Origin of the sequence: Curtobacterium sp. AG1037, assembly GCF_003349855.1 — a bacterium.
In the GTDB taxonomy this organism is placed as follows: domain Bacteria; phylum Actinomycetota; class Actinomycetes; order Actinomycetales; family Microbacteriaceae; genus Curtobacterium; species Curtobacterium citreum.
Map to the genome: position 1 here is coordinate 55,584 of NZ_QQAO01000011.1, position 56,993 is coordinate 112,576.

General features: G+C 71.4%; 55 protein-coding genes (1 of these 55 only partly in view). 31 read left to right on the plus strand and 24 right to left on the minus strand.

Annotated features, from left to right (window positions below; all coding sequences use genetic code 11):
• Nucleotides 1-21: 21 nt before the first annotated feature.
• Nucleotides 22-2,289 (plus strand): carboxypeptidase regulatory-like domain-containing protein, encoded by a 2,268-nt coding sequence (locus DEU32_RS14440; RefSeq protein WP_114851166.1) that lies wholly within the window; start codon nt 22-24, stop codon nt 2,287-2,289.
• A gap of 166 nt (nt 2,290-2,455) precedes the next feature.
• On the opposite strand, the gene DEU32_RS14445 is transcribed toward DEU32_RS14440, so the two are convergent.
• Nucleotides 2,456-3,817 (minus strand): MFS transporter, encoded by a 1,362-nt coding sequence (locus DEU32_RS14445; protein ID WP_147281488.1) that lies wholly within the window; start codon nt 3,815-3,817, stop codon nt 2,456-2,458.
• Between the two features lie 245 nt (nt 3,818-4,062).
• Entirely contained in the window at nt 4,063-4,908 is an 846-nt protein-coding gene (locus DEU32_RS14450; RefSeq protein WP_114851168.1) for a hypothetical protein, read from the minus strand.
• Nucleotides 4,909-5,017: 109 nt separating this feature from the next.
• Between DEU32_RS14450 and DEU32_RS14455 the strand changes: the two genes are divergently transcribed.
• The gene (locus DEU32_RS14455; protein ID WP_114851169.1) at nt 5,018-5,272 is read left to right on the plus strand and encodes a hypothetical protein; all 255 of its coding nucleotides are present in this window, start codon (nt 5,018-5,020) and stop codon (nt 5,270-5,272) included.
• Here the strand turns inward: DEU32_RS14455 and DEU32_RS14460 are convergent.
• Complete coding sequence (locus tag DEU32_RS14460) at nt 5,269-6,009, minus strand: membrane protein insertase YidC (RefSeq protein ID WP_114851216.1); 741 nt, start codon at nt 6,007-6,009, stop codon at nt 5,269-5,271. The two genes, DEU32_RS14455 and DEU32_RS14460, sit on opposite strands and share 4 nt — an antisense overlap.
• Nucleotides 6,010-6,081: 72 nt before the next feature.
• On the minus strand, nt 6,082-6,372 hold the full coding sequence (locus tag DEU32_RS14465; protein ID WP_058743026.1) for a hypothetical protein: 291 nt from the start codon (nt 6,370-6,372) through the stop codon (nt 6,082-6,084).
• Nucleotides 6,373-6,436: 64 nt separating this feature from the next.
• Between DEU32_RS14465 and ybaK the strand changes: the two genes are divergently transcribed.
• From ybaK to DEU32_RS14480, 3 genes are all read left to right on the plus strand, one after another.
• Nucleotides 6,437-6,922: a Cys-tRNA(Pro) deacylase gene (gene ybaK / locus DEU32_RS14470; RefSeq protein WP_058743027.1), complete on the plus strand. Its 486-nt coding sequence runs from the start codon at nt 6,437-6,439 to the stop codon at nt 6,920-6,922.
• Between the two features lie 95 nt (nt 6,923-7,017).
• Entirely contained in the window at nt 7,018-9,603 is a 2,586-nt protein-coding gene (locus tag DEU32_RS14475; protein WP_114851170.1) for an ATP-dependent Clp protease ATP-binding subunit, read from the plus strand.
• A 629-nt stretch (nt 9,604-10,232) separates the two neighbouring features.
• Complete coding sequence (locus DEU32_RS14480; RefSeq protein ID WP_114851171.1) at nt 10,233-10,466, plus strand: hypothetical protein; 234 nt, start codon at nt 10,233-10,235, stop codon at nt 10,464-10,466.
• Between the two features lie 137 nt (nt 10,467-10,603).
• On the opposite strand, the gene DEU32_RS14485 is transcribed toward DEU32_RS14480, so the two are convergent.
• Nucleotides 10,604-11,623 carry a glycoside hydrolase family 6 protein gene (locus tag DEU32_RS14485; protein WP_114851172.1) on the minus strand — a complete coding sequence of 340 codons (1,020 nt, stop codon included), beginning with the start codon at nt 11,621-11,623 and terminating at the stop codon, nt 10,604-10,606.
• A gap of 153 nt (nt 11,624-11,776) precedes the next feature.
• On the opposite strand from DEU32_RS14485, the gene DEU32_RS14490 reads away from it, so the two are divergent.
• The 13 genes from DEU32_RS14490 (at nt 11,777) to DEU32_RS14550 (ending at nt 23,519) form a co-directional block, all read left to right on the plus strand.
• Nucleotides 11,777-12,319 (plus strand): adenine phosphoribosyltransferase, encoded by a 543-nt coding sequence (locus tag DEU32_RS14490; protein WP_058743030.1) that lies wholly within the window; start codon nt 11,777-11,779, stop codon nt 12,317-12,319.
• 94 nt (nt 12,320-12,413) lie between these two features.
• Nucleotides 12,414-14,402 (plus strand): threonine--tRNA ligase, encoded by a 1,989-nt coding sequence (gene thrS, locus DEU32_RS14495; protein ID WP_114851217.1) that lies wholly within the window; start codon nt 12,414-12,416, stop codon nt 14,400-14,402.
• Entirely contained in the window at nt 14,402-15,028 is a 627-nt protein-coding gene (locus tag DEU32_RS14500) for an HIT domain-containing protein (protein ID WP_114851173.1), read from the plus strand. Before thrS ends, DEU32_RS14500 begins: the two co-directional genes overlap by 1 nt.
• Before the next feature lie 13 nt (nt 15,029-15,041).
• A complete protein-coding gene (gene pdxS / locus DEU32_RS14505) occupies nt 15,042-15,962 on the plus strand; it encodes a pyridoxal 5'-phosphate synthase lyase subunit PdxS (protein ID WP_058743045.1) in 921 nt (306 codons plus the stop codon).
• Nucleotides 15,959-16,552, plus strand: a complete 594-nt coding sequence (pdxT, locus tag DEU32_RS14510; RefSeq protein ID WP_114851174.1) for a pyridoxal 5'-phosphate synthase glutaminase subunit PdxT — start codon at nt 15,959-15,961, stop codon at nt 16,550-16,552. Before pdxS ends, pdxT begins: the two co-directional genes overlap by 4 nt.
• A 115-nt stretch (nt 16,553-16,667) precedes the next feature.
• A complete protein-coding gene (locus DEU32_RS14515; RefSeq protein WP_058743032.1) occupies nt 16,668-17,432 on the plus strand; it encodes a YebC/PmpR family DNA-binding transcriptional regulator in 765 nt (254 codons plus the stop codon).
• Nucleotides 17,433-17,436: 4 nt separating this feature from the next.
• Nucleotides 17,437-18,105: a crossover junction endodeoxyribonuclease RuvC gene (gene ruvC, locus DEU32_RS14520; RefSeq protein ID WP_114851175.1), complete on the plus strand. Its 669-nt coding sequence runs from the start codon at nt 17,437-17,439 to the stop codon at nt 18,103-18,105.
• Nucleotides 18,106-18,114: 9 nt separating this feature from the next.
• The gene (gene ruvA / locus DEU32_RS14525) at nt 18,115-18,738 is read left to right on the plus strand and encodes a Holliday junction branch migration protein RuvA (protein WP_114851176.1); all 624 of its coding nucleotides are present in this window, start codon (nt 18,115-18,117) and stop codon (nt 18,736-18,738) included.
• Complete coding sequence (gene ruvB / locus DEU32_RS14530) at nt 18,735-19,766, plus strand: Holliday junction branch migration DNA helicase RuvB (protein WP_114851177.1); 1,032 nt, start codon at nt 18,735-18,737, stop codon at nt 19,764-19,766. Before ruvA ends, ruvB begins: the two co-directional genes overlap by 4 nt.
• A 127-nt stretch (nt 19,767-19,893) precedes the next feature.
• On the plus strand, nt 19,894-20,304 hold the full coding sequence (gene yajC / locus DEU32_RS14535) for a preprotein translocase subunit YajC (RefSeq protein ID WP_114851178.1): 411 nt from the start codon (nt 19,894-19,896) through the stop codon (nt 20,302-20,304).
• Between the two features lie 91 nt (nt 20,305-20,395).
• Entirely contained in the window at nt 20,396-22,150 is a 1,755-nt protein-coding gene (gene secD, locus DEU32_RS14540) for a protein translocase subunit SecD (protein WP_114851179.1), read from the plus strand.
• Nucleotides 22,150-23,154, plus strand: coding sequence for a protein translocase subunit SecF (gene secF, locus DEU32_RS14545; RefSeq protein WP_114851180.1), 1,005 nt, complete (start codon nt 22,150-22,152; stop codon nt 23,152-23,154). The genes secD and secF overlap by 1 nt, the downstream gene beginning before the upstream one ends.
• A complete protein-coding gene (locus DEU32_RS14550; RefSeq protein ID WP_114851181.1) occupies nt 23,154-23,519 on the plus strand; it encodes a rhodanese-like domain-containing protein in 366 nt (121 codons plus the stop codon). The genes secF and DEU32_RS14550 overlap by 1 nt, the downstream gene beginning before the upstream one ends.
• 75 nt (nt 23,520-23,594) lie before the next feature.
• Here the strand turns inward: DEU32_RS14550 and DEU32_RS14555 are convergent, their stop codons facing one another.
• Nucleotides 23,595-24,122: a hypothetical protein gene (locus DEU32_RS14555; protein WP_114851182.1), complete on the minus strand. Its 528-nt coding sequence runs from the start codon at nt 24,120-24,122 to the stop codon at nt 23,595-23,597.
• 422 nt (nt 24,123-24,544) lie between these two features.
• Between DEU32_RS14555 and DEU32_RS14560 the strand changes: the two genes are divergently transcribed.
• Nucleotides 24,545-26,884, plus strand: coding sequence for a bifunctional (p)ppGpp synthetase/guanosine-3',5'-bis(diphosphate) 3'-pyrophosphohydrolase (locus DEU32_RS14560; protein ID WP_258554884.1), 2,340 nt, complete (start codon nt 24,545-24,547; stop codon nt 26,882-26,884).
• A gap of 15 nt (nt 26,885-26,899) precedes the next feature.
• Here the strand turns inward: DEU32_RS14560 and DEU32_RS16965 are convergent, their stop codons facing one another.
• The 3 genes from DEU32_RS16965 to deoC form a co-directional block, all read right to left on the minus strand.
• Entirely contained in the window at nt 26,900-27,442 is a 543-nt protein-coding gene (locus DEU32_RS16965; RefSeq protein ID WP_147281489.1) for a hypothetical protein, read from the minus strand.
• Between the two features lie 88 nt (nt 27,443-27,530).
• Nucleotides 27,531-28,481 carry an ROK family protein gene (locus tag DEU32_RS14570; protein ID WP_114851184.1) on the minus strand — a complete coding sequence of 317 codons (951 nt, stop codon included), beginning with the start codon at nt 28,479-28,481 and terminating at the stop codon, nt 27,531-27,533.
• 137 nt (nt 28,482-28,618) lie between these two features.
• Complete coding sequence (gene deoC, locus DEU32_RS14575) at nt 28,619-29,380, minus strand: deoxyribose-phosphate aldolase (protein WP_395858330.1); 762 nt, start codon at nt 29,378-29,380, stop codon at nt 28,619-28,621.
• 42 nt (nt 29,381-29,422) lie between these two features.
• Here deoC and DEU32_RS14580 point away from each other — a divergent pair, with 42 nt between their 5' ends.
• From DEU32_RS14580 to DEU32_RS14595, 4 genes are all read left to right on the plus strand, one after another.
• Nucleotides 29,423-30,955, plus strand: a complete 1,533-nt coding sequence (locus DEU32_RS14580; protein WP_114851185.1) for an SDR family oxidoreductase — start codon at nt 29,423-29,425, stop codon at nt 30,953-30,955.
• On the plus strand, nt 30,952-31,554 hold the full coding sequence (locus DEU32_RS14585; RefSeq protein ID WP_114851186.1) for a GDSL-type esterase/lipase family protein: 603 nt from the start codon (nt 30,952-30,954) through the stop codon (nt 31,552-31,554). Before DEU32_RS14580 ends, DEU32_RS14585 begins: the two co-directional genes overlap by 4 nt.
• Nucleotides 31,554-31,994 carry a DUF6804 family protein gene (locus tag DEU32_RS14590; protein ID WP_229666691.1) on the plus strand — a complete coding sequence of 147 codons (441 nt, stop codon included), beginning with the start codon at nt 31,554-31,556 and terminating at the stop codon, nt 31,992-31,994. Before DEU32_RS14585 ends, DEU32_RS14590 begins: the two co-directional genes overlap by 1 nt.
• Before the next feature lie 107 nt (nt 31,995-32,101).
• Complete coding sequence (locus tag DEU32_RS14595) at nt 32,102-33,655, plus strand: stealth conserved region 3 domain-containing protein (protein WP_114851187.1); 1,554 nt, start codon at nt 32,102-32,104, stop codon at nt 33,653-33,655.
• Nucleotides 33,656-33,836: 181 nt separating this feature from the next.
• Here the strand turns inward: DEU32_RS14595 and DEU32_RS14600 are convergent, their stop codons facing one another.
• The 5 genes from DEU32_RS14600 to DEU32_RS14620 all read right to left on the minus strand — a co-directional run bounded on the left by DEU32_RS14600 (nt 33,837) and on the right by DEU32_RS14620 (nt 39,241).
• Complete coding sequence (locus tag DEU32_RS14600) at nt 33,837-34,796, minus strand: phosphodiesterase (protein ID WP_114851188.1); 960 nt, start codon at nt 34,794-34,796, stop codon at nt 33,837-33,839.
• A gap of 192 nt (nt 34,797-34,988) precedes the next feature.
• Nucleotides 34,989-36,677 carry a cytochrome bc complex cytochrome b subunit gene (locus DEU32_RS14605; RefSeq protein ID WP_058743208.1) on the minus strand — a complete coding sequence of 563 codons (1,689 nt, stop codon included), beginning with the start codon at nt 36,675-36,677 and terminating at the stop codon, nt 34,989-34,991.
• A complete protein-coding gene (locus DEU32_RS14610; RefSeq protein ID WP_058743207.1) occupies nt 36,677-37,744 on the minus strand; it encodes a ubiquinol-cytochrome c reductase iron-sulfur subunit in 1,068 nt (355 codons plus the stop codon). The genes DEU32_RS14605 and DEU32_RS14610 overlap by 1 nt, the downstream gene beginning before the upstream one ends.
• Before the next feature lie 33 nt (nt 37,745-37,777).
• Nucleotides 37,778-38,581 carry a cytochrome c gene (locus tag DEU32_RS14615; RefSeq protein ID WP_058743206.1) on the minus strand — a complete coding sequence of 268 codons (804 nt, stop codon included), beginning with the start codon at nt 38,579-38,581 and terminating at the stop codon, nt 37,778-37,780.
• 21 nt (nt 38,582-38,602) lie between these two features.
• The gene (locus DEU32_RS14620; protein ID WP_058743205.1) at nt 38,603-39,241 is read right to left on the minus strand and encodes a heme-copper oxidase subunit III; all 639 of its coding nucleotides are present in this window, start codon (nt 39,239-39,241) and stop codon (nt 38,603-38,605) included.
• A 70-nt stretch (nt 39,242-39,311) separates the two neighbouring features.
• On the opposite strand from DEU32_RS14620, the gene trpD reads away from it, so the two are divergent.
• The gene (gene trpD / locus DEU32_RS14625) at nt 39,312-40,367 is read left to right on the plus strand and encodes an anthranilate phosphoribosyltransferase (protein WP_114851189.1); all 1,056 of its coding nucleotides are present in this window, start codon (nt 39,312-39,314) and stop codon (nt 40,365-40,367) included.
• 215 nt (nt 40,368-40,582) lie between these two features.
• On the opposite strand, the gene glpK is transcribed toward trpD, so the two are convergent.
• Both glpK and DEU32_RS14635 read right to left on the minus strand, forming a co-directional pair.
• Nucleotides 40,583-42,094 (minus strand): glycerol kinase GlpK, encoded by a 1,512-nt coding sequence (gene glpK / locus DEU32_RS14630; protein ID WP_114851190.1) that lies wholly within the window; start codon nt 42,092-42,094, stop codon nt 40,583-40,585.
• 92 nt (nt 42,095-42,186) lie between these two features.
• The gene (locus tag DEU32_RS14635) at nt 42,187-42,909 is read right to left on the minus strand and encodes an MIP/aquaporin family protein (RefSeq protein ID WP_058742687.1); all 723 of its coding nucleotides are present in this window, start codon (nt 42,907-42,909) and stop codon (nt 42,187-42,189) included.
• A 309-nt stretch (nt 42,910-43,218) separates the two neighbouring features.
• On the opposite strand from DEU32_RS14635, the gene dhaK reads away from it, so the two are divergent.
• From dhaK to dhaM, 3 genes are read left to right on the plus strand one after another with little or no spacing between them, the layout of a single operon-like run.
• Nucleotides 43,219-44,220, plus strand: coding sequence for a dihydroxyacetone kinase subunit DhaK (gene dhaK, locus DEU32_RS14640; protein WP_114851220.1), 1,002 nt, complete (start codon nt 43,219-43,221; stop codon nt 44,218-44,220).
• A 30-nt stretch (nt 44,221-44,250) separates the two neighbouring features.
• Entirely contained in the window at nt 44,251-44,877 is a 627-nt protein-coding gene (gene dhaL / locus DEU32_RS14645) for a dihydroxyacetone kinase subunit DhaL (protein ID WP_114851191.1), read from the plus strand.
• The gene (dhaM, locus tag DEU32_RS14650) at nt 44,874-45,596 is read left to right on the plus strand and encodes a dihydroxyacetone kinase phosphoryl donor subunit DhaM (protein WP_114851192.1); all 723 of its coding nucleotides are present in this window, start codon (nt 44,874-44,876) and stop codon (nt 45,594-45,596) included. The genes dhaL and dhaM overlap by 4 nt, the downstream gene beginning before the upstream one ends.
• Before the next feature lie 53 nt (nt 45,597-45,649).
• Here the strand turns inward: dhaM and DEU32_RS14655 are convergent, their stop codons facing one another.
• Complete coding sequence (locus DEU32_RS14655) at nt 45,650-46,267, minus strand: TetR/AcrR family transcriptional regulator C-terminal domain-containing protein (RefSeq protein WP_114851193.1); 618 nt, start codon at nt 46,265-46,267, stop codon at nt 45,650-45,652.
• A 56-nt stretch (nt 46,268-46,323) separates the two neighbouring features.
• On the opposite strand from DEU32_RS14655, the gene DEU32_RS14660 reads away from it, so the two are divergent.
• Nucleotides 46,324-47,544: a beta-ketoacyl synthase gene (locus tag DEU32_RS14660; protein ID WP_114851194.1), complete on the plus strand. Its 1,221-nt coding sequence runs from the start codon at nt 46,324-46,326 to the stop codon at nt 47,542-47,544.
• 87 nt (nt 47,545-47,631) lie between these two features.
• The gene (locus DEU32_RS14665) at nt 47,632-48,669 is read left to right on the plus strand and encodes an alcohol dehydrogenase catalytic domain-containing protein (RefSeq protein ID WP_114851195.1); all 1,038 of its coding nucleotides are present in this window, start codon (nt 47,632-47,634) and stop codon (nt 48,667-48,669) included.
• Nucleotides 48,670-48,823: 154 nt separating this feature from the next.
• Here DEU32_RS14665 and DEU32_RS17285 read toward each other — a convergent pair whose 3' ends face one another.
• The 5 genes from DEU32_RS17285 to DEU32_RS14685 all read right to left on the minus strand — a co-directional run bounded on the left by DEU32_RS17285 (nt 48,824) and on the right by DEU32_RS14685 (nt 53,192).
• Nucleotides 48,824-48,988, minus strand: a complete 165-nt coding sequence (locus tag DEU32_RS17285) for a hypothetical protein (protein WP_167510073.1) — start codon at nt 48,986-48,988, stop codon at nt 48,824-48,826.
• A gap of 128 nt (nt 48,989-49,116) precedes the next feature.
• Nucleotides 49,117-49,425 (minus strand): DUF4190 domain-containing protein, encoded by a 309-nt coding sequence (locus tag DEU32_RS17290; protein WP_114851196.1) that lies wholly within the window; start codon nt 49,423-49,425, stop codon nt 49,117-49,119.
• 114 nt (nt 49,426-49,539) lie between these two features.
• Entirely contained in the window at nt 49,540-51,924 is a 2,385-nt protein-coding gene (locus tag DEU32_RS14675) for an excinuclease ABC subunit UvrA (protein WP_114851197.1), read from the minus strand.
• Between the two features lie 40 nt (nt 51,925-51,964).
• Entirely contained in the window at nt 51,965-52,420 is a 456-nt protein-coding gene (locus tag DEU32_RS14680) for an NUDIX hydrolase (RefSeq protein ID WP_114851198.1), read from the minus strand.
• Nucleotides 52,421-52,430: 10 nt separating this feature from the next.
• On the minus strand, nt 52,431-53,192 hold the full coding sequence (locus tag DEU32_RS14685) for an SDR family oxidoreductase (protein WP_114851199.1): 762 nt from the start codon (nt 53,190-53,192) through the stop codon (nt 52,431-52,433).
• Between the two features lie 172 nt (nt 53,193-53,364).
• Here DEU32_RS14685 and DEU32_RS14690 point away from each other — a divergent pair, with 172 nt between their 5' ends.
• Nucleotides 53,365-53,835 (plus strand): NfeD family protein, encoded by a 471-nt coding sequence (locus DEU32_RS14690; RefSeq protein WP_258554886.1) that lies wholly within the window; start codon nt 53,365-53,367, stop codon nt 53,833-53,835.
• The gene (locus DEU32_RS14695) at nt 53,832-54,989 is read left to right on the plus strand and encodes an SPFH domain-containing protein (RefSeq protein ID WP_114851200.1); all 1,158 of its coding nucleotides are present in this window, start codon (nt 53,832-53,834) and stop codon (nt 54,987-54,989) included. The genes DEU32_RS14690 and DEU32_RS14695 overlap by 4 nt, the downstream gene beginning before the upstream one ends.
• Before the next feature lie 178 nt (nt 54,990-55,167).
• On the opposite strand, the gene DEU32_RS14700 is transcribed toward DEU32_RS14695, so the two are convergent.
• Both DEU32_RS14700 and lnt read right to left on the minus strand, forming a co-directional pair.
• The gene (locus tag DEU32_RS14700) at nt 55,168-55,518 is read right to left on the minus strand and encodes an RNA polymerase-binding protein RbpA (protein WP_058740868.1); all 351 of its coding nucleotides are present in this window, start codon (nt 55,516-55,518) and stop codon (nt 55,168-55,170) included.
• Between the two features lie 104 nt (nt 55,519-55,622).
• On the minus strand, nt 55,623-56,993 hold the 3' portion of the coding sequence (gene lnt, locus DEU32_RS14705; RefSeq protein ID WP_114851201.1) for an apolipoprotein N-acyltransferase. The gene runs 261 nt beyond the window's last position; 1,371 of the gene's 1,632 nt are visible here — the last part of the coding sequence; its start codon lies off the right edge, out of view; its stop codon occupies nt 55,623-55,625.

Below are 56,993 nucleotides of genomic sequence, written 5' to 3' on the forward strand. Positions count from 1 at the left end.
ACGCGGAACAGGGGAGCTTGCATGCGCGGACGGCGCACGATCACGGCCGGGATCACCGGTCTCGTCCTGGGAGCAGGGTTGGCGGTGACCGGCGCGACGTCCGCGTCCGCCGCGACGACGGGGCACTGGGGTGCCTTCGCCGTGACGGCAGGCACACCCGTGACCTCCGGGACGCTGACGCTGCCCGGGTTCCCGGAGACGACCTTCACGACGAACTCGAGCCAGACCACCGTGGTGTCGGGTCGTTCCACGTGGCAGGGGCCGTCGACACCTCCCGGCGCCGTGTACGGATCGAGTCGGGACAGCTCGTACGTCAACCAACGTCCGGCGGCGAACAACGCGCAGAACCCCGCCGTCACGACCTACACCTTCGCGGGTGGGACCCCGGGTGCCGGTGGCTGGTCGTTCGTGCTGGGCGACATCGACGCCGACCAGGCGACCATCACCGCGACCCTCGCGGACGGTTCCCCGGCGTCCGTCGCGCAGCTCGGGTACCAGGGCTCGTACAACTCGTGCTCGACGGTCTCGCCCGGAGGCTGGAGCTGCCCGCTGGACCCGGGCGGCACCGCACCCGGTCAGGACCGACCGACCTGGGACGCCACGTCCGGCGTCCTGGTCGGGAACGCCGCCGCGAACGACACCGCGGGGGCGTCGGCGTGGTTCACACCGACCGCGTCCCTCGCCACGCTGACCATCACGTACCAGCAGCGGAGCGGCTTCCCCGTCTACCAGACCTGGTTCGCGAACAAGACGTCCGCCCTGTCCGGGACCGCGACGCTCGACGGCGAGGCCCTGGCGGACACGCTCGTGACCGTCACCGCGCCCAACGGCGCCGAGTACACGACCACGACGGACGGCCAGGGCCGCTACACGTTCGACGCGTTGACGCAGGCGGACGGTTACCGGCTGTCGGTCGCGACGCCGGACAACGCCACCGTCACCACCGCTCCCGCGCCGGTGTCCCTGCGCGCTGACGTCACGGATGCCGACTTCGTGTTCGCGACACCGCCCGGCACGGTCGTCGTCGACGGGACGGTCGTCGACACCGACGGCACACCGGTCGCCGACGTCACCGTGATCGTGACCGACCAGGCGACCGGCGCGACACTCGCCGAGGTCGTCGCCGACGCGGAGGGCCGGTACACCGTGCCCGGACTGCCCGCGGGCACGCCCGTCGTCGCCACGACCGACGGCGCCACCCCCGTCACCGTGACCACCGGGGCCGACGGTGACCCGGCCGCGACCGTCCCACCGCTCGTCGTCCAGGCGCCGCTCGGCACGGTGAGCGGACGGGTCACGGTGGACGGGACCGCGCCGGGCGACCCCGCGCGCATCGAGCTCCTGCAGGGCGGCGAGGTCGTCACCTCGTTCGACACCGCGGCGGACGGCAGGTACGACCTCCGTGTCCGTCCCGGCACGTACACGGTCCGGACCACGGCGCCGACCGGCACCACCGGGACGACCGAGGTGTCGGTGACCGTCGCGGCCGACGGCACGGCGACGGCGGACTTCCCGTTCACGACGCCCGTCCCGGCGACGGTCTCCCAGCCGGGGTCGGTGCGGTACGAGGACGGCACCCCGATCGGCGGGGTCAGCGTGACGGCGCGACCGGTCGACGCCGGCGCCGGATCGGTCGTGGTCGTCTCGACGAACGCCGACGGCGGCTACGACCTCGCGGGGCTCACGCCCGGCACGCCGTACCGGATCACCGTCGACGGCGCGGCGGCGCAGGTCGTCACGACCGTGGACGTCGGTGCCGCGCCGACCCCGGTGGACTTCGTCCTCCCGCTGCCGACGGTGTCCCAGCCCGGCACCGTGACCGAGGCCGACGGTTCGTCCGCGCCGGACGTCCAGGTCGTCGCCACCCCGACCGACCCGGCCGACGGTGCCGCGGTGACCGTGACCACCGACCAGGAGGGTGCCTTCGTGCTCCCCGGGTTGCGACCGGAGACCGAGTACTCCGTGGTCGCCTCCACCGGTGACGTCGCCAGCGAACCCGTGACCGTGACGACGGTCGCCGTCGGTGGGACGCCCACTCCGCTGACCATCGCGCTGCCGGCAGCCGCGGTCACCCCGACCCCGACGCCCTCCCCGAGCACGCCCCCGACCCAGCCGGTCGCCGACGGTGGGGGGACCACCGGCGGCGGCGCGGCCGGTCCGCTCGCGTACACCGGCGCCGAGTTCACCCCGGCGCTCGTCGCCGCCGGCGTGCTCGTGCTCCTCGGCGGTGCCGTGCTGGCCGGTCGGCGCCTTTGTACCCGGCGAAGCCCCGCACTGCGGCAGGACTGACCCATGCACGAGGACGGGCGGGCCGGCGCCAGCCGACCCGCCCGTCCTCGTGCGTGCACCGAGCGCGCACGACACCCCGCCCGTCGATCGCCGACCGTGCAGATCGTGTCGGCGGACGATGCCGAGCGTGACAGATCTGGCCCGCTCGGCGCCCCGCCCGCGCCCCTCAGCGCCGCCGACGGGTGGGCACCGACCCCGTCGCCACGGCGACCGAACCGGTGAGCGTCTGGACCGCCCGGCTCACCACCGGGACCGACGTGGTGACGACCGCGAGCGAGGACGTGATCGCCTCGATCGACGACGTCGACAGGTGCTCCTGCGCGTGCGTGTGCACGGGGAACCCGCGGCGAGCGGCGACGACCACCCCGAGGGACCCGACGAGCACGACCGCACCCGCGAACGGCAGCCACTGCAGCCCGACGACCCCGAGTGCCTGCCCGCCGATCGCCGCGCCGCCCGCGATGCCGATGTTCGACGCCCCGTTGACGAGCGCACCCGCGATGTCGGGGGAGACGCCACCGGTGCGGATCGCCGCCGCCATGAACAGCGTGCCGGTGGTGCCGTTGGCCGCCATCCAGATCCCGGCGACCACCATCGTGCCGACGAGCGAGCCGTGCACGAACGGCATCGTGGCGAACGCGGCGGCCATCACGGCGATCGCTGCGACCAGCGTCTGGCGGGGTGCCCGGTCGACGAACATCCCGGCGAGCCAGAGGCCGACGACCCCGGTGCCGCCGAGCACGAGGAGCGCGCCGCTGACCATGCCGGCGTCGAGCCCGGCGTCGATCGCGTACGGGCCGATGTACGTGTAGACGACGTAGTGACCGGCGAACAGCAGCAGGTCGGCGACGACGACGGAGAGCAGCCCGGTCCGCGCCCAGGCGCGCGGTGAACCGATGTGCGGCGAGGAGCTGCCGCGGACTGCCGGCAGGAACGCGGCGGCGACGACGGCGAGCGCCGCGGCGGCCAGGGCGACGGCGCCGACGGCCGGACGCCACCCGATGGTCTGCGCGACCCACGTCGCGATCGGGACGCCGAGGACGAAGCCCAGCGAGCTGCCCGAGTAGACGAACGCGATCGCCCGGCCGGCGAGCCGCGGCGGCACGATGCGCGTGGCGTAGGCCGACGCGACCGAGAAGAACAGCGCGTGCGCGACGCCGCCGACGACCCGGCCCGCGCAGACGACCGCGAACGACGGCGCCGTGGCGACGAGGACGTTCGACACCGCGTACCCGACGAGCGTCGCGACGAGGACGGTCTTGCGGGGGAGCCGCGCGGTGAACGACGTCAGCGGGAGCGCGAGCAGGGCGACGGCCGCGGCGTAGACGGTGACGACGATGCCCATGGTGGACTCGCTGACCCGGAGGTCGCGGCTCATGGTGCGGAGCAGACCGACCGGCATGAGCTCGGTCGTGATCGCGAAGAACGTGGCGAGCCCGAGCACGGCGATGCCGACGACGGACTGCGTGGTGACGGTGATCGGCCTCGTGTTCGTCGACACGGCCGAGGTGGTGGTGTTCGTGGACACGCTGCTGACCTCCTCCGGGGAACGGCGGAGCACGCGTCGGACCGACCGTCGTGACGGTGGTGCGCGATGCGCGCTCGCGGTGGTGTGGACCGGGTCGGAAGACCCGGGATGTGGTGGACGACTCCACGGCGAGTGCGCTCATCCAGTGTTGCACGGTGCATCCGGATCGCGCGAGGGGGTTCGCCGAGAAACTCCTAGGAGCGCTCCAACGCAGTGCCCGTGCGGGCATTCCCGATCGGCCGGGATCAGTTCTCGTTCGTCACCGTGCCCTGCACGCCGCCGCCACGCAACGTCAGCGTCAGCGTCCCGCTCATCGACTGCGCGGACAGGGACACCGACCCGTGCAGTGCCTCCTCGCGCGGGTAGCACGCGGTCGTCGACTCGAGCCGGTTCGCCGTCGCGACCAGGCAGATGGTCGAGCGGTCCGTCCCGATGCCGGCCCAGACGTTCCACGGCGTCTCGAAGGCGCTCCCGTCGAGCGCCCGGTTCGTGAACACCAGTCGCGTCGTCCGCAGGCTCACCGGCGCCTCGACGGGGCCAGGCAGCTGGTCCGCGTACGTCTGCGGCATGTCGAGCAGCTCCTCGAGCGTGACCGTCCCCGGCGTCGGCGTGGTGCTCGGGCCGACGGCCGGCTGGTCGCGCGCGGTGCCGACGAGCGTGCCGGCGGCGAACGCGACCGCGATGGTCGCCGCTGCGCCGACCGCGATCCAGACGCGCGGCCTGGCCGTCCACAGCAGCCCGGCGAGGCGGCTGCGGACCGTCTGCGGCGCACCGGCCTGGAGGTCCGCCTCACCGCCGTCCCGCGCCTCCGCTCGGTCCGTGGCCGCCTCCGGCGCGACTGTTGCCACGGCGGCGACCGGTGCGGCCGCGCGGTCGGGCACCGCGCCGGGGCCGGCCGCGCGGGGTGACCGGCTGTCAGGGGCGGCCGGCGGGGCGGGCGCGGGGCGTGCCTCCCGTCCGTGGTCCGCGGTGCTGCTCGCCAGGGCCTGCAGGGCGAGCCGCGCCCGCGCAGCCTCGTCCGGCGGCGTCTCGGCACCCCACGCGAGTGCCTCGAGCCGCGCCCGTTCCGTCGCGACGTCGTCGTCGGCCATGTGCGCTCCCGGTCCGGACGCACCGGACAACCGCCATGTTCCCACCGGAGCGCCCGGCGCGTCCGGACGGGGCGGCCACTGTCCAGTCGGCGACGGGTAGACGGGACGCATGACCGACCACCACGAGCACGACGACGAACGACCAGGGACCGAGCGCGACGACGCCGTCCGGCACGACGCGGACCCGGAGACCCTCGAGGCGCTGTCGCACGACACCCAGTCCGGCGAGGCCGACTACGTCGCGACGAGCCCCGGCGGCAGCGGAACCGAGCGCCACGTCCCGACGGCCGACGAGGAGCAGGGCCGCGGGTCCGAGTACGACCCCGTCGACCAGGGCCCGCAGCAGGAGGGGCAGGGCGGCTAGCGCAGCACCCGGCGCAGCACGGCTCGTTCGCCGAGCGTCCAGACCGCGCTCGTCACGACGTACAGCGTCGCGGCGAGCGGAGCGACCGCGGCGAACACCACGGAGACGAACGGTGCCCACCGGGCGACGGCCGTCCCCACGCGGACCGTGGCGGCCGGTGCGGTGCCGTCCTGCGTGACCGGGTTCCAGCGCAGGGCTGCGCGACGGGACGCCTCAACCACGACGGTCAGGACGGCGAGCAGGACGAGGACGACCCACGCGTGCGTCCAGAGCGGCCCGGCGAGGACGACGAGCAGCGAGTGCCCGAGCGGGATCCCGACGAGTGTGGCGTCGAGCAGCACGTTGACGGCGCCGTCGATCGTGGCGTGCGTGAACAGTGTGTACACGAGCGACAGCACCGGTGCCTGCGCGAGCACCGGCAGGCACCCGGCGAGCGGCGAGACCCGTTCGGACGTGTACAGCTCCTGGGCCGCACGCTGCAGGCGCTCGCGGTCGGATCCGTACCGTCGCCGCAGGGCCGCGAGCTGTGGGGCGAGTCGGCGGCGGTCCCGTTCGGCCCGGACCTGCAGCACGGACAGGGGTACGAGCGCGACGCGGACGGCGAGCGTGAGCGCGACGACGGCCAGGGCGGCGGCGAACCCGCCGCCGACGGGGTTGAGGGCGCCGGTGAGCGCGGTGAGCAGGTCGGCGCCGCCGTGCAGCAGCGGGCCGACGACGGGCAGGGTGGTGGTGTCCACGGGGTTCCGATCGGTGGGAGGGGCACGGGTGCGTGCGGCCCGGTCACCGTCGGTGGTCGTCACCGTCCGGGATCAGGCCGGGACGGGTGCTCCCGGTGCCCGACCGCGGACGTGTCCGTCGGCGTCGGGGTGGCTCCACGCGATCCGCGTCACGAGCTCCGCGGCCTCGGCAGCGGCCGGACCCGGGCGGGGGAGCCGTGCGGTGCCGAGGACGACCGCGAGCAGGTGCACGACGACGACACCGATCGCGACGGCCGTCAGCCCGAGGGCGGCCACCGCGAGCAGCGGGGCCGGTCCGACCGCGGGGTCGCCGAGGACGAGCGCCGCGACGATGCGCAGCAGTCCCTCGACGAGCGTGATCACCCGTTCAGCGTAACGCCCGCGCGCCGCAGCCGACCGGCAGGAGCGGACGGGCAGGATCGACGCCATGACCGCAGGATCGCCGAGCACCCCAGCGACCCTCGCCCTCGAGCGGGCGGGGATCCCGTACACCCCGCACGTCTACGAGCACCACGAGACGGCGACGAACTTCGGCGAAGAAGCAGCGGCCGCGCTCGGCCTGCGCGAGGAGCAGGTCTTCAAGACGCTGGTGGTGTCGGTCGACGGCCAGCTCGCGGTCGCGGTCGTCCCGGTGGCGAACCGGCTGGACCTCAAGGCGATCGCCGCGGCCCTCGGCGGCAAGAAGGCGTCGCTGGCGCTGCCGGCCCTCGCCGAGAAGCGCACGGGCTACGTCGTCGGCGGGATCAGCCCGGTCGGCCAGAAGGCCCGGCTGCGGACGGTCGTCGACGAGTCCGCCCTGACGTACGCGAGCATCTTCGTCTCGGGCGGCCGCCGCGGGTTCGACATCGAGCTCGCGCCCACGGACCTGATCACCGCCACGGACGCCCGGACCGCGGCGATCGCGCGGACCTGAGTCGGGTCGCCGCAACTTTCTCCGACGAACGGGAATGACCCCGCTCCTCCTGCGTTCCATTGAGTCGAAGGCACTCAAGTTCCCAGGAGGTCCCGTTGCCAGAGACGTTCGGCCCGACCAGCGGCAGTGACTCGTTCGACGAGTTCCTCGCACGACTCCTCGCGGCCCAGGAGACCGGCGCCCGGCGGTCCGTCCCGCTCGGACGCCCGGTCGACATCACGCGACTGCTCAGCCGTCGCACCCACGAGCTGCTCCAGCGCACCGCCACGTACGCCGTGTCCCAGGGACAGCGCGAGCTCGACGCGCTGCACCTGCTGCACGAGCTCGTCGCCACCGAACCCTTCGACGCGGTCGTCCGCTCCGCCGGCGTCGACCCCGAGCACCTCGCGCACGAGGTCGAGCAGCGCCTGCCCGCCCCGTCCGACGCACCCGTCGACGCCCGCCCCGCCCTCACCCCGAGCGCGCAGCGCATCCTCGTCGAGGCCACCCAGGCCGCGCGCGGGTTCGGCAGCACCTACACCGACCCCGAGCACGTCTTCTTCGCGCTCGTCATGGACCAGGAGACCGTCACCGGTCAGCTCCTGGCGAGCGCCGGCGTGACCCCGCAGGTCATGCAGTCGTACGCACAGCAGGCCGCCGCGGCGGCGCGAGAGGGGCGACCCGTGCCCGGTACCACCGACACCGACGAGCAGCAGCAGTCGGACACCCCGACGCTCGATCAGTTCGGCACCGACCTCACCGAGCGCGCCCGCCAGGGCGGCATCGACCCGGTGATCGGGCGCGCCGACGAGATCGAGCAGACCGTCGAGATCCTGCTCCGCCGCACCAAGAATAACCCCGTCCTGATCGGTGAGCCCGGCGTCGGCAAGACCGCCGTCGTCGAGGGGCTCGCGCAGCGCATCGCCGACGGCGACGTCCCCGTGCTGCTCCGGGGCAAGCGGGTCGTCGCCCTCGACCTCGCCGGCATGCTCGCCGGCACGCGCTACCGCGGCGACTTCGAGGAGCGCCTGACGAACGCGATGGACGAGATCACTGCGCACGCCGACGAACTCATCGTCTTCGTCGACGAGCTGCACACCGTCGTCGGCGCCGGCGGTGGCGGCGAGGGCGGCTCGATGGACGCCGGCAACATCCTCAAGCCGCGGCTGGCTCGCGGCGAGCTGCACCTCGTCGGTGCGACGACGCTCGCCGAGTACCGCCGCATCGAGCAGGACGCCGCCCTCGAACGCCGCTTCCAGCCCGTCACCGTGGGGGAGCCGAGCGTCGAGGACGCGGTCGCGATCCTGACCGGCCTGGCGCCCCGCTACGCCGAGCACCACGACGTCGAGTACACCGACCAGGCCCTCCGCGCCGCCGTCGAGCTCTCGCACCGCTACGTCACCGACCGGCACCTGCCCGACAAGGCGATCGACCTCATCGACCAGGCCGGCGCCCGCCGGCGGCTGGCCCGCTCGGGCGACGTCGACGTGGCCGCCCTGCGAGAGCAGGTCGCGTCCCTCGCCACGGCGAAGGACGCCGCGGTCGCCGAGGAGCGCTACGAGGAGGCGTCGCGCCTGCGCGACGAGATCGACGGACTGGAGGCACGGATCACCGCCGCCTCGCAGGACGACGGTAGCCGCGCCTCCCGTCCGGCACCGGGTGCCCGCACGATCACGGAGGCCGACGTCGCCGCGGTGGTGTCCCGGGCCACCGGGATCCCCGCCACCCGCCTCACGCAGGGTGACCGGAGCCGACTGGCCGGCCTGGAGGACGAGCTGCACGAGCGGGTCGTCGGCCAGGACGACGCGGTGCGCGCCGTCGCGACGGCCGTCCGGCGCAGCCGGACCGGCATGGGCGACCCGCGCCGGCCGGTCGGGAGCTTCCTGTTCCTCGGCCCGACGGGTGTCGGCAAGACTGAGCTCGCGAAGGCCCTCGCCGGGTCGCTCTTCGGCGACGAGTCGGCGATGCTCCGGTTCGACATGAGCGAGTTCGGCGAGCGCCACACGGTCTCGCGGCTCGTCGGTGCCCCTCCCGGGTACGTCGGCTACGGCGAGGCCGGGCAGCTCACCGAACGCGTGCGGCGCAACCCGTACTCGGTGATCCTGCTCGACGAGGTCGAGAAGGCGCACCCGGACGTTTTCAACCTGCTCCTGCAGGTGCTCGACGACGGGCGTCTGACCGACGGACAGGGACGCACCGTCGACTTCCGGAACACGGTCGTCGTCATGACGTCGAACATCGGCTCGGAGTTCCTCGCCTCGAGGTCCGGTGCGCTCGGCTTCTCGGCCGCGGGGGACGGCGGTTTCGACGAGGACGACCTGCGGCGCCGCGTGATGGGGCGGCTGCGCGAGGCCGTGCGTCCGGAGTTCATCAACCGCATCGACGACATCGTGCTGTTCCGCAAGCTCGAGCAGGACCAGCTCCGGTCGATCGTCGACCTGCTGCTGCGGGACACCTCCCTGCGGCTGCTCGCCCAGGGGATGACCCTGTCGGTGTCCGACGCCGCGGCCGCCTGGCTCGCCGAGCACGGTGCCGAGCCGGAGTACGGCGCCCGTCCGCTCCGTCGGCTCATCCAGCGCGAAGTGGACGACCGCATCGCGACCCTGGTCGTGGACGAGTCCGTGCACGAGGGCGACACCGTCCGCGTGGACGTGGTCGACGGCGCGCTCGTGGTCGGTGTCGTGGACACCGCCCTGGTCTGACCCTCGCCACACGACGGCCCGGTACCGCTTCGGTACCGGGCCGTCGTCGTGTGCGGAATGCGATCTGGAACTTCTTCCGGATTTCTTCGAGAAAAGGGTTGCGCTCGCATTCCCGGGATGGATAGTGTTCACGAGCACCACCGGCTGAACGACGATGAAAGGGGGCCGACAAGATGATGATCACCGCGATGAACCCGTTCCGTGGAGTCCGTGGGATCGGCGGCTCCCCGATCCGTCACCGCTGACGCGGGACGTCCCCTCCAGCCCACCCGGCCGTGCCGAGGAGGCTGCGCTCGATCAGCTGCGCCCGAGGAGCTCGGCGCAACGCTGCTGATCCACGCGGCTGACGCGCTCGTCGGTTCCGCCCTGCGAGCCCGCCTTGCGGGCGCGCTCCGCGGGTCCTGTCCGGGGCGCGACCGCCCGTCGCAGATCCGGTCCTGACCGGACGCGCGCGGCGCGTCCCGTGGGCTGAGCGGACGACGTCCCCACGATCTTCCAGTGCCGCGTGCCGACATTCTCGGTCGCCGCGCGGAATGTCGTCGCGTGCATTTCCGGCGCGCTCCGGCACTGCATTCCTGCCCGCTCCTGCGGGTTGTTCCGTCCTGCCCTCCTGCCAGAAAGGCACCACCGTGTCGAACGACCTCGACGTCCGCCCTCCCAGTACCCGTGCGCCCCGGCGCCGGGTCTCCCTCGCCGACCGCATCGCCCTCCGGGTCGGCATGTCCCTGATCATCTGGAGCCGGCGCACCCACCACGTGCGGCACGACGTCGACCACGCCACCCGGCTGCGACTCGAGCGCGAGCAGCGCCAGCGCGAGGTGGACCTGCTCGTGCACAGCGCCGTCATGCGCATGTGGCGCTGAGCCCCGCGGTCGCGGCTGTTCGGCCGCTCTGCCGCTGCCGCGCGGCCGCTCCGAACCACGAACGCGACGTCGAACCGGGCACCCCGCCTGGTTCGACGTCGCTTCGTCGGTTCGACGCGCGCCGACCCGTCGCCGCGCTACGGCTTCCGGTTCGCCACGAGGGCGACCGCGTACGCCGGGAACCACGTCCCGGCAGCCGGTCCGCCTTTGCAGGTCCCGTCGCTGGCGCCGGGGGTCTTCACCCACAGCAGGGCGTCGAGCCTCGTGGTCCCGCCGGTGATCCGCGGCGTCTGCCCGAGTCCGGCGCCCGACGGGTTGCACCACGTGCCGCGCCACCCGCGCCCGTTCCGGGACACGTCGATCACGTAGCGCGCGCCACCGACCAGTGCGCTGAGACGCTCGGCGTAGGCGCGCTCCCCGTCCACACCGTAGAAGTTCGCCACGTTCGTGTAGAAACCCCGCGCTCGGTCGATGCCCGCGCGCTGCAGCAGGGTCGCCTGCACGGCCGGCGGGTTCCAGTCCTCGTTCCCGCCGTCCAGGTACGCGGGGACTCCGGCGTCCGCGAACGCACGGACCGCCGTGGCCACCAGTGCTGGGCGGGTCGCGCTCTCGGACACGCACGAGGTCAGGTGGGACAGCGAGTCCGGTTCGACGAGGACGACGGCACGGTGGCCGCGGAGCATCGTCGCGATCCGCTGGTTCCACACGGGGTACTCCGCTGCGCTGAGTCCGCCGGCCGAGTACCCACCACAGTCCCGGTTCGGGATCGCGTACGTGACGAACACCGGAGTCGTCCCGCTCTTCTCGGCCGCGGCGAGGTTGCGGGCCACGACGCGGTCCAGCTGGTCGCCGCGGAGCCAGTCGCCCAGCCAGGTGGCGATGGGCTGCGCCGCGATCGTTCGAGCAGCCGCCGCGTCGGCGGTCCGGCCCTGCGCGGCGAGAGCGGCGGCCGCGGCGGCGGGTTGGTTGTCCGGCTGCACGGTCAGTCCGCCGGCGAACACCGCACTCGCGGGCGCCGTCCTGATGGTGCCCGCCGCGATCGGCGCACGCGCCGCCCGTGACGCAGCCGTCGCACTGCTCGGCGCGACCGACAGGCCGACGACCACGACCGCCGCCGTGAGCGCGGCGGTGGCCAGGGTGCTGACGCGGTGGTGCACGGTTTCCTCCCGACCAGGAGGGCGCCCCGTGCACCCGGTCGACCGGTCCTCGTCCAATGGGAACCCCTCACCGGCCCGCGCGTCGAGCACCAGAACGAGGGGCAGGGACCGCCCTCGGCGTGGTCCGCCCACGCGGTCGACTACCGTTGTGCGGTGACCGAAACCGCTGCTGCCCTCGTCGAACGTCTCACCGCGATCGTGCCGGACTTCCCGAAGCCCGGCATCCTGTTCCGCGACGTGACCCCGGTGTTCTCCGACCCCGTCGCGTTCGGCCGCGTCTGCGAGGCCCTCGCCGCACCGTTCGCCGTCGGCGCCGGGTTCCAGGCGGTCGCCGGCATCGAGGCCCGTGGGTTCGCCCTCGCCGGCGGGATCGCCGCGCAGCACCAGGTCGGCGTCCTGACCGTCCGCAAGGCGGGGAAGCTCCCCGGCGAGGTCCTCAGCGAGCAGTACGCGCTGGAGTACGGCGAGGCGGAGCTCGAGCTCCGCCCGGGCCAGCTGCCGCAGGGGACCCGGGTGCTCGTCGTCGACGACGTCCTGGCGACCGGTGGCACGGCGGCGGCCACCGTCACGCTGCTCGAGCGTGCCGGCTACGAGGCGATCGGCTTCGCGTCGCTCCTCGAGCTCGACGGCCTGGCCGGGCGCGAGCGCCTCGAGCCGCGCTTGCCAGTCACCACGCTCGGGCGCGTGCCCGCCTGAACCGGCGTGACCGCGCACTAGTCTTGACCCACCCCTGAACCAACCGAGGAGCACCACGATCGTGACCGACGCAGTCGCACCCGAGCCCGCAGACCTGCCCCAGGCACCCGAGCCCCGCACCGCGACGACGGCCACGACGGGCACCGAGCTCTTCGACGGCGAGCGCGGCGTCGTCGCCATCCGCGTCGGCGGTGTCCTGAAGGACCTCGACGCGGCCGTGCAGGACGGCGAGACCGCCGAGGCGGTGACGCTGCAGGAGCAGGACGGCCTCGACATCCTCCGGCACTCGGCCGCGCACGTGCTCGCACAGGCGGTCCAGCAGATCAACCCGGACGCCAAGCTCGGCATCGGCCCGCCCGTCACCGACGGCTACTACTACGACTTCGACGTCGCCGAGCCGTTCACGCCCGAGGACCTCAAGGCGATCGAGAAGGGCATGGACCGGATCATCCGCCAGGCCCAGCGCTTCCGCCGCGTCGTGGTCACCGACGACGAAGCCCGTGAGCGCATGGCGGGGGAGCCCTACAAGCAGGAGCTCATCGGCCTCAAGGGCGCCGCGGCCGACGGCGACTCCGGCGAGAGCGTCGAGGTCGGCGCCGGCGAGCTCACCGTCTACGAGAACGTCGACCCGAAGTCCGGCGAGGTCGTCTGGCAGGACCTCTGCCGCGGCCCGCACGTCCCGCACACCCGCTGGATCGGCAACGCGTCGAAGCTCATGCGCGTGGCGGCGGCCTACTGGCGCGGCTCCGAGAAGAACCCGCAGCTGCAGCGCGTCTACGGCACGGCGTGGCCGGACAAGGAGCAGCTCAAGGCGTACCAGCTCCGGCTCGAAGAGGCAGCGAAGCGTGACCACCGAAAGCTCGGTGCCGAGCTCGACCTGTTCTCGTTCCCCGACGAGATCGGCTCGGGCCTGGCGATCTTCCACCCGAAGGGCGGCATCATCCGCCGCGAGATGGAGGACTACTCGCGCCGCCGGCACGAACAGGAGGGCTACTCCTTCGTCTACACGCCGCACATCACCAAGGGCGACCTGTTCGAGCAGTCGGGCCACCTCGGCTGGTACAAGGACGGCATGTTCCCGGCCATGCACATGGACCAGGCGACCGACGAAGACGGCAACGTCACGCGGCAGGGGGCGGACTACTACCTCAAGCCGATGAACTGCCCGATGCACATCCTGGCGTACCGCTCGCAGGCCCGCTCCTACCGCGACCTGCCGCTGCGGATGTTCGAGTTCGGCACGGTCTACCGCAACGAGAAGTCCGGCGTCATCCACGGCCTCACGCGCGTCCGCGGCATGACCCAGGACGACGCCCACATCTTCACCACGCAGGAGAAGATGAAGGAGGAGCTCACCACGACGCTCCAGTTCGTCCTCTCGCTGCTCCGCGATTACGGCCTCGACGACTTCTACCTCGAGCTCTCCACGAAGGACCCGGAGAAGTACGTCGGCGACGACGAGGTCTGGGAGGTCGCGACGGACACCCTGCGCGAGGTCGCCGAGGAGTCCGGGCTCGAGCTCGTCCCGGACCCGGCGGGCGCGGCGTTCTACGGCCCGAAGATCTCGGTGCAGGCCCGTGACGCCATCGGCCGCACGTGGCAGATGTCGACCGTGCAGCTCGACTTCAACCTGCCGGAGCGCTTCGGCCTCGAGTACACGGCGCCGGACGGCTCGCGTCAGCGCCCGGTGATGATCCACCGCGCCCTGTTCGGCTCGATCGAGCGCTTCTTCGGCGTCCTCACCGAGCACTACGCGGGCGCGTTCCCGGCGTGGCTGTCCCCGGTCCAGGTCGTCGCGATCCCGGTCGCCGCCGAGTACGGCGACTACCTCGACGAGGTCGTCGCGAAGCTCCGCTCGCACGGGGTCCGCGCCGAGGTCGACCACTCGGACGACCGCATGCAGAAGAAGATCCGCACGCACACCAAGGCGAAGGTGCCGTTCCAGCTCATCGCCGGCGGCGACGACCGCGACGCCGGCGCCGTGAGCTTCCGCTTCCGCGACGGCCGCCAGGACAACGGCGTGCCCGTGGACGAGGCGGTCGAGCGCATCCTCACCGCGATCCGCGACCGCACGCAGGTCTGATGGTCGCCGAGCAGCCGGGAGGCACGCCGTCGGTCCCCGGGACCGGTCACGTCGACGACGTGGTCGGTCCCGACCCGCTGGTCATCCGGGACGCCGCGACCGGCGCGGCCGTCCCGGACGCCTTCCAGCGGCTCTGGAACCCGCACCGGATGGCGTACATCGACGCCGGTCGCGAGGGGAAGGGCCGCGGGCACGAGGACGACTGCCCGTTCTGCGAGGCACCGCAGAAGTCCGACGAGGACGCCCTCATCGTCGCCCGCGGCGAGCACGCCTACGTCCTGCTCAACCTGTTCCCGTACAACAACGGCCACCTGCTCGTCTGCCCGTACCGGCACGTCCCGCTCTACGACGAGGCGACGCCGGACGAGACCCGCGAGATGGCGGAGCTGACCCAGACGGCGATGCGCGTGCTGCGTGCCGTGTCGCACTGCGACGGCTTCAACATCGGCATGAACCAGGGCGAGATCGCCGGCGCCGGGGTGGCCGGGCACCTGCACCAGCACGTCGTCCCGCGGTGGGCCTCGGACTCGAACTTCTTCCCGATCATCGCCCGGACGAAGTCGATGTCCCAGCTGCTGGGGGACACCCGCCGACTCGTCGCGGAAGGCTGGCCGACGGCGCACTAGAGTGGAGGGCATCATGAGCGACAGCACCAGCACCTCGGGCACCAACGGCACCTCGATCACCGGCTCCGACCGCGTCAAGCGCGGTCTCGCCGAGATGCTCAAGGGCGGCGTGATCATGGACGTCGTCGACGCCGAGCAGGCCCGCATCGCGGAGGAAGCCGGCGCGACCGCCGTCATGGCCCTCGAGCGCGTCCCCGCCGACATCCGCGCGCAGGGCGGCGTCGCCCGCATGTCCGACCCCTCGATGATCGAGGAGATCATCGCCTCGGTGTCGATCCCCGTCATGGCGAAGGCCCGCATCGGCCACTTCGTCGAGGCACAGGTGCTCCAGGAGCTCGGCGTCGACTACATCGACGAGTCCGAGGTCCTGTCGCCCGCCGACTACGTCAACCACATCGACAAGTGGAACTTCACCACGCCGTTCGTCTGCGGCGCCACCAACCTGGGCGAGGCACTCCGTCGCATCACCGAGGGTGCCGCGATGATCCGCTCCAAGGGCGAGGCCGGCACCGGAGACGTGTCCGAGGCGACGAAGCACATCCGCACCATCTCGAAGGAGATCGCGGCGCTCCGGTACCTCAAGGAGGACGAGCTCTACGTCGCCGCGAAGGAGCTCCAGGCGCCGTTCGACGTCGTCAAGGAGGTCGCCCAGACAGGCAAGCTCCCGGTCGTGCTCTTCACCGCCGGCGGTGTCGCCACCCCGGCCGACGCCGCGATGATGATGCAGCTCGGTGCCGACGGCGTGTTCGTCGGGTCCGGCATCTTCAAGTCCGGCGACCCCGCGAAGCGCGCCGCCGCCATCGTCAAGGCCGTCACCTTCCACGACGACCCCAAGGTCATCGCCGAGGTGTCCCGCGGGCTCGGCGAGGCCATGGTCGGCATCAACGTCGCCGACGTCCCCGCCCCGCACCGTCTCGCCGAGCGCGGCTGGTGAGCGCCCGACCCCGCATCGGGGTCCTCGCGCTGCAGGGTGACTTCCGCGAGCACATCGCGTCGCTGACGGAGCTCGGCGCCGACGTCGTGCCGCTCCGCCGCCCGGAGGAGATCGACGCCCTCGACGGTGTCGTGATCCCGGGCGGCGAGTCGAGCGTCATGGACAAGCTCTCCCGGGCCTTCGGCGTGGCCGAGCCCCTGTCCGCGGCGATCCGCGGCGGGCTCCCGACGTACGGCACCTGCGCGGGGATGATCATGCTCTCGTCGCGCATCGCCGCGGGGATCCCGGGGCAGCAGACGCTCGACGTGCTCGACACGACGGTGCGCCGCAACGCGTTCGGCAGCCAGAACGACTCCTTCGAGACCGACATCCCGATGCCGGCGCTCGGCGAGGCCCCGGTGCACGCGGTGTTCATCCGCGCGCCCGTGGTGGAGCAGCACGGCACCGACGTCCAGGTCCTCGGCGCCCTCGCGGACGGACAGGTCGTCGCCGTGCAGCAGGGCAACGTCCTCGCGAGCGCGTTCCACCCCGAGGTCGCGGGCGAGGACCGCTTCCACCGTCGCTTCCTGGCGATGGTCCGCTCCGCCTGACGCCTGCCCCGGATGCCGGGCGCGACCGGGCTGGGACGCGACCCGCGGGGCGGCGGCGATCCGATCCTCCCGGCCGGTAGACTGGTCCGGATCTTCAGCGAGACCAAGGAGCACCGTGTCCGGGCATTCCAAGTGGGCAACGACCAAGCACAAGAAGGCGGTCATCGACCAGCGCCGCGCGAAGTCGTTCGCCAAGCTCATCAAGAACATCGAGGTCGCGGCCAAGATGGGCGGGGCCGACCTGTCGGGCAACCCGACCCTGGTCGACGCGGTCCAGAAGGCCAAGAAGACCTCGGTGCCGAACGACAACATCGACCGCGCCATCAAGCGCGGCGCCGGTCTGACCGGTGAGTCGATCGAGTACACGACGATCATGTACGAGGGCTACGGCCCGAACGGCGTCGCGATGCTCGTCGAGTGCCTCACCGACAACAAGAACCGCGCCGCGGCCGAGGTCCGGACGGCGATGTCCCGCAACGGCGGCACCATGGCCGACCCGGGCAGCGTCGCCTACAACTTCTCCCGCAAGGGCGTCATCTCGGTGACGAAGGTCGACGGCCTCGACGAGGACACCGTCATGACGGCCGTGCTCGACGCGGGCGTCGAGGACGTCATCGACCAGGGCGGTGGCTTCGAGGTCATCACCGAGGCGACCGACCTGGTGGCGGCGCGCACCGCGCTGCAGGACGCCGGCATCGACTACGACTCCGCCGACGCCGAGTTCGTCCCCGGCGTCAAGGTCCCGGTCGACGCGGACACCGCGCGCAAGGTCTTCAAGCTGATCGACGCGCTCGAGGACTCGGACGACGTGCAGAACGTCTACGCGAACTTCGACATCCCCGCGGACGTCCAGGCCGAGCTCGACGAGGACGAGGACTAGTCCGATGCTCCGGGTGCTCGGGGTCGACCCCGGGCTCACCCGGTGCGGCGTCGGCGTGGTCGAGGTCGCACCGAACCGGCGTGCCCGGCTCGTGCACGTCACCGTCGTGCGCACACCGGCCGACATGGCGCTCGAACAGCGCCTGCTCCGCATCGCGGACGGCATCGCCGCCGAGATCGACGAGCACCGTCCGGACGCCGTCGCCGTCGAGCGCGTCTTCGCGCAGGCGAACGTCCGGACGGTGATGGGCACGGCCCAGGCCGCCGGACTCGCGCTGCACGCCGCGGCGGCGCGCGGTCTGCCCGTCGGACTGCACACGCCGTCCGAGGTCAAGGCCGCCGTCACCGGCTACGGCAACGCCGACAAGCGGCAGGTGCAGACCATGATCGCCCGGGTGCTCGGACTCGACGAGGCCCCGAAGCCGGCGGACGCCGCGGACGCGCTCGCGCTGGCCGTGTGCCATGCCTGGAGGCTCGGATCACCCGACCGGGTCGGCCCCGGTCCGGCGACGCTCACCCCGGCACAGCGCGCCTGGCGGGACGCGCATGCCGGCACCGCGGACTCCCCGCTCGCCCGCGCGGCCGCCGCGGCGCGTCCGGGCGGCGGCGCACCGTTCGCTCCTGGCCGGGGCGCCGCCGCGCGGCGGGCCGGCTCCGTCGGTGGGCAGCCCTAGGCTCGGAGCATGATCGCGAGCCTCCGGGGAACCTGCATCGACATCGCCGGATCGGCCGTGGTGGTCGAGGTCGGGGGAGTCGGGTACGCCGTGACCGTCACCCCGGCGCACGCGCTGACGATGCGCCACGGGTCAGACGTGTTCCTGCGCACGCGGATGATCGTGCGCGAGGACGAGCACCAGCTGTTCGGCTTCGAGTCGGCCGAGGCGCTGCAGGTCTTCGACTTCCTGCGCAGCGTGTCGGGAGTCGGCCCGAAGTCCGCGATGGGGGTGCTCGCACACCTCGACCCTGCCCAGGTCGCGAACGCCGTGGCCGCCGAGGACGACGCCGTCTTCCGCAAGGTCTCCGGCATCGGCCCGAAGACCGCCAAGCTCATCACGGTCGCGCTCTCCGGCAAGCTCCTCGCCTTCGAGCAGGCACCCGCCGGCGCCACGGTCGCGGGTGCCGCCGGGGCACACCCCGCCGCGATCGACGTCGTCTCGGCGCTCGTCGGCCTCGGGTGGCGCGAGGACGCCGCGCAGTCCGCCGTCGACTCGGTCGTCGCCACCGACCCGGGCGCCGCCGCCATGGGCACGCAGTCGCTCCTCCGCGCCGCGCTCGGGACCCTCCGTCCCGCGGGGGCCGGACGGTGAGCGGCATCACCTCCGCCGGCGCCGAGTCGCAGGAAGAGCTCGCGTTCGAGGGCGCGCTCCGGCCGAAGTCCCTGGACGAGTTCGTCGGCCAGCGCAAAGTCCGCGGCCAGCTCGACCTGCTGCTCAAGGCCGCCGCGATGCAGGAGCGCACGCCGGACCACATCCTGATGGCCGGGCCGCCCGGCCTCGGCAAGACGACGCTCGCGATGATCGTCGCGCACGAGTCCGGCCGTCCGCTGCGGATGTCGAGCGGGCCGGCGATCCAGCACGCCGGTGACCTCGCGGCGGTGCTCTCGTCGCTCGTCCCGGGCGAGGTCCTGTTCATCGACGAGATCCACCGCATGGCGCGCTCCGCAGAGGAGATGCTCTACCTCGCGATGGAGGACTTCCGCATCGACGTCATGGTCGGCAAGGGTGCTGGCGCGACGAGCATCCCGCTCGACCTCGCGCCGTTCACGCTCGTCGGGGCGACCACCCGCGCGGGCCTCCTCCCGAACCCCCTGCGCGATCGCTTCGGCTTCACGGCACACCTCGAGTTCTACGAGAAGGACGAGCTCGAACAGGTCCTGATCCGCGCCGCCCACCTGCTCGACCTGCGCATCGACCGCTCGGCGCTCCGCGAGATCGCCGGGCGCTCCCGAGGGACCCCACGCATCGCGAACCGTCTGCTCCGCCGGGTCCGGGACTACGCGCTCGTGCACGGCACCGCCGACGGCATGACGGCCGTCCAGGGGGCGCTCGACCTGTACGACGTCGACGAACTCGGTCTCGACCGCCTCGACCGGGCCGTCGTCGAGACGATGCTCACGCGCTTCGACGGGGGTCCGGTCGGCCTGAACACCCTCGCGGTGTCCGTCGGCGAGGAGTCCGAGACCATCGAGTCCGTGGTCGAGCCGTTCCTCGTGCGGGTCGGCCTCGTCACGCGGACGCCGCGCGGTCGGATCGCCACCCCGCAGGCCTGGCGCCACTTCGGCCTGACGCCGGGCGCCGCCACCGGGATGCAGCCGGACCTGTTCGACAACGAGTAGCGGCATGCGGTATTCTGCATCCTGAGTCATGCGCCGGGTGCAGCACCCCGCGCGACCGGACGGGTGCAGACCCGTGCCCTAGACTGCTACGGCCCGAAGCCGAGCAACCAGAGAAGGCAACGCCATCATGGATCAATCCATCTTCCTCATCGTCATCATCGTCGCGTTCGCCGCCTTCATGTTCTACAGCAGCCGGAAGCGCAAGAAGCAGCAGGCCGAGCTGCAGACGAAGATGCAGCCGGGCGCCCGCGTCATGCTCTCCTTCGGCCTCTACGGCACGCTGCTCTCCGTCGACGACGAGAAGGTCACCGCCGACGTCGAGATCGCCCCGGGCACCGTCGTGACCGTCCACCGTCAGACGCTCTCGCGCGTGGTGGACGACAACGCCTCCGACGTCGACGAGACCGTGACCACGGACGACGCAGCCGCGGCGCCGGTCCTGGACCTCGGCAAGGACGACCGTCGCGACGAGCCGGAGTTCGGGCAGCGCGTCGAGTCGACCGAATCCGACGCGGCAAAGCGCAAGACCGAAGACTGACACCCCCGGGCCACCGGGTCCTCGTGACCCGGTGGCCTCACTCCTGCCGCCGGCGTCGCCGTCGGTCCTGAACAGAAAGACGAGACGACCGGTGGCACGATCGACACCCGTCAAGAAGGCGTTGCGCTCGCTCACCTGGTTGGTGATCATCATGGCCGCACTCGCGGGCCTGAACACCGCTGCGTCGGTGCTGGCAGCCAACACCAAGGACGACACCGGCAAGTGGTTCGCCGGCGCGAGTTGGGTGCCCGAGCTGGCGCTCGACCTGCAGGGCGGCACGCAGCTGACGCTCGCCGCGCAGAACACCCAGGGCGGCTCGGTGACCTCGCAGCAGCTCAACCAGGCGGTCAACATCATCCGCCAGCGCATCAACGCCACGGGTGTCTCCGAGTCGCAGATCAACACGCAGGGCACGAACAACATCGTCGTGTCCATCCCGGGCAAGCCCGACAAGGCGACCATCGACCGCATCGAAGCCGCCGCCAAGCTCACCTTCCGACCGGTGCTCTACACCGAGGCCGCGACGAGCACGTCCGTCGGGGGCGAGAAGGGCGCGTCCGCGTCGCCGACGCCGTACACCCCGCCCGCGTCGCTCGAGGCCACGCCGACCGCGAAGGCGACGAACGGCAGCGACCTCTCGCAGGTCACGCCCGCGTTGCAGGACCTGTACACGAACTACAACTGCAAGGCTCCGGACGACGTCACGACGGCACCCGACGACCAGCCGCTCGTCACCTGCGACCAGGACGGCGCCGCGAAGTACATCCTCGGCCCGGTCGAGGTCTCCGGCTCCGGGATCAGCAACGCGACTTCGGGCCTCGCCACCGACTCGCAGGGTGCGACGACCGGGGAGTGGGCGGTCAACCTGACCTTCAAGGGCCAGGCCTCGGACGACTTCCGTCAGGTCACCAGCCGCCTGGTCAAGCTCCAGCAGCCGCAGAACCAGTTCGCCATCGTCCTCGACGGCACGGTCATCCAGGCACCGGCCGCGAACGCCGCGATCACGAACGGCAAGGCGCAGATCACCGGTGGCTTCACCGCCGAGTCGGCGAAGACCCTCGCCGACCAGCTGAAGTACGGTGCGCTGCCCATCAACTTCCAGGTGCAGTCGAACGAGAACATCTCCGCGACGCTCGGCACCGCGCAGCTCGTCGGCGGCCTGGTCGCCGGCCTGATCGGCCTGATCCTCGTCGTGATCTACTCGATCATCCAGTACCGTGCGCTGGCGTTCGTCACGGTCCTGTCGCTCGGCGTCGCCGCGGTGATCACCTACCTGGTGATCGCGATCATGTCGTGGCGCGTCGACTACCGGCTCTCACTCGCGGGCGTCGCGGGTCTGATCGTGGCCATCGGCATCACGGCGGACTCGTTCATCGTCTACTTCGAGCGCATCCGCGACGAGCTCCGTGACGGCCGTGGGCTCGAGAGCGCCGTCGAGTCGGGCTGGAAGCGCGCCCTCCGCACGATCCTGGCGTCCGACTCGATCAACTTCCTCGCCGCCGTCGTGCTCTACATCCTCGCGGTCAGCGACGTGAAGGGCTTCGCGTTCACGCTGCTCCTCACCACGCTCATCGACGTCGTCGTCGTCGTGCTCTTCACGCACCCGATGATGCAGCTCATCGCCCGCAGCCGCTTCTTCGGCGAGGGGCACCGGTTCAGCGGACTCGACCCGTCCGCCCTCGGCGCGGTCTACCGCGGTCGCGCGCAGTTCCGCGCTCCCGTGGTCGACGGCAAACGCCAGCGCAGCGCGGGCGAGGCCCAGCGCCGCCAGACGATCGCGGAGCGGAAGGCCCAGCAGGCCTCCGGCGCGCAGGACGGCACGACGCCGGACGGGAAGGACGACTGATGGCCAGCTTCAGCCAGTTCGGCAGCGACCTCTACACGGGCAAGCGCTCGTACGACATCGTCGGCCGACGCAAGACGTGGTACCTCGTCGCGATCGTCGCGATCGTGGTGTCCCTCGCCGTGCCGTGGCTCCGCGGCGGGTACCAGCTCGGCATCGAGTTCACCGGCGGCTCCGAGTTCACGATCTCGAACGCCGGCTCGACCGACCAGTCGATCGCGACGCGGACCGTCGAGTCGATCGTGCCCGAGGGCATCCCGCGCGTCTCGCAGGTCGGCCAGGACGGCATCCGCGTCCAGACCGAGCAGCTGACCGACCGCGAGACCACCCAGGTGCAGGACGCCCTCGCGAAGGCGTACGACGTCTCCGACGACCAGGTCGCCTCGACGTACATCGGTGCGACGTGGGGTGCCGACGTGCTCGCCCAGGCGATCCGCGGACTCGTGATCTTCCTCGTGCTCGCCGCCGTCGTCATGGCGCTGTACTTCCGCACCTGGAAGATGTCCGTCTCCGCCATGGTGGCGCTGCTGCACGACCTGCTCATCACGGCGGGCGTGTACGGCATCGTCGGGCTCGAGGTCACGCCCGCCGCGGTGATCGGCTTCCTGACGATCCTCGGGTACTCGCTGTACGACACCGTCGTGGTGTTCGACAAGGTGCGTGAGAACACGAGCCAGGAGTCGCACCGGACCTTTGTCCAGTCGGTGAACCTCGCGGTCAACCAGACCCTCGTCCGGTCGATCAACACCTCGGTCGTGGCCCTGCTGCCCGTCGCGGCGATCCTGTTCATCGGCTCCTACGTGCTCGGCGCCGGCACGCTGCGGGACATCTCGCTCGCGCTGTTCATCGGCATCATCGTGGGCACGTACTCGACGATCTTCATCGCGTCGCCGATGTACGCCCACTTGCGCGAGAACGAGCCGAAGATCAAGCAGGCCGACGCCAAGAAGCGCCAGGCGGCCGAGAAACGACAGCGCGAGGTCGACGCGACCGCCGAGGCCGTCTGATGGCGGTCGAGGTGCACGACGTCGACGTCGCCGAGGCCCGTCGCCGTATCGACGCCGGTGCGCGGCTGTTCGACGTCCGCGAGCAGGGGGAGTGGGACGAGGTCCACGCTCCCGAGGCGACGCTCGTGCCCATGTCGGAGCTCGTCGCCCGCTGGCAGGAGATCGACGGGGGCGACCAGCCCGCGATCGTCGTCTGCCACTCCGGCGGCCGGTCCGCCCGGGTCGTCGCCGCGCTCGAGCAGTCCGGTGTCCCCGCGGTGAACCTCGTCGGCGGGATGACGGCGTGGGAGCAGGCCGGCGAGCCGGTCGTCCGCGCGGGTGCCACCGCCGAGGACGCCCAGGGCGAACCGCGTCACGAGCACTGACTCTGCCCACAACACGAAGACGAAGAGGCGGCACCCATCTCGGGTGCCGCCTCTCTGTCATCGCGCTGCCAGGAGTCAGACCCCGCTGGCGGAGAAGGACCCGCTGCAGATCGTCGACGTGCCACACTTCGCGCGGAACATCGTCTGCGCGGAGACATTTCCCCACGGAACCCTCGTCGACCCCGGGGTTCGGGTGTCGGCGACCCCGAGGTTGTACCACTTCGACCAAGTCCCGAACTGACTGCCGTTGTAGCCGCGGTAGTAACCCAGGCCCTGCCCGGCGTTCGTCTGGGCCGTCGACGATGCGACGGTGAAACGGTACTTGACCGTCACCGCAGCGTCGGCGCCGATGATGTTCGGACCCGCGAAGGACCTCGACCAGCTGGACGCACTCGAAGCGAGGTACGCGTAGTTCGACGCGGCGGCAGCAGTTGCTCGCTGGGACGCGACCTCCGAGTCACCTCGTGCGGACGCCGGAAGCGCCACCCGGGGCCCGTACAGTTGCTGCAACTTCGAGGTGGTCAGGCCGTTCGGCAGCGAGCCATCGGCTTCGGGAACGACCACGACGGTGTCGGCGCCGATCTTGCCGGTCGGGTAGAACACCCCTCATCCGTGACCTGGGCCGCGGCCGGATCGACGACCACGTAGCCGCCGTGGTCACTGCTCGGAGTCACCGCGTTGGCCGGTAGCGCACCGGCCGTGAGAAGAGCGGCTGTCATCGGAACGACGAAGGCAGCGAGCATCGTCTTCTTCTTCTTCATTGAATTCTCCCCGATGGGCATCGACATTGATGCCCTTTCCGGGACGGGCCCCTTGTCCGTCCTCATCGGCAACGTATCGGCAGGATTTGTCGGAAGTCAATGACCCGGATGACGCAGACAGACGCACCTGCAGAAGCGCTCAGGAGTTGTTCGAGACTCCGGCAGCCCGACGTGAGGCCGTCAGCGAACACGCGGCACAGGCACGTGCGCGACCCGCGTAGGATTGCCAGACCGTACCCGGATACCGGTCGTTGGAGGCGCACCATGACGGACACCCGTGAGTCCACGCCCCAGGGTGCGACCGAGCCCGGTGCGAGCCGTCCCGGCTCCGCACCGCGGCCGACGAGTCCGCTCGGTCCGAACACGACCGGGAACATCGGGTCGCTCCGGTCCCTGCTGCCGCGGCTCTTCTCGCGGGCGCAGCCGGCCGGCGCCGTCGACACGTTGATCCGGACGGTGCGGTCGCACCACCCGAAGGCCGACGTGACGCTCATCGAGCGGGCGTACTCGGTCGCGGAGCGCGCGCACGACGGGCAGAAGCGCAAGTCGGGCGAGCCGTACATCACGCACCCGGTGGCGGTCGCGCAGATCCTCGCCGACCTGGGGATCGGCACGATCACGATCGCCGCAGCGCTGCTGCACGACACCGTCGAGGACACGGACTACCAGCTCGACGAGCTCCGCGCAGAGTTCGGCGACGAGATCGCGATGCTCGTCGACGGTGTCACGAAGCTCGACAAGGTCAAGTACGGCGACAGCGCCCAGGCCGAGACCGTCCGCAAGATGGTCATCGCGATGTCGAAGGACATCCGCGTGCTCGTCATCAAGCTCGCGGACCGTCTGCACAACGCCCGCACGTGGGGCTTCGTCGAGTCCGCCTCCGCCACGCGCAAGGCGAAGGAGACGCTCGAGATCTACGCGCCCCTGGCGCACCGGCTCGGCATCCAGATGATCAAGCTGGAGCTCGAGGACCTGTCGTTCGCAGTCCTGCACCCGAAGCTCTACGTCGAGATCGACAGCCTGGTCAAGGAGCGGCAGCCGAAGCGCGAGCAGTTCGTGCAGAACGTGATCGGCACGCTCAAGAAGGACCTGAAGGCGTCGAAGATCCGCGGCGACGTGATGGGCCGACCGAAGCAGTACTACTCGATCTACCAGAAGATGATCGTCCGCGGGCGCGAGTTCGACGAGATCTACGACCTGGTCGGGATCCGCGTGCTCGTCCCCACCGTGCGCGACTGCTACGCCATGCTCGGCTCGGTGCACGCCCGCTGGACCCCGCTGCCCGGGCGCTTCAAGGACTACATCGCGACCCCGAAGTTCAACCTGTACCAGTCGCTCCACACCACGGTGCTCGGACCCCAGGGCCGTGCGGTCGAGATCCAGATCCGCACGCACGAGATGCATCAGCGCGCCGAGTTCGGGGTCGCGGCGCACTGGAAGTACAAGCAGCGCGCCCAGGGCCGTGACGTCGACACGACGACCACCGACGACCAGGACATGGCGTGGCTCGCCCACATCACCGACTGGCAAGCGGAGACGAGCGACCCGGGGGAGTTCCTCGACTCGCTCCGGTACGAGATCGGCGCGAAGGAGACCTACGTCTTCACGCCGCAGGGCAAGGTCATCGGTCTGCCCGCCGGTGCGACCCCGGTCGACTTCGCCTACGCCGTGCACACCGAGATCGGGCACCGCACCATGGGTGCCAAGGTCAACGGCCGCCTGGTGCCGCTCGAGAGCCAGCTGTCCAGCGGCGACGTCGTCGAGATCTTCACGTCGAAGAACCCCGACTCGGGCCCGAGCCAGGACTGGCTGACGTTCGTCCGCAGTCCGCGCGCCCGGAACAAGATCAAGCAGTGGTTCACCAAGGAGCGCCGCGAAGAGGCGATCGAGCAGGGACGCGACGCCATCGCTCGGGCGATGCGCAAGCAGAACCTGCCGCTCCAGCGCATCATGAGCCAGGACTCCATCTCCGAGGTGGCCTCGGCGATGCGCTACGAGGACGTCTCGGCGCTCTACGCGGCGATCGGCGAGGGGCACGTCTCCACGCAGTCGGTCATCGAGAAGATCCTCGCGGGCGTCCAGACCGAGGCCGAGACCGACGAGCCCGAGCTCGCGTTCCCGCGGCAGGTCACGAGCCGGCAGCTCCGCAACAGCGACAGCGGCGTGCTCGTGCGCGGGGCGCCCGACATCCTCGTCAAGCTCGCCAAGTGCTGCACCCCGGTGCCCGGCGACCAGATCGTCGGTTTCATCACCCGCGGCCAGGGCGTCTCGGTGCACCAAGCTTCGTGCACGAACGTGAAGTCGCTCATGAACGAGCCCGACCGCATGATCGAGGTCGAGTGGGCGCCGTCGTCGAAGTCGGTGTTCCTCGTGCAGATCCAGATCGAGGCGCTCGACCGCTCCGGTCTGCTCAGCGACGTCACGCGGGTCCTGACCGACCACCACGTCAACATCCTGTCCGCCACCGTCTCGACCTCGTCGGACCGCCTCGCGCTGAGCCGCTTCGTGTTCGAGATGGGCGACACGACCCACCTGGACCGGGTGCTCAACGCGGTGCGGCGCATCGACGCGGTCTACGACGTCTACCGCGTCAGTGCCGGCTGACCCGGGACCAGCCGGTCAGGCCCCGAGGAGTGCGTCGAGCCGCCTGGCGGCCTGACGGACCATCGGGACGGTGCCGAGCGCGTCCAGCGCGGCCAGGACCGCCTCAGGCTCGGTCACACCCACCGCGAAGAGCCCCCGCACGGCGTCCGCGGCGTCCGGGTCGAGGTCCCCGATGGCGCGGAGCAGGTCGACGACCGTGCGGACCGGTGTCGTCACACGCACGCCGTCGAGCGCCACGGTGTCCTCGGGCCCGATGCGTACCTGCCGCACGCGCGCGGTCGTCACGTCGGCGACCCGGATGCCGACGGGGGCGGCCGCCTCCGCCGGCTCCGGAGCACACGACCGACCGCCCCAGATCCACGCTGCACTGCCCCCGCACGCGACGAGCCGACGATCGGGCACGTCGGCCGCCCAGGCTTCGGCACGGAGCGACGGCACCTGGGCCTCGGCGACGGAGGTCCAGCAGGACCCCACCGGCACGAGCTCGCCGGCGAGCACTGCGGCCCGGAGCTCCGCCTCCGGCCAGTCCGTACTGGTCAGGAGTCGGGACGACGGCACCCGGCCATCCTGCCGGAGCGCGCACCCGCAGGACAGCCACTGTGGACAACCGCCGGCGCCGTCGGCGCACGACGGCAGCCGCAGGACCTCAGCGCAGGACGTCGGCGCGGTGCACGAGCGCGGCGGCGCCGATCAGCGGGCCGTCCTGCGACAGCCCCGTCGGCACGATGCGCACCTTGGTGACGAAGCCGAACTCGACCCGCTCGGCGACAGCCTGGCGGGCGTACTCGAACAGGTCGGGGGAGACGTGGGAGAACCCGCCGCCGAGGGCGACGACCTCGAGGTCGACCAGACTGGTCGCCGCGGCGATCGCCTGCCCGAGCGCGCGGCCGCTGCGCTTGACGGCGGCCACCGCGACCTCGTCGCCGGCGGCGTAGGCGGCCGCGAGCTCCTCGCCGGTGGTCCCCGTGAACCCCTGGCGCTGCGCCCAGGCGACCGTCTTCGGGCCGCTCGCGACGGCTTCGAGGCAGCCGGTGCCACCGCACGCGCACGGGTCGTCGAACCCGCCGCACTCGACGTGTCCGACGTGCCCGGCGTTGCCGGTCGGGCCGCTGACGGTCCGGCCGTGCAGGATGAGTCCGCCGCCGACCCCGGTCGAGACGATCATGCCCATCACATGGTCGTGTCCCTGCGCGGCGCCCACCCAGTGCTCGGCGAGCGTGATCGCGAGGCCGTCCATGCGCAGGGTCACCGGGACGTCGGCGGGGACGTGGGCAGCGACGCGGTCGCGGAGCGGGTACCCGCGCCACACCGGCATGTTCAGCGGCGAGACGAGCCCGTGCTGCTCGTCCACGGGACCAGCGGAACCGACGCCGACACCGACGAGCACGCCGTCCGCCGGCAGTGCGGCGAGGGCGCTCGTCACGACCTCGTCGACGGCCGCCTGCAGTTCCTCGGACGTGCGTCCCGGCCCGGTGGGGCTGCGGAAGCGCGTGGCCGGCAGGACGACGCCGGCGTCGGTCACGAGGGCCGCTTCGACCTTCGTGCCGCCGAGGTCGACGGCCAGGGCGAGGGGGACGGGGACGGTGCTGTCGGTCATGCGCGCTCCGATGCGGCGGACGGGAGGCTCGGGGCGGCCGGTCGACGCATCGTCGCGCCCGGTACGACCCGGCCCGGTGCGGGTCGGTCAGGTGGTGCGGTCCCGGCCGCGGATGCGGTCGGGACGGGTGGATCTGATCAGTAGGACGAGGAGTCGTCGCCGAGCGACGACGCGGCACCGGTCTGTGCGCGGTGCGCGACCTCGTCGAGGATGCGCGCGGAGGCGCTCGTCCCGATGCGGTCGGCTCCGGCCTCGACCATCTCGAGCAGCGTGTCGAGCCCGCGCACACCGCCGGAGGCCTTCACCCCGGTGCCCGCGCCGACGGTCTCGCGCATGAGCCGGATGTGCGGGGCGGTCGCACCGCCGCCGGCGAACCCGGTCGACGTCTTCACGAACGCGGCACCCGCTGCCTGGGCGGCACGCGAGGCCGCGACGATCTCGTCGTCGGTCAGGAACGCGGTCTCGAGGATGACCTTCACGACGGTGTTCCCGGCGGCCTGGACGACCGCGCGGACGTCGTCCTCGACGCGCTGCCAGTCGCCGGACCTCGCGGCACCGATGTTCTGCACCATGTCGAGCTCGAACGCACCGTCGGCCAGGGCCTGCAGCGACTCGGCGACCTTGGCGCCGGTCGAGGTGGTGCCGTGCGGGAAGCCGATGACCGTCCCGACGCCCACCCCGGTGCCGGTCAGGCGCTCCACGGCGTGCGCGACGTCGCTCGGGCGGACGCACACGCTGAAGACCCGGTACGCCGCGGCCTCGTCGAGCTGGGCGTCGACGTCGGCGCGGGTGAGCTCGGGCTTCAGGATCGCGTGGTCGATGAGGGCCCGCACGGCGTCGGCGTCGATCGCGTGCGGTTCGGCTGCGTGCGGGTCATCGGGGAGCGCTGCGTTGTCCACCCGGCAAGCCTACCCGGAGGCGACCGGCGTACCGTGCCCCGCATGCACGTCCTCGTCACCGGCGCCACCGGGTACATCGGCGGCCGACTCGTCCCCCGACTCCTCGAGGCCGGACACCAGGTCCGGGTGTTCGTGCGGACCCCCCGGAAACTCCAGGACGTCCCCTGGCACGACGACGTCGAGGTGGCGCAGGGTGACCTGCAGGACGCCGTCGCCGTCCGGTCCGCCGTCGACGGCGTCGAGGCGGTCTACTACCTCGCGCACGCGATGGGGGCCGACGGCGACTTCGAGCAGGCCGAGCGCCAGGCCGTCGAGACGATGGCGCGCGAGGCGAAGTCCGCCGGGGTCCGGCGCTTCGTGTACCTGGGCGGGCTGCACCCCGACGGCGAGCTGTCGAAGCACCTGCGGAGCCGGAAGGAGGTCGGGGACGTGCTGCTCGCCTCCGGCGTCCCCACGATCGCATACCAGGCCGGCGTCGTGATCGGGTCCGGAAGCACCTCGTTCGAGATGATCCGGCACGTCACCGACGTGCTGCCGTGGATGCCGGCGCCGCGGTGGGTCCGCAACCGGATCCAGCCGATCGCCGTCCGGGACGTCCTGTACTACCTCGTCGCCGCGCTCGACATCCCGGCCGACGTCAACCGCACGTTCGACATCGGCGGCCCGGACGTCCTGAAGTACGGGCAGATGCTCAACGGCTACGCGGTCGAGGCGAAGCTGCCGCAGCGTCGGTTCACGGTGCTCCCGGTGCTCACGCCCGGGCTCTCCGCGCACTGGTTCAACATCGTGACGCCCATCCCGCGGAAGCTCGCGACGCCGATCATCGAGTCGCTGCAGTTCGAGTGCATCCAGCGCGAGCACGACATCGACGACGTGGTGCCGCGTCCCGAGGGCGGGCTGACGTCCTACCGACGAGCGGTCCGGCTCGCGCTCGCCCGGATGCGGAAGGGCGAGGTCGAGACGAGCTGGCGCAGCGCCACGCTCGCGGCGACCCCCGCGGACCCGCTGCCGAGCGACCCGGACTGGGCCGGGCACACCGTCTACGTCGACGACCGCCGCCGACACACCTCCGCCTCAGCCGAGGACGTCTGGCGCGTCGTCGAGGGCATCGGCGGTGACAACGGGTGGTACTCGTTCCCGCTCGCCTGGGTCGCCAGGGGCTGGATGGACAAGCTCGCCGGCGGGGTGGGACTGAGCCGCGGCCGCCGCGACCCCAGGCGGCTGGAGCAGGGCGACGCCCTGGACTGGTGGCGGGTCGAGCGCCTCGAGCGTGGGCGGTACCTGCGCCTGCGCGCCGAGTTCAAGTCGCCGGGTCGAGCCTGGCTCGAGATGACCGTCACACCGAGCGACGGCGGCGGGAGCGACTACCACCAGCGGGCCATCTACTTCCCGCAGGGGCTGTCCGGTCGGCTCTACTGGTACTCGATCCTGCCGTTCCACGGCGTGATCTTCCCCGGCATGGTCGAGCGCATCACGGCCGCCGCAGAGCGCGAGTCCGAGCACACGCAGTCGACGGGACGCAACTGGACCCAGCACAATGGGTCAGAGGCACCCGTGCACGAGGAGGCAGCATGACCGATCGGCCAGCCACGACCGAGGGACACGGACCGCTCCTGTTCCTGGGTGACAGCATCACCGAGCAGGGCTCCTGGGACGCCTGGCTCCCGGGCGAGCGAGTCGTCAACCAGGGCATCGGCGGGGACACCACCGACGGCGTCCTCGAGCGTCTGGACGCCGTCGTCGCCGAGCAGCCGGAGGCGATCGTCCTGCTCATCGGCACCAACGACTTCGGCAACCACCGCGCGAGCGTCGAGCACGTCGTCCGCGGGGTCGAGTCCGTCCTCGTGACCCTCCGCCGCGAGCTGCCTGGCGTCCGCCTGCTGCTCGTGTCGATCCTGCCCCGACAGGCCGAGTGGGCCGCGAAGATCGACGCGGCCAACCGGCACCTGCGCCAGTTCGTCGCCACCTGCCACGCGCAGTACCTCGACCTCTGGCCCGCCCTCGCCGACGGCGACCACCTCGACGAGCGGTACACCGACGACGGCCTGCACCTGACCGAGGACGGCTACCGCGCCGTCGTCGCGGAGCTCGAACCCGCCCTCGAGCGGCTCCGTGGGCTCCCGCCGATGTCGCGCCCGATCCAGGCGATCGACCTCGAGGAGGCCGGCGCCTGATGGCACGGAAGGGTCGGCCCCCGGCGGGGTCGTCGCTCACCGGCGTGCCCTCGTCGCGACCGGGCACCGCCGGCCGCGGGGCGACCACCGCGAAGACCACCCCGCCGTTCACCCGGCCCGCCCTCGCGCCGTCGCTCATCGCGGCGATGCTCCTGCTGGCGTTCGTGGCGATCATCGACTCATCGGCGTTCGTGTTCGTCCGGTGGGGCGTGACCGTGCTCGCGCTCATCGTGCTCGTCTTCGCGGTGCGGGGACGCACGTGGTGGGCCGCCGTGGCGATGGCGGCCGTCGCGGTCTGCTGGAACCCGGTCGTCGTCGTGCCGATCCCGGGGCAGGTCTGGGCCGCCCTGCAACTCGTCGTGGCCGCGCTGTTCGTCGCTGTCGGGATCCTCGTCAAGGTGCCACGTCAGGCGGACGCGAGCAGCGCCTCCAGGCCGTAGCGCACCACGTCGTCGGCGCGAGCCGACCCGCCGACCGGGGTGACCGCCGGACGGTAGGATCACAGGAGCCGGGCGCAGGGCCCGGCGACACGATCCGAAGGGCATGGATGAGCCACGAGACCGAGCCGGCGACCGAGAGTCCTCTGCTGAACCCTCGACCGTCCTCGGGCGGTCTCGACCGTCCCGACGTCGTCGTCCGCAAGGGACGGCTGACCCTGGTCAACGGGCACCTGACGCCCCAGCAGTCGATGATCGAGGACCTCCTGTTCCTCGACGACGCGCTCACCGCCGGCGACGTCGACCACCTGCTCATCCGCGGCAACGACCAGCGACCCGTGATCGCGGTCGACGAGCGAGACCGCCAGCGGGCCGAGAGCGCCGTGATGGCCGCCTCGGCGAACGAGCCGTTCTACGCCAAGCCGCCGGGCAAGCCCGCGGTGCTCGTCATCGACGACGGGCTCGGTCCGGTCGAGGAGCCGGTCCTGCGGGTGTTCCGCCCCCGCCTCGAGCCGCTCGGGCGCTTGCGCTACGGGGCGGAGACGAGCGTCCAGCTCGAGTTCTGGCGCGTGACCGACACCGAGGTGCTCGCGCCGAAGGAGAACGCCCTCATGCGGCGTTCCCTGCCCGTCGAGGAGTTCGTCGTCGTGGACATCGAGCGGTACGGCCGCACATGGCGCACCGTCGAGCACATGTTCGAGGACCACGTGTCGGACATCCGCTTCCCGGTCGACATCGTCTTCTCGTGGGTCGACGGCAACGCGATCGAGTACCAGCGCGCCCGCCAGGCCGCGCAGGCGAACGCCGTGCTGGGGGAGGGCGACGACGCCCCCGCCCGCTTCCGGCAGATCGACGAGCTGAAGTACGCGCTCCGATCGGTGCACACCTTCGCCCCGTGGATCCGGCAGATCTACATCGCCACCGACTCGCCGGCGCCGCACTGGCTGGCCGACCACCCGAAGGTGCGGATCGTCCGGAGCGAGGAGTTCTTCGCGGACCCCTCCGTGCTGCCCACGCACAACTCGCAGGCCGTCGAATCGCAGCTGCACCACATCCCGGGCATCAGCGAGCACTTCATCTACTCGAACGACGACATGTTCTTCGGTCGCTCGGTCGACCCGTCGGTGTTCTTCAGCCCGGGGTCGGTGACGAAGTTCATCCTCGCGACGACCCGGATCGGGCTCGGCTCGAACAACCCGGCACGCAGCGGGTTCGAGAACTCCGCCCGGGTGAACCGTCGCCTGCTCCAGCAGCGCTTCGGCGCGGTGACCACGAGGCACCTCGAGCACGCGCCCACGCCGCTCCGGGCGTCGATCATGACCGAGATGGAGCACGAGTTCGCGGACGAGTTCCGCGCCACCGCGGCGTCGCGCTTCCGGGCCGCCGACAACATCTCGGTGACGAACTCGCTCTACCACTACTACGCACTGCTGACCGGTCGCGCGATCATGCAGGAGAACGCCACCGTCCGGTACGTCGACACAACGATGCAGTCCGGGCTCAAGGCGCTCGACGACCTGCTCAAGAAGCGGAACGTCGACTTCTTCTGCCTGAACGACGGCAGCTTCCCCGAGGTGTCGGACGAGGAGCGGACAGCGCGCGTCACGGACTTCCTGGAGCGGTACTTCCCGTTCCCGGCGCCGTGGGAGCGTACCGCGGAGTAGCGCTGGCGCCCGGCGCCGAGCGTGCCGGATCTGGGACGCTCGGCGCCGTCAACCGACGTCCTGTGCACGCTCGGCGACGCGCTCACGGGGTGTCGTGCGTGTTCGGCGCGCACCGACGCGGGCAACGCGAGGCCGCAGCACCGCGATGACGCAGCGCTGCGACTCCGCGTCGCCGCGCTCGTCAGCGGCGGACGGGGCTGGTAGGCACCGCGTCGAGCGTGAACACCGGGATGCTCGCCGTGACCGGGGCCGGCTCGACCGCGGCCGGGATGGAGACCCCCGCGGCCGCGAGACGTGCTTCGGTCTCCGTCGCGGAGACCGGCTGCCCCACGGTCGAGTAGTGCCCGACCGGGACCACCGAGTGCACGACGTTGTTGCCGTAGACGTGCACGAGGTTGAACGACTGCGCGCCGTCCTGTCCCCGGGTTCCGCCCTGGTACTCCGTCAGGTCCTGCGTGTAGCACGTGGCGCTGGCGACCGAGACCGGGATGCCGGCGAACACCGCGCTCGTGGAGTAGTGGAGGTGACCGGCGATGATCGCGATGACGTCGGAGCCCTCGACGACCTCGGCCAGGGCCGCCTGGTCACGGAGCTCGACGAGGACGGCGAGGTCCTGGACGCTCGGCACGGGCGGGTGGTGCATCGCGAGGATCGTGCCGTGCGGCGCTGCCTCGGAGAGGACCTCGGCGAGCCAGTCGAGCTGCGCGGGGGAGACCTCGCCGTGGTGCTGGCCCGGGACGCTCGTGTCGAGGGTGATCACGCGCAGTCCGTTCACGTCGTACACGAAGTCGACGGGGCGGTCGGTGGGCTGCAGGCCGAAGAGCTCCTGGCGGAAGGCGCCGCGCTCGTCGTGGTTGCCCATGGCCCAGATGACCTGCGCGCCGATCCGGGCCGCGGCCGGCTCGACGATGTCGCGGACCCGGGCGTAGGCGCCGGGCTCACCCTTGTCGGCCACGTCGCCGGTGACGACGATCGCCTCGGGGTGGGTCCCGGAGGCCTCGATGTCGGCGATGATCGCCTGCAGCCGCGCTGCGGAGTCGACGTCTCCGTAGAGGTCGCCGTCACCCGCCACGAGGTGGGTGTCGCTGAGGTGGAGGAGGAAGTGGTTCGGCCTGGGGTGTTCGGCCGTCCGGCTGTCCATCGGTGTCTCGTTCCGTTGGCGGATGCGTGGTGCAACACAGTGCCACACCGTTCTCCACGAGTCCACCACTCGTTCTTGAATCCGAGGTGAACCGGAAGCGTGTTTCTCTGAAATTGAGGCGAACGAACGAGCCCCCCGACCACGAAGTGGACGAGGGGCTCGTTCGTTCTTGCCGAGAAGTGTAGCTGGGTGTCAGTGGTTCCCGGCACCGACCGCGGGGGCCGGGGTGGTGCTGTCGATCTCCGGACCGTGGTGAGCGGCGTGCGCGGCCTCGAGCTCGGACTTCGTGACCGGAGCGATGCGGTCCTCGAAGAAGAAGCGGGAGAGGCGTGCACGGGTCTTCTGCACCGCGGTGATCCGACCCTTGGCGTCCGGACGGATCATGAGGGGCTTGTACTCGTTGAACTGCAGGAGCTTCCAGCGCTCGTACTCGTCGAGCTGCTCGTGCACCTCGATGTACTCGCCGTGCGGCAGGCGGACGATGCGGCCCGACTCGTAGCCGTGCAGGACGATCTCGCGGTCCTTCTTCTGCAGCGCGAGGCAGACGCGCTTCGTGATCCAGAAGGCGACGAACGGGCCGAGGACCGTCGTGGCCTGGATGACGTGGATCACGTGCTCGATCGACACCATGAAGTGCGTGGCGATGATGTCGGACGAGGCAGCCGCCCAGAGCGAGGCGTACAGCGTGATGCCCGCGGCACCGAAGGCGGTGCGGGTCGGGGCGTTGCGCGGACGGTCGGCCAGGTGGTGCTCGCGCTTGTCACCGGTCACCCACGCCTCGATGAAGGGGTAGATGAACATCGCGATGATGAGGAACATCAGGACCGCGATCGGCACGAGGATGTTGAACGACACCGTGTAGCCGAACCACACGACCTCCCAGTGCGGCGGCACCAGACGGAGCGCGCCGTCGGCGAAGCCGATGTACCAGTCGGGCTGGGTACCGGCGGACACCGGGGACGGGTCGTACGGGCCGTAGTTCCAGATCGGGTTGATCGTGAACAGCGACGCGATGAGGGCCAGGATGCCCGCGACGATGAAGAAGAAGCCACCGGCCTTCGCGGCGAACGCCGGGAGGATCGGGACACCGACGACGTTCTCGTTCGTCTTGCCCGGACCCGCGAACTGCGTGTGCTTGTTGATGACGACCAGCACGAGGTGGACGCCGAGCACCGCGACGAGGATCGCCGGGAGCAGCAGGATGTGCAGCGTGTACAGGCGGCCGACGATGTCTGTGCCCGGGAACTCGCCGCCGAACAGCAGGTAGGCGATCCAGACGCCGATGACCGGGACGCCCTCGATCATGCCGACGATGATGCGGAGACCGTTGCCGGAGAGCAGGTCGTCGGGGAGCGAGTAGCCCGTGAAGCCCTCGGCCATGGCCAGGATCCACAGCACGAAGCCGAAGACCCAGTTGAGCTCACGCGGCTTGCGGAAGGCACCCGTGAAGAACACGCGGGCCATGTGCAGCATGATCGAGGCCACGAACAGCAGGGCCGCCCAGTGGTGGATCTGCCGGACGAAGAGTCCGCCGCGGATGTCGAACGAGATGTTCAGCGTGGACTGCAGGGCGGTCGACATCTCGACGCCCTTCAGCGGCACGTACGAGCCGTTGTAGACGACCTCGGTCATCGACGCCTGGAAGAAGAACGTCAGGAACGTCCCGGAGAGCAGGACGACGACGAAGCTGTACAGCGCGACCTCGCCGAGCATGAAGCTCCAGTGGTCGGGGAAGATCTTCCGCCCGACCTCCTTCACGAGGCCCGAGATGCTGGTGCGCTCGTCGATGTAGTTCGCGACCCCGCCGATGATGCGGGATCCGCGCTCCGGCGCCGGCTTCGTGGCCGTCGACGAAGGGGTGGTGGTTGTGGTGCTGGTCATCAGCGTTCACGCTCCCAGAAGGACGGTCCGACCGGCTCGTGGAAGTCGCTCTGGGCGACCAGGTAGCCGTCGTCGTCGATCGCGATCGGAAGTTGGGGGAGGGGACGTGCGGCCGGGCCGAAGATGACCTCGCAGTTGTTCGAGACGTCGAACGTCGACTGGTGGCACGGGCACAGCAGGTGGTGCGTCTGCTGCTCGTAGAGCGCGACCGGGCACCCGACGTGGGTGCAGATCTTGGAGTAGGCGACGATGCCGTCGTAGCCCCAGTCCTCGTGCCCCTTGGCGGGGTTGAGGTCCTTCGGGTCGAGGCGCATGAGGAGGACGGAGGCCTTGGCCTTCTCCTCGAGCATGTGCTCCGAGTCCAGCATGCCGTCCGGGATCACGTGGAAGACCGAACCGATGGTGACGTCGGAGGCCCGGATGGGGAGGCCCGTCGGGTCCTTCGTCAGGCGCATGCCCGACTTCCAGAACGTGTGACGGAGCAGCTCGTTCGGGTCCTCTGCCGGGGCGAGGTCACGGACGAGGACGATGCCGGGCAGCGGGAACGCGGCCAGGGCGCCGATCATCGAGTTGCGGATCAGCTTGCGGCGGCTGAACCCGGACTCCTTGTCGGCGAGCTGGAACGCCTCGACCGCCTTGGCGCGGGTCGCGTCGGTCCCACGGGTGGGGTGGCGCATCTCGGAGATCTCGCGGTCGACGACGAGCGTCTTCGACCAGTAGACGGCGCCGAGGCCCAGGGCGATGAGCGCGAGGGCGATGGCCAGGCCGAGCCAGAGGTTGCCAGCGCGGACGGTACCGAAGTTCTCTGGGTCGATCGGGAACGCGACGTAGGCCGCGATCGCCAGGACGCTGCCCACGATGGACAGGTAGAAGAACGTGGCGACCTGACGCTCGGCCAGGCGCTGCTTCTTCGGGTCGACGTCGGTGCGGCGCGCGCGGTGCGGCGGCTCGCCCGGGTTCTCGAACGGGTCGGCGGGAACGACCGCCGTGCCTGCCGGGGTACTGGTCGTGCCGTGCTTCTCGACAGCCGAGGACGAGCTCAGTGCCTCGTCGTCGTGCTCTGCCATGGTGTTCCCTTCAGTGTCGTTCGACACGGACGATCAGTTGGTCTTCGCGGTCAGCCACACGGTCATCGCGACGACCGCGCCGAGACCGAAGATCCAGATGAACAGACCCTCTGCCACCGGGCCGAGGGAGCCGAGGGCGAAGCCGCCGGGCGACTTGTTGTCCTGCACGTACTTGAGGTACGTGATGATGTCGGCCTTCTGCTCGGGCGTGAGGTTCAGGTCGTTGAAGACCGGCATGTTCTGCGGGCCGGTGGCCATGGCCTCGTAGATGTGCTTGCCGGAGACCGTCTGCAGGTTCGGCGCGTACTTGCCCTCGGTCAGCGCACCACCGGCACCGGCCACGTTGTGGCACATCGCGCAGTTGATGCGGAAGAGCTCGGCGCCCTCGGCGGCGTCGCCCTTGCCGTCGGTCAGCGACGTGGAGGGGACGGCCGGGCCGGGGCCGAGCGAGGCGACGTAGGCACCCATCGCGTCGATCTGCTCGTCCGTGAACTGGGCGGGCTTCTCCTCGGCCTGCGGGCCCTGGGCAGCCATCGGCATGCGACCGGTGCCGACCTGGAAGTCGACCGACGCGGCGCCGACACCGATGAGGGACGGGCCCTCGCTCGTGCCCTGCGCGTCGAGACCGTGGCAGGTCGCGCAGTTCGAGGCGAAGAGCTTCTGGCCCTCGTTCACCTTCGACTGGCTCGAGGCCACGGTGGTCGTGCTGTCGTCGGCGTTGGCCGTCGAGCTGAACAGCGCGTACGCACCGCCGGTGGTCATGAGACCCACGACGATGAGCGACACGGTCGCCATCGGGGAACGGCGGCCCTTCTTGGACTTGGTTCTGTTGAACATGCTGTGCGGGGTGTCCAGTTCCTACTTGAGAAGGTAGATGACGGCGAAGAGACCGATCCAGACCACGTCGACGAAGTGCCAGTAGTACGACACGACGATCGCGGTGGTCGCCTCCTTGTGCCCGAAGTTCTTGGCGGCGAAGCCACGACCCAGGGTGAGGAGGAACGCGATGAGACCGCCCGTGACGTGCAGGCCGTGGAAGCCGGTGGTCATGTAGAACGCGGAGCCGTAGGCGCTCGAGGAGAGCGTGACGCCCTCGTGCCAGAGGTTGGCGTACTCGAAGATCTGGCCGCAGACGAAGATCGCGCCCATGCAGTACGTGACGAAGAACCACTCCGTCATGCCCCAGTCCTTCGGGTTCCAGCTCGTGCGGTGCACCTGGAAGCGTTCGGCGGCGAAGACCGCGAACTGGCAGGCGAAGCTGGACAGCACCAGGATGATCGTGTTCACGGAGGCGAAGGGCACCTCGAGCTTGGACGTCTCGGTCGCCCAGAGCTCGGGCGAGGTGCTGCGCAGCGTGAAGTAGATCGCGAACAGGCCGGCGAAGAACATGACCTCGCTGCCCAGCCACACGATCGTCCCCACGGCAACGGCGTTCGGCCTGTTCAGGACCGGACCGCTGGCGGATCTGGAGAGAGGGGTGCTAGTCACGTCCTCCATTATGGCCGAAACCTGTGACAGTGTTTTCGCAGCAGACTGGCGGGTCTCTCGAACTCACTACGATCGAGGCATGTCGCTCTCACTCTCCTGGCCTGCGGTGATCAGCGCGCTCATGGCGCGCGAGGACCTCTCGATCAGGCAGTCCACATGGGCCATGGAGGAGATCGTCCAGGGGCGTGCGACAGCAGCACAGATCGCCGCGTTCGCCGTGGCCCTGCGTGCGAAGGGCGAGACCGTCGACGAGGTCGTCGGGTTCCGCGACGCCATCCTCGATGCCGCTGTCCCACTGGACGTGGACCCGATGGCGCTCGACATCGTCGGCACCGGCGGCGACGTCGTGGGTACCGTGAACGTCTCGACGATGGCCGCGATCGTGATCGCCGCCTCGGGCGTGCCGGTCGTCAAGCACGGCAACCGCGCGAGCTCGTCGAAGTCCGGATCGAGCGACGTGCTCGCCGCCCTCGGGCTCGACCTGACGATGGACGCGGTGCGGGTAGCGGACACGTTCCGGCGTGTCGGTCTGACCTTCGCCTTCGCCAGCGCGTTCCACCCCGGCTTCGCGCACGCGGCTCCGGTGCGCCGCGAGATCGGCGTGCCGACCGTCTTCAACTTCCTCGGCCCGCTCGTCAACCCCGCCCGGTGCGAGGCGAACGCGGTCGGTGTGGCCCAGCTCGAGCTCGTGCCGATCATCACGGGCGTGTTCCAGACCCGCGGCGCCACGGCACTGGTGTTCCGCGGTGACGACGGCCTCGACGAGCTCACCACGACCGGGCACTCGCACATCTGGGAGGTCACCGGTGGCCGCGTGATCGAGCACGACCTCGACCCGCGGGACCTCGGGATCGCCCGCGCGCGTACCGAGGACCTGCTCGGCGGTGATCCGGAGCACAACGCCGCCGTGGTCCACCGGGTGCTGGCGGGGGAGACCGGCCCGGTCCGGGACATCGTCCTGCTGAACGCCGCTGCGGGCCTGGTGTCCTTCCGGCTCGCCGAGGACCCCGACCAGGCCGACCGGCCGATCCTGCAGCGCTTCCGCGAGCAGCTCGTCGTGGCCGCCGACGCGGTCGACTCCGGCGCGGCGGCGCAGAAGCTCGCCGACTGGGTCGGCGCGGCCCCCGGGGCCTGACCCGGCGACGCCGCGGCGTCGAGCGGCGACCCAGCCGAACCACCGAGACACCGCCGAACCGCCGAGACGCCCCCGGATCCGGGGGCGTCTCGCCGTCGTGGCGGCGTCTCGCGAGCAGGCGCACCAGCGGACGCACCAGCAGGCCACGCACTGGAGGCGCGGTGCCGGTCCGTCGGACCGGCACCGCGCCTCCAGGCGGTCAGCTCACACGCGGGTCAGCGCACGTCCTCGTCGACCCAGTCGAAGGTCTTCGTGACGGCCTTCTTCCAGAGGCGGAGCTGACGGTCGCGCTCGGCGTCGTCGAGCTGGGGCTCCCAGCGCTTGTCCTCCTGCCAGTTGGCGCGCAGCTCGTCCAGGTTCGCCCAGAACCCGACGGCCAGACCGGCGGCGTAGGCGGCACCGAGGGCGGTGGTCTCCGCGACGACCGGTCGGACGACCGGCACGTTGAGGATGTCCGCCTGGAACTGCATGAGGGCGTCGTTGGCGGTCATGCCGCCGTCGACCTTGAGTTCCGTCAGCTCGACACCGGAGTCGGCGTTGACCGCGTCCAGGACCTCGCGGGTCTGGAGCGCCGTCGCCTCGAGCGCGGCACGGGCGATGTGGCCCTTGTTGACGTAGCGCGTCAGGCCGACGAGGGCACCGCGGGCGTCCGGACGCCAGTACGGCGCGAACAGACCCGAGAACGCCGGGACGAAGTAGACGCCACCGTTGTCCTCGACGGTCTTGGCGAGTGCCTCGACCTCGGGGGCGCTGCCGATGATGCCGAGGTTGTCGCGGAGCCACTGGATGAGCGAGCCCGTGACGGCGATCGAGCCCTCGAGCGCGTAGTGCGTCTCCTGGTCGCCGAGCTTGTAGCCGACGGTGGTGAGCAGCCCGTTCTCGGAGCGGACGATCTCGGTGCCGGTGTTGAAGATCAGGAAGTTGCCGGTGCCGTAGGTGTTCTTCGACTCGCCCTGGTCGAACGCCGCCTGGCCGAAGGTCGCGGCCTGCTGGTCGCCGAGGATGCCGGCGATCGGGACCTCGCGGAGCAGGTTGGACGACTCGACGTGGCCGTAGACCTCGGAGGAGCTGACGATCTCCGGCAGCATCGACTTCGGCACGCCGAAGTCGGCGAGGATGTCGTCGCGCCACGACAGCGTCTCGAGGTCCATGAACAGCGTGCGGGACGCGTTCGTGACGTCGGTCTTGTGCACGCCGCCGTCGGTGCCGCCGGTCAGGTTCCAGAGGACCCAGGTGTCGGTGGTGCCGAAGAGCAGGTTGCCGGCCTCGGCCTTCTCGCGGGCACCCTCGACGTTCTCGAGGATCCAGGCGATCTTGGTGCCGGAGAAGTACGTGGCGAGGGGCAGGCCGACGATCGCCTTGTAGCGGTCGGTGTCGCCGTCCGCGAGCTCGTCGACGATCGCCTGCGTGCGGGTGTCCTGCCAGACGATGGCGTTGTAGACGGCCTTGCCGGTGGTCTTGTCCCAGACCACCGCGGTCTCGCGCTGGTTGGTGATGCCGACCGCGGCGACGTCGTGGCGGGTGATGTCCGCACGGGACAGCGCCTGGCCGATGACCTCGCGCGTGTTGTCCCAGATCTCCGCGGGGTCGTGCTCGACCCACCCGGCGCGCGGGAAGATCTGCTCGTGCTCCTTCTGTCCGACGGAGACGATCGAACCGGAGTGGTCGAAGACGATCGCTCGGGTCGAGGTGGTGCCCTGGTCGATGGCGACGATGTAGTCGGCCATTGGTGCTCCTTTGCGGGTGTGTTCGGTGCATCGGTCGGCGCGGGGCGTCGACCGGGGCCGGCTCCGGGTGGGGCCGACCGGTGCGGGAGGGGTCAGACGAGGGGGAGGAGAGCCTTCGACAGCACGGCTGCGAGCGCGCCACCGACGAGCGGTCCGACGACCGGGACCCAGGCGTAGGACCAGTCGCTGGAGCCCTTGCCCTTGATCGGCAGGAGGGCGTGGGCGATGCGCGGACCGAGGTCACGGGCGGGGTTGATGGCGTAGCCGGTCGGGCCACCGAGCGAGACACCGATCGCGATCACGAGGAAGGCGACGGGGATCGCGCCGAGCTCGGCCGGGGTCTTGCCGTTGGTGAAGGCGATGACGACGAAGACGAGGACGAAGGTGCCGATGATCTCCGTCACGACGTTCCAGCCGTACGAGCGGATCGCCGGGCCCGTCGAGAAGACGCCGAGCTTCGCTGCTGCGTCCGGCTCCTCGTCGAAGTGCTGCTTGTAGGCGAGCCAGACGATGACCGCACCGATGATCGCGCCGATGAGCTGCGCGATCCAGTACAGGAACATCTGGCCGATGGTGATGTTGCCGAGGATCGCCTGCGCGAGGCTGACCGCGGGGTTGAGCTGGCCGCCGGACTTGTACGAAACGGTGACACCGGCGAAGACCGCGAAGCCCCAGCCGATCGTGACCATGAGGAAGCCCGCACCGAAGCCCTTCGACTTCGTGAGGGAGACTGCGGCGACGACACCGCCACCGAGGATGATGAGCATCGCCGTACCGACGAGCTCGGAGAGGAAATTGACGCCGATGCCGTCCATCGGTGACCTCCTGTGCGTAGGGGTCGGGGGTCCGGTGGTGCTGCGTCCGGCACTCCCCGTTGAGTGATTGGGGCCGAGCATAGTGACGCGGATCGCCGCTGCGCGATGCGCCACCGAGGGAAGTTCGCGAAAGTGCACGAACGTGCATGCCCGGTGTGCGGTTGCCCATCGCGAGCCGTCGCCATGCCCGCATCGTGCTGCACGAACGTGCACATCGACCGAACGGGCGGCCGCTGTAGGGTGAACGCACTCCGGTCGACGACGGCGGTGTGGCCCGTCGCGAGCGGCCCCGCCACCGTGGAGGACAGCATGAAGAAGCTCATCAACGATCCGCAGGCCGTCGTCACCGAGACCGTGCGCGGTTTCGCCCGGGCGCACGCCGACCACGTCGTCCTCGTCGAGGATCCGATCCACCTGCACCGCGCCGACGCTCCCGTCGCCGGCAAGGTCGGGATCGTGAGCGGCGGCGGCAGCGGGCACGAACCCCTGCACGCCGGGTTCGTCGGGTACGGCATGCTCGACGCCGCCGTCCCCGGCCCGGTGTTCACGAGCCCGACCCCGGACCCGATCGTCGCCGCGACGAAGGCCGTCGACGGGGGAGCCGGGGTGCTCCACATCGTCAAGAACTACACGGGCGACGTGCTCAACTTCGAGACGGCCGCCGAGCTCGCCGGCATGGAGGACGTCCGGGTCGAGAGCGTCGTGGTCGACGACGACGTGGCCGTGCAGGACTCGCTCTACACAGCCGGGCGACGCGGGGTCGCCGGCACGGTCGTCGTCGAGAAGTGCGCGGGCGCCGCCGCCGAGCGGGGCGACGACCTGGACGCCGTGGCCGCCGTGGCGCGACACGTCAACGACGTCACCCGCTCGATGGGACTCGCCCTGTCCTCCGGCACGGTCCCGCACGCGGGGGAGCCGTCCTTCACGCTCGCCGACGACGAGGTCGAGCTGGGCATCGGCATCCACGGCGAGCCCGGGCGTGAGCGGATCCCGATGGCTCCGGCCGACCAACTCGTCGACCGGGTGCTCGAACCGATCCTCACCGACCTCGACGCGCCGGCCGGGTCGGACCTGCTCCTGCTCGTCAACGGCATGGGCGGCACGCCGCTCGCCGAGCTCTACATCCTCTACCGCCGCGCGGCCGAGGTGCTCACGGACCGTGGCCACCACGTCACGCGTAGTTTGGTCGGGGACTACGTCACGTCCCTCGAGATGCAGGGGTTCTCGCTCACCGTCACGGTGCTCGACGACGAACTCACCACCCTCTGGGACGCCCCGGTGGAGACCCCGGCCCTGCGCTGGGGCCGCTGACACCGCTCACCCTCCAGGAAGGAACACGAATTGGCGCTCGACACCGCATGGGCCCTCGACTGGGTGCGTCGCACCGCGTCGACCATCGACGACCACCGGGCGGAGCTCGTCACGCTCGACCGGGAGATCGGCGACGGCGACCACGGCGAGAACCTCGACCGCGGGTTCCGCGCCGTCGTCGAGGCGCTCGACGCCGGCTCCTTCGACTCGCCCGGTGCGGTGTTCAAGGTCGTCGCGACGAAGCTCATCTCGACGGTCGGCGGCGCCGCCGGCCCGCTCTTCGGCACCGCGTACCTCAAGGCCGCGCAGGCCGCCGGTGACGCGTCGGAGCTCGACGCGGACACGCTCGTCGCCGTGCTCACCGCGGCGCGCGACGGGGTCGTCTCGCGCGGCAAGGCCGAGGTCGGCGACAAGACCATGGTCGACGCGTGGACGCCCGCCGTCGACGCCGCCGCGACCGCCGCGACCGCCGGCGAGGCCCCCGAGCGTGTGCTCGAGGCCGCCGCAGACGCCGCGGCCACCGGTGCCGAGTCGACCGACCCGCTCGTCGCCCGCAAGGGCCGCGCGAGCTACCTGGGGGAGCGCGCCGTCGGGCACCGCGACCCGGGCGCGCAGTCGACGGCGTACATCCTGCGCGCGGCGGTGGACGCCGCGTGACGGTCGGCATCCTGGTCGTCTCGCACAGCGCGGCGATCGCGACCGGCACCGTCGAGCTTGCACGCCAGATGGCCGCCGACGTCCCGATGGTCGCGGCCGGCGGGACCGAGGACGGCGGGATCGGGACCTCCTTCGAGGCGATCACCGCAGGGTTCGAGGAGCTCGGCGCGGCCGACGCGGTCGTCGTCCTCTGCGACCTCGGGTCCGCCTACCTGACGACGGACACCGCGCTCGACTTCCTCGACGACGACGCGCGGGCACGCGTGTTCGTCTCGCAGGCGCCCCTGGTCGAGGGCACGGTGGCCGCCGCCGTCGCCGCCCAGACGGGCGGCGACGTCGACGCGGTGCTCGCTGCCGCGGCGACCGCCGCAGCCTCCGAGGCGGAGGCGAGCAGTGCCTCCCGTGCGGACGGCGACCAGCCTGGAGGCGCGGGGCCGGGTGTCGGGGCCGCCAGCGTCGACGACGTGGCCGCGTCCGCGACCGTCGAGTTGGTGAACGAGAGCGGCCTGCACGCGCGACCGGCCGCGGAGTTCGTGAAGACCGCCACGAAGCACGAGGCGACCGTCCGCGTGAACGGCGTGGACGCGAAGAGCCTGCTCGCGATCATGGCGCTCGCCCTGCCGAAGGGCGCGACCGTGACCATCGAGGCGACCGGCGCCGACGCGCAGGACGCCGTCGACGCGCTGACCGCGCTGGTCCGGTCCGGCTTCGGCGAGTGACCGCACGCTGACCGTCCCGCGTCCGTCCGCGCACGCGCCGGACGGACGCGGGGTCAACCGGTGACCGAGACGGTCCCGGCGAGGTCGATGTCCGACGGCCCGCCGGTCACCCCGGCGTCGGCGAGGAGCGTCGCGCCGAACACCGCGCTCCAGAACGTCCGGGCGTCCCGGGCGACGCCGTTCGGGCTCCGCCAGCCGTGCTCGGTGACGACCCGGTCGAGGTACCGCTCGGACTGCCGGAAGAGCAGGGCGAGCAGCAGCCGCACGCGCTCGCGCAGCGCCGGGTCGCCTCCGGTGGTCGCGAGGGCGCGGACGACGAGCGGGGTGGACGGCATGGCGAGGGCCGTGCGGGCGAGGACGCTGCGGAATCCCTCCGGCGTGCGGGAGCGGCGTCCGGCGGCCTGCAACCGCGATGTGTCGCGGAGGAACAGTGTGAAGGCGGCGTCGAGGACGAGCCGGTCCTTCGACCCGTAGTGGTGCGTGATCTGGTTCGGGTAGACGCCCGCGGCGCGGGCGATCTCGCTGACGGTGACGGGTGCGGTGGTCGCCGGGTCCTCGTCCGTCGCCGCGTTGGCTGCCTGGGCGTCGCGGAGCAGCGCCGCGGTCGCCTCGAGGATGCGTGCGCGGGTCGCCGCGCCGCGCGCGGTGCCGCCGTCCGTCGTGGTTGCCACGTTCCGATTGTACGTGGTACAACTCCACTTGTCTGCGGTACAAGAAGGAGCTCCCCGTGCACCTCTCCGTCTCCGGCCTCGGCGCCGTCTCCCCGTTCGGTCACGGCGTCGACCCGCTCTGGGACGCCGTCGTCGGCGGACGGTCCGGCGTCACGCGGCTCGACCGCGACGGCGGGTTGTGGGACGCCGTGCCGATCCGGATCGGGGCCCCGGCGGCGCTCGACGCCGACGCCGCACTCGGCCGCGTCCGCGCGAACCGGCTCGACCGGAGCCAGCAGCTCGCGCTCGTGGCGGCCGCCGAGGCCTGGGCGGACGCCGGCTCACCGGAGGTCGACGGCGACCGGTTGGCCGTCGTCGTCGGGACCGGCATCGGGGGAGTGGAGACCCTGCTCGACGCCCACGACGTGCTCGGGACGGGTGGGGCGCGTCGGGTGTCACCCCGGACGGTGCCGATGCTCATGGCGAACGCCGCCGCCGCGCAGATCAGCATCGAGCGCGGGGCCCGCGGCGGCGCGTACACGACGGTGTCGGCGTGCGCGTCCGGTGCCGAAGCGATCGCGGTCGCCGCACGGCTCATCGTGACGGGGGAGGCCGACGTCGTGATCGCCGGAGGGACCGAGGCCGCGGTGACACCGGTCACGATGGCGTCCTTCGCGCAGTCGCAGGTGCTCGCGAAGCCCGGCGACGACGACCCGGCGACGCTGTCCCGCCCGTTCGACGTCGACCGGCGCGGGTTCGTGCTCGGCGAGGGCGCCGGGTTCGTCGTCCTGGAACGGGCCGAGCACGCCGCCGGCAGACGGCACCGGTCCCGGGCGGTCCTGGCCGGCTGGGGCGTCACCTCGGACGCGCACCACGTCACCGCACCGCTCGCGGACGGCAGCGAGCAGGAGCGCGCGATGACCGCGGCGATCCGGATGGCCGGACTGACGGGCGCGGACGTCGACCACGTCAACGCGCACGCGACGAGCACACCGGTCGGGGACGTCGGCGAGGCGGCTGCGATCCGGCGGGCAGTGGGGGAGCACGCCCTCGTCACGGCGCCGAAGGGGGCGATCGGGCAGATGTTCGGTGCGGCCGGGGCGGTCGAGACGATCCTGACCGTGCGGGCCCTGGAGACCGGGACGGTGCCGCCGACGCGCAACCTCGAGCACCTCGACCCGGCGGTCGAGCTCGACGTCGTGGCGGAGGCTGCGCGGCGGGCGCCGCTGCGGGCGGCGCTCAACAACTCGTTCGGGTTCGGCGGGCAGAACGCGTCGCTGGTACTGACGGCGGCGTGACCGCGGCGCGGTGGGGCGTCCGACCGTCCGGCGGTCCGTCTGTCCGTCCGTCCGTGTGTCGGTCTGCCCTTCTGTCAGGATGAGCGCGTGCGCGCAGTCCAGTACGAGCAGTTCGGTACCCGCCCCGTCATCGTCGACCTGCCGACGCCGACCCCGCCCTCCGACGGCGTCGTCGTCCGCGTCGCGGCGACCGGCGTCTGCCGGAGCGACTGGCACGCCTGGAAGGGCCACGACGACTCGGTCCGGCTCCCGCACGTGCCGGGTCACGAGTTCGCCGGCGTCGTCGACGCGGTCGGCCCCGGGGTCACCCGCTTCACCGTCGGCCAGCGCGTCACGGCACCGTTCGTCTTTGCGTGCGGCACGTGCGACCAGTGCCGTGACGGCGCCACCCAGGTCTGCACGCGCCAGGAGCAGCCCGGGTTCACGCTGCCCGGCTCCTACGCCGAGGCCGTCGTCGTCCCGCACGCCGACGTCAACCTCGTGGCGCTGCCCGACGAGGTCGGGTTCGCCGAGGCCGCCGGGCTCGGCTGCCGGTTCGGCACGGCGTACCACGCCCTGCACACCCGCGGACGCGTCGCTGCAGGGGAGTGGGTCGTCGTCTTCGGCTGCGGCGGGGTGGGGATCTCGGCGGTCATCGTCGCCCTCGCGGCCGGTGCGCGGGTGGTCGCGGTTGACGTCTCGGCCGCCGCACTCAAGCGCGCCGCCGCACTCGGGGCCACGACGGTCACGATGGACGACGACGCGGTCCGGACGGTCCGGGAGCTCACGGGCGGCGGTGCAAACGTGTCCGTCGACGCCTACGGCAGCCGAGCGACCTCGGTCGCCGCGGTGGCCTCGCTCCGGCCGCGGGGGCGACACGTGCAGGTCGGCCTGCTGCTCGACGACGAGGCGATCCCGGCGATCCCGATGGGCCACGTGATCGGTGACGAACTGGAGCTGCTCGGCAGCCACGGGATCGCGGTCGGCGAGTACGCCGCGATGCTCGAGGACGTCGTCGCCGGGCGGCTCCGGCCGGCGGAGTCGATCGGCCGGACGGTCGGGTTCTCGGACCTGCCGGACGAGCTCGTCGCGATGGACGGGCCGCCGACGTCTGCGGGCATGACCGTCGCGGTCTTCGAGCGGTAGGCCAGAGGCGACAGCCCGCCCTCGGACCATGCCGCGTCCACCTGAGTTGACATAATATGCATTATCGGCGCTTGCTCGCGGCGTGGTCCGTTCGACTCCAGGATGCAGGACACGCCACCCACGGTCACCGTGGGCGGCGTGTCCTGCGTCGTCGTCAGTGCTCGGGCGTCTCGTCGCCCGTGGGCACGTCCTCGCTGTCGATCTCGAGCGCGGCCTGCTCCTCGCCGTGCTCCTCGAGGTCCGAGCGGTCCGTGTCGGGCTGCTCGGGTGCCTCTGCCTGCGTGGTCTCTTCTGCCGGGTCCGGCTGGCTGTACGTCATGCGGCGCACGCTACTCGTCGCGGCCTGGCGGGGTCCCGCGGGTGCGGTCGCGCAGTGCGCAGCCCGGCCACGGACGGGACGGGAGGCACGTGGCGACGCCGCCACGTGCCTCCCGTTCGGAGTCGTCGTCAGTTGTTGAGCATCTGTGTCGCGAGCACGGCACCGAGGATCATGAAGATGATCGCGACGACGATCGCGATGGCGCTGAGGACGATGCCCGCGAGCACCATGCCACGGCTGAGGCCGCGGCGACGGGCGATGATGCCGAGCACCAGGCCCACGATGCCGGCGACGAGGCCGACGATCGAGACCAGGAACGCGAAGACGACGCCGACGATGCCGAGGACCAGCGAGCCGACGGCGAGGCCGTTGCCGCCGCTGCGGACCGGGGCTCCACCGGGGGCGTTCGGGGCCGGCGGGTAACCGTTCGTGGACATGGGAGCTCCTTGGATCAGGGGCCGGTGGTGCGGGCGCACCCGGCCGTCACCGCACACGGTATGCGTTCCGTGCGCGTTCGGTTCAGGTTGCCCGTGCGTTCGCTGCCGGTTGCTTCAGTGCTCGTCGACGCCGACGGGAGGCACGTACGCGGCGAGGTGCTCGCCGGTGAGCGTCGAGCGGGCGGCCACCAGGTCGGCCGGAGTCCCCGCGAAGACCACCCGGCCGCCGTCGTGCCCGGCGCCCGGCCCGAGGTCGATGATCCAGTCGGCGTGCGCCATGACGGCCTGGTGGTGCTCGATGACGACGACCGTGCGGCCCGCGTCGACGAGCCGGTCGAGCAGCCCGAGCAGCTGGGCGACGTCCGCCAGGTGGAGGCCGGTCGTCGGCTCGTCGAGGACGATCACCCCGCCGGGGTCGCCGAGGTGCGTCGCGAGCTTCAACCGCTGGCGTTCGCCACCGGAGAGCGTCGTGAGCGGCTGCCCGATGGTCAGGTACCCGAGCCCGACGTCGACGAGCCGACGTGCGACGGTGTGGGCGGCGGGGACGCGCGACTCCCCCTCGGCGAAGAACCGTTCGGCCTCGGCGACGGACATCGCCAGGACCTCGCTGATGTCCCGGCCGCCGAGCCGGTACCCGAGCACGGACTGGTCGAACCGCCGACCGCCGCACTCCGCGCACGGCGTCGAGACACCGGCCATCATGCCGAGGTCGACGTAGACCACACCGGCGCCGTTGCATGCTGGACAGGCACCCTCGGAGTTCGCGCTGAACAGGGCTGGCTTCATTCCGTTCGCCTTCGCGAAGGCCTTGCGCACCGGCTCGAGCAGCCCGGTGTACGTCGCAGGGTTGCTGCGGCGGGAGCCGCGGATGGCGCTCTGGTCGACGGCGACGACCCCGTCCAACGTCGCCAGCGATCCGTGGACGAGCGTGCTCTTGCCGGAGCCGGCCACACCGGTGACCACCGTGAGCACACCGGTCGGCACGTCGACGTCGACGTCCTGCAGTTTGTGCCGGTCGGCACCGCGGATCGGGATCGCACCGGTGGGTCGACGGACGGTGTCCTTGAGCGCGACGCGGTCGCCGAGGTGCCGCCCGGTCACGGTGTCGCTCCCCCGGAGCTGGTCGACCGTCCCGGTGAAGCACACCCGTCCGCCGTCCCGGCCGGCCCCCGGGCCGAGGTCGACGACGTGGTCCGCGATCCCGATGACCTCGGGCTTGTGCTCGACGACCAGCACGGTGTTGCCCTTGTCGCGGAGCCGCAGCAACAGGTGGTCCATCCGCTCGATGTCGTGCGGGTGGAGGCCGGTGCTCGGCTCGTCGAAGACGTACGTGACGTCGCTCAGGCTCGAGCCGAGGTGCTTCACCATCTTCACCCGTTGGCCCTCTCCCCCGGACAGCGTGCCGGTCGGCCGGTCGAGCGAGAGGTACCCGAGTCCGATCTCGACGAAGGCGTCGACCGCGTGCCGCAGGCCGTCGAGGAGCGGCTGCACGGACGGCGCGTCGAGGGTGCGGAGCCAGGCGGCCAGGTCGGACACCTGCATCGCGCACACCTCGGCGATGTTCCGGCCGGCGATGCGCGACGAACGGGCGGTGCCGTTCAGGCGGGTGCCGTCGCACGCCGGACAGGTCGTGAAGGTCACCGCACGGTCGACGAAGGCGCGGACGTGCGGCTGCATCGCCTCGCGGTCCTTCTGCAGGAACGAACGGCGGACCCGGAGGACCAGGCCCTCGTACGTCATGTTGATGCCGGCGATCTTCCGCTTCGTCGGCTCGCGGTACAGGAAGTCCGCACGCTCCTGCTCGGTGAACTCGCGGATCGGTTTGTCACCGTCGACGAACCCGGACTCCGCGTACATCCGGACCATCCAGCCGTCCCCGCCCCACCCCGGGATCGTGATGGCGCCGTCGGACAGGGCCCTGGTGTCGTCGAAGAGCTGTGCCAGGTCGATGTCCGAGACGCTCCCCCGTCCCTCGCACTCCGCGCACATGCCGCCGAGCCGGGAGAACGAGACGTGCTCGGCCTTGGCGTCCTTGCCCTTCTGCACGGTGATCGCCCCGCCGGCGGTGACGGTCGCGAGGTTGAACGAGAACGCGTTCGGGCCGCCGACGTGGGGTTCGCCGAGGCGGCTGAAGAGGAGCCGGAGCATCGCGTAGGCGTCGGTGACCGTGCCGACGGTGGACCGCGGGTCGGCGCCGATGCGTTCCTGGTCGACGACGATCGCGGTCGTCAGCCCGTCCAGGACGTCGACGTCGGGCCGGGCGAGCGACGGCATGAAGCCCTGCACGAAGGCGCTGTACGTCTCGTTGACCATCCGCTGCGACTCGGCGGCGAGCGTGGCGAACACGAGGGAGCTCTTGCCGGACCCGGACACCCCGGTGAAGACCGTCAGTCGGCGTTTCGGCAGGTCGACGTCGACGTCGCGCAGGTTGTTCTCGCGCGCGCCGCGGACGCGGATCCGATCGTGCTGGTCGGCCGGGTGTCGGGTGGTGTCGCCCATGCGACGACGGTAGCGGTCCGGCGGGCGCCGGGACAGCCCCTCAGCGGCGGCTGTGGAGACGGACGAGGCCCGGGAGCTCGGCCGGTTCGAACGGCTCGTCGGTGGCGTCCAGCTCGTCGGCCGTCCACCACCGCGCGTCGAGGATGTCGACCTGCTCGTCCTCGGTCCACCCGGCGTCGGACAGGGTGAAACCCGGCGTGCGCACGACGTAGAACTCGCTGTGGCCGCGGTCGTGGTCGGCGAGGTCCCACTCGACGGTGAAGTCCCAGGTCCACACGGGCTCACCCGGGTCGTCGACGACGATGCCGGTCTCCTCGCGCAGCTCGCGCACCGCGGCGTCCCGGTGCGACTCCCCCGGGTCGACGCCGCCGCCCGGCGTGATCCAGCGGTGCGCGCCGTCGGACGACGGCGACCGCGTGTCCATCAGGAACACGCGGTCGTCCGGGTCGAGCAGGATGATCCGGGAGGTGCGGCGCAGGCCGGGCTTGGCGGTCACCCGGACGACGTTACTGCGTGAAGCCGCTGACGTCGCCGACGAGCTTGGTGTGGTCGGCGGGGATCGGCTCGACGGCGGCGAGGGCGATCTCGGCCGCGAACTCGGAGACGCTGTAGAGCTTCCCGACCTCCTGCCGACGACCCTCGATCGCGCCCGGGTTCAGGCGGTTGAGGAGCGTCGCGGTGATGGTGCCCTCGATCATGTCGCCGGAGACGACGACGAACTCGATGCCGGCGGCGTCGAGCTGCGGGATCAGCTCGCGGAGCGCGAGTTCCCCCGCCCGCTTGCTCTTCGCGACGGGGACGTACTCGTCCATCGTCTCGGCGGTCTCGACGAAGTGGGCCTGGTGGCTCGTGACGAAGACGACCCGCGAGCCGGTCGGCATGTGCGGCACGGCGGTCTGCAGCATGTCGACCTGCGCGTCGCGGTTCAGGCGGAGCGCGTAGTCCTCGCCCAGGTCGGCCTCCATGCCGCCGGAGGCGTTCAGGACGAGGAGGTCGATGCCGCCCCACTCCGACACGACCGTGTCGACCATCGCCTGCACGGAGTCGTGGTCGGTCAGGTCCGCGGCGACGGCGAGGGCCGAACCACCAGCGGCGACGACCTTCTCGGCGATCTGCTCGGCACGACGTGCCTTGTTGCGGTAGTTCACGACGACCTTCGCGCCGGCCTCCGCCAGGTAGCCGACGGTGTCGGCGCCGATGCCGCGCGAGGACCCGGTGACGAGGGCGCGCTTGTCGGCGAGGGATCCGGGGGCGAGGGGGTTCGTCACAGTGTTCTCCTGGTCGCGTCTTCCGGCCGGTCGGCCGCCGACGAGCCTACCAACCGGTCCGGGCCGCGCCGCCCGCGCTCGTCCCGGGGTCAGGGGCGGACGGTAGGTTGGAGGGAAGTACCGGCAGTCGCGACGCTGCACGCAGGCGTGCGCGACGAGGGAGGGAGTCCGCGTGAACACCGACTGGATCCAGACCATCGTCTGGATCGGACTGACACTGCTGCTCGGGGTGGTCGAGGTCTTCACCCTCGACTTCATCTTCCTGATGCTCGCGGCTGGGGCGGCCGGGGGGTTGATCGCAGCGCTGCTCGGCGCACCGTGGTGGCTCGCGGCCATCGTCGCCGCCGGCGTCGCGCTGCTGCTGCTCTCGCTCGTCCGCCCGCGGCTCCTCGCGGCCCTGGGCCGGAGCGCCGATCCGCACCGCACCAACATCGAGGGACTGATCGGCCTGCGCGGCACGGTCGCCGTCGCGTTCACGTCGTCGACGCCGGGTCAGGTCCGGCTCGCGAACGGCGAGACGTGGAGCGCCCGGCTCGCCGCCGACTGCCCCGACCGCACACCACCGCTCGGCGCCCCCGTGGTCGTCGAGTCCATCGAGGGGTCGACCGCGGTCGTCCGCCTCGGAGAAAGGGCCACCTCGTGACCATCTCAACCGGGACGATCGCTCTGCTCGTCCTCGTCCTCGTCGTCGTCGTCTTCGTGATCGTCGTCCTGTCCCGCGCGATCCGGATCGTGCCCCAGGCCACCGCGGGAATCGTCGAACGACTCGGGAAGTACCACAAGACCCTCAACCCGGGGCTCAACATCCTGGTGCCGTTCATCGACCGCCTCCGGCCGCTCATCGACATGCGCGAGCAGGTCGTCTCGTTCCCGCCGCAGCCCGTGATCACCGAGGACAACCTCGTGGTCTCGATCGACACGGTCGTGTACTTCCAGGTGACGGACGCCCGCGCGGCGACGTACGAGATCGCGAACTACCTCGGAGCCGTCGAGCAGCTCACGACCACCACCCTCCGCAACGTGGTCGGTGGCCTGAACCTCGAAGAGGCCCTGACCAGCCGCGACAACATCAACGGCCAGCTCCGGGTCGTCCTCGACGAGGCCACCGGCAAGTGGGGCATCCGCGTCGGCCGCGTCGAGCTCAAGGCGATCGAGCCGCCCGTGTCGATCCAGGACGCCATGGAGCAGCAGCTGCGTGCCGAGCGGAACCGTCGTGCGGCGATCCTGCAGGCCGAGGGCACGAAGCAGTCCCAGATCCTCGAGGCCGAGGGCCAGCGACAGGCCGCCATCCTGCAGGCCGAGGGTGACGCGAAGGCCCAGGTCCTGCGCGCCGAGGGCGAGGCGCAGGCGATCGCGACCGTGTTCGACGCCATCCACACGGGCGACCCGGACGAGAAGCTGCTGTCGTACCAGTACCTGCAGACGCTGCCGAAGATCGCCGAAGGAACGTCGAACAAGCTCTGGATGATCCCGAGCGAGTTCACCGAGGCGCTCTCCGGCATCGCGAAGGGCTTCACGGCGAGCCGCTCCGGATCCGGCCCGGTCGCGGGTGCCGGCGGCGGTACCGACTTCCTGGCGAAGATCTCGGAGCTCGCGAACAAGAGCCTCGCCGACACCGCCACGGTCGACGGTGCCGCCGCGTCGAACCCCCGACCGGACGCGACGGCCGCCGACATCGTCCCGGACGCGGCGCTCGACGAGCGGCTCGCGGAGTCCGACCGGAGTGTCGACGCGCACCTCGCGGCCGCGGACGACGTGACGAAGGACGTCCTCGGGGACGACCGGCCGCAGGCCTAGTCACACCCGGGCTGGCACGCGCGCGGCCGGACACGACGACGCCCGTCCCGGATGATCCGGGACGGGCGTCGTCGTGTCGGCGGGCGGGGCTGCCGTGCGGGCGTGGAACCAGGCGCACGACCGTCGGTGCCGCGGCGCAGGTCTCGCGGCCGGTGCGCGGCCGCTCAGGCCGCGCGGCTCAGGCCCCGCGTCGGGCGCGCAGGACCGCCAGGCGTTCCTCGAGCAGCTCCTCGAGCTCCTCGCGGGACCGCCGCTCGAGCAGCATGTCCCAGTGGGTCCTCGGTGCCTTGACGTCCTCTGCAGCGACCTCGACGGGGATGCCGTCGTCGCCGAGCAGGCGACCCTCGCGACCGGTCCGGGGCTCGGACCACGTCTGGGGGACCTCGGCATCGGCCGAGAAGACGACGTCGAACGTCTCCCCCGACGTCGTCTGGTAGACCGCACGCTTCCGGTCGGAGAGCTCGACGCCCTCCTCGCTCTGGAGACTCTGACTTCCGAGCCGCATGCCGCGGAGACTCCGATCAGCCATGGTTGTGCTCCTCTCGCTCGTCTGCAGTCCCCAACACTGTCCCACGCGGCATCCATCCCGGTGAGGCGCATTCACAGACCGTTCCCAGAGGGAGGTGGCGGTGTTCAGCCCCGCGAGGCGGTGGAGCGCCGTCGACCCCACGGCGCGCAGGCGAGGAGCGCGAGCAGCGACCCGAGCGCGACGACGAGCGTGACCGACCCGGAAGCGAGCGTCGCCGGGGTCGTCCCGGTGCCGAGCGGCACGTCGGTGATCATCGACGTCGCCGTGTACGCCGGCACCCGGTCGATCGTCCGACCGGTCGGGTCGATGACCTGTGAGGCCCCGACCGTGGAGATGTTGACGAGCGACCGACCGGTCTCGACCGCCCGGAGCCGCGCGATCTCGAGCTGCTGCAGGTTCTCGTCGGTGCCGTCGAAGTCGGCGTTGTTCGTCTGGGCGAGGATCACCTGCGCTCCCCCGCGGGCCATGTCGGTCGTGAGCCCGTCGTCGACGATGTCGAAGCAGATCGCGATCCCGGCCTTGATGCCCGCGACCTCGAGGACGTTCGGCTTGGTCCCGGGCGTGTAGTCCCGCTGGAGGAGCCCGATGAGGGACGGTGCGAGCTTCGAGAAGAACCAGCGGTCCGGGACGTACTCGCCGAACGGCACGGGACGCTTCTTGTCGTACGAGGACTGCCACCCGTCGGCGGTCCACACGAAGGACGTGTTGTGCAGCACGCCCGAGGCCGTCTGCGTGATCGCCCCGGCGACGATCGGGGCGCCGACGGATTCGACGACGGTGTCCAGGGCGTCGGCGATCACCGGCTGGACACGGGGGTCGAACTCCGCGGAGGCCTCGGGCCACACCACGAGGTCGACGCCCTTCGCGCCGACCTCGGTCGCAGCCACCTGGGCGTTGAGGACCTCGCCCGGCTGTGCACCGTCGAAGTACCCGGCGGGTCCGTTGCCCTGCACGGCCTCGATCCGGATGGTGCCGTCGGTCGGGGTCGGCCACGCGGGCACGACGAGCACCGCGGCGACCAGGAGTCCCGCGGTCGCGACGCGGATCGGCGCACGGAGCACCGCACCGGGGTCCTCGGGCACGACGAGGACGAGCGAGAGCGCCACGGCGACGCAGTACACGACGACGAAGGTCACGCCGAGCACGCCGACGTACGCGGCGAGGTGCATGAACGGTCCCTGCGACTGGGACAGGCCGACGCGTCCCCAGGCGAAGCCCTCGTACGGCCAGCTGCCGGAGAACCACTCGCGCCCCGTCCAGAGGCCCGCGACGACCGCCGGCAGCACCCACACCCGCCAGGCGACCGACCGGGACACCCGGCCCACCCACCGGTAGGCGAGCGCGATCGCGACCGCGCCGAGGGCGAAGTACGCCGCCTCGAACAGGGCGAGCGCGAGCCACGGCACCGGGCCGAGGTAGCGACCGGCCCACGAGATCGCCGGCAGCCAGAACGCGGCACCGGCGACGTACCCGAG

Bases quoted from the DNA above. Each gene is read 5' to 3' on its own strand.
- ruvC (WP_114851175.1), top strand. From the start codon at position 17,437: ATGCTCCGGGTGCTCGGGGTCGACCCCGGGCTCACCCGGTGCGGCGTC.
- DEU32_RS14570 (WP_114851184.1), bottom strand. From the start codon at position 28,481: ATGACCGACAGCACCGTCCCCGTCCCCCTCGCCCTGGCCGTCGACCTC.
- DEU32_RS14590 (WP_229666691.1), top strand. From the start codon at position 31,554: ATGGCACGGAAGGGTCGGCCCCCGGCGGGGTCGTCGCTCACCGGCGTG.
- DEU32_RS14600 (WP_114851188.1), bottom strand. From the start codon at position 34,796: ATGGACAGCCGGACGGCCGAACACCCCAGGCCGAACCACTTCCTCCTC.
- trpD (WP_114851189.1), top strand. From the start codon at position 39,312: ATGTCGCTCTCACTCTCCTGGCCTGCGGTGATCAGCGCGCTCATGGCG.
- secF (WP_114851180.1), top strand. From the start codon at position 22,150: ATGGCCAGCTTCAGCCAGTTCGGCAGCGACCTCTACACGGGCAAGCGC.
- DEU32_RS14605 (WP_058743208.1), bottom strand. From the start codon at position 36,677: ATGACCAGCACCACAACCACCACCCCTTCGTCGACGGCCACGAAGCCG.
- yajC (WP_114851178.1), top strand. From the start codon at position 19,894: ATGGATCAATCCATCTTCCTCATCGTCATCATCGTCGCGTTCGCCGCC.
- DEU32_RS14550 (WP_114851181.1), top strand. From the start codon at position 23,154: ATGGCGGTCGAGGTGCACGACGTCGACGTCGCCGAGGCCCGTCGCCGT.
- ruvA (WP_114851176.1), top strand. From the start codon at position 18,115: ATGATCGCGAGCCTCCGGGGAACCTGCATCGACATCGCCGGATCGGCC.
- DEU32_RS14580 (WP_114851185.1), top strand. From the start codon at position 29,423: ATGCACGTCCTCGTCACCGGCGCCACCGGGTACATCGGCGGCCGACTC.
- DEU32_RS14675 (WP_114851197.1), bottom strand. From the start codon at position 51,924: ATGGGCGACACCACCCGACACCCGGCCGACCAGCACGATCGGATCCGC.
- DEU32_RS14585 (WP_114851186.1), top strand. From the start codon at position 30,952: ATGACCGATCGGCCAGCCACGACCGAGGGACACGGACCGCTCCTGTTC.
- DEU32_RS14440 (WP_114851166.1), top strand. From the start codon at position 22: ATGCGCGGACGGCGCACGATCACGGCCGGGATCACCGGTCTCGTCCTG.
- DEU32_RS17285 (WP_167510073.1), bottom strand. From the start codon at position 48,988: ATGACGTACAGCCAGCCGGACCCGGCAGAAGAGACCACGCAGGCAGAG.
- DEU32_RS14500 (WP_114851173.1), top strand. From the start codon at position 14,402: ATGGTCGCCGAGCAGCCGGGAGGCACGCCGTCGGTCCCCGGGACCGGT.
- DEU32_RS14620 (WP_058743205.1), bottom strand. From the start codon at position 39,241: ATGGAGGACGTGACTAGCACCCCTCTCTCCAGATCCGCCAGCGGTCCG.
- glpK (WP_114851190.1), bottom strand. From the start codon at position 42,094: ATGGCCGACTACATCGTCGCCATCGACCAGGGCACCACCTCGACCCGA.
- dhaK (WP_114851220.1), top strand. From the start codon at position 43,219: ATGAAGAAGCTCATCAACGATCCGCAGGCCGTCGTCACCGAGACCGTG.
- ybaK (WP_058743027.1), top strand. From the start codon at position 6,437: ATGACCGCAGGATCGCCGAGCACCCCAGCGACCCTCGCCCTCGAGCGG.
- pdxS (WP_058743045.1), top strand. From the start codon at position 15,042: ATGAGCGACAGCACCAGCACCTCGGGCACCAACGGCACCTCGATCACC.
- DEU32_RS14455 (WP_114851169.1), top strand. From the start codon at position 5,018: ATGACCGACCACCACGAGCACGACGACGAACGACCAGGGACCGAGCGC.
- DEU32_RS14615 (WP_058743206.1), bottom strand. From the start codon at position 38,581: ATGTTCAACAGAACCAAGTCCAAGAAGGGCCGCCGTTCCCCGATGGCG.
- DEU32_RS14635 (WP_058742687.1), bottom strand. From the start codon at position 42,909: ATGGACGGCATCGGCGTCAATTTCCTCTCCGAGCTCGTCGGTACGGCG.
- DEU32_RS14560 (WP_258554884.1), top strand. From the start codon at position 24,545: ATGACGGACACCCGTGAGTCCACGCCCCAGGGTGCGACCGAGCCCGGT.
- DEU32_RS14610 (WP_058743207.1), bottom strand. From the start codon at position 37,744: ATGGCAGAGCACGACGACGAGGCACTGAGCTCGTCCTCGGCTGTCGAG.
- DEU32_RS14595 (WP_114851187.1), top strand. From the start codon at position 32,102: ATGAGCCACGAGACCGAGCCGGCGACCGAGAGTCCTCTGCTGAACCCT.
- DEU32_RS14700 (WP_058740868.1), bottom strand. From the start codon at position 55,518: ATGGCTGATCGGAGTCTCCGCGGCATGCGGCTCGGAAGTCAGAGTCTC.
- DEU32_RS14450 (WP_114851168.1), bottom strand. From the start codon at position 4,908: ATGGCCGACGACGACGTCGCGACGGAACGGGCGCGGCTCGAGGCACTC.
- DEU32_RS17290 (WP_114851196.1), bottom strand. From the start codon at position 49,425: ATGTCCACGAACGGTTACCCGCCGGCCCCGAACGCCCCCGGTGGAGCC.